Source organism: Nocardia sp. NPDC004340, assembly GCF_053602575.1.
In genome coordinates this window covers 1-56,295 of the sequence record NZ_JBSGDW010000010.1, presented here as the reverse complement: position 1 = coordinate 56,295, position 56,295 = coordinate 1, and the positions used below count along the sequence as shown (strand labels likewise).

The 56,295-nt window shown below is 69.1% G+C and carries 52 protein-coding genes (1 of these 52 only partly in view); 31 read left to right on the top strand and 21 right to left on the bottom strand.

The window, feature by feature from the left end; translation table 11 throughout:
- Window positions 1–1,524, top strand: the 3' portion of a protein-coding gene (locus tag ACWEOI_RS29905) for a hypothetical protein (protein WP_452361740.1). 12 nt of this gene lie to the left of the window's left edge; the window shows 1,524 of its 1,536 coding nt (coding positions 13–1,536); its start codon lies off the left edge, out of view; it ends in the stop codon at window positions 1,522–1,524.
- A 29-nt stretch (window positions 1,525–1,553) separates the two neighbouring features.
- On the opposite strand, the gene ACWEOI_RS29900 is transcribed toward ACWEOI_RS29905, so the two are convergent.
- Entirely contained in the window at window positions 1,554–2,858 is a 1,305-nt protein-coding gene (locus ACWEOI_RS29900; RefSeq protein WP_452361739.1) for a carotenoid oxygenase family protein, read from the bottom strand.
- Window positions 2,859–2,975: 117 nt separating this feature from the next.
- On the opposite strand from ACWEOI_RS29900, the gene ACWEOI_RS29895 reads away from it, so the two are divergent.
- Window positions 2,976–3,500: a PadR family transcriptional regulator gene (locus tag ACWEOI_RS29895; RefSeq protein WP_452361738.1), complete on the top strand. Its 525-nt coding sequence runs from the start codon at window positions 2,976–2,978 to the stop codon at window positions 3,498–3,500.
- 4 nt (window positions 3,501–3,504) lie between these two features.
- Here ACWEOI_RS29895 and ACWEOI_RS29890 read toward each other — a convergent pair whose 3' ends face one another.
- The 5 genes from ACWEOI_RS29890 to ACWEOI_RS29870 all read right to left on the bottom strand — a co-directional run bounded on the left by ACWEOI_RS29890 (window position 3,505) and on the right by ACWEOI_RS29870 (window position 9,515).
- Window positions 3,505–4,539 (bottom strand): alpha/beta hydrolase-fold protein, encoded by a 1,035-nt coding sequence (locus ACWEOI_RS29890; RefSeq protein ID WP_433673343.1) that lies wholly within the window; start codon window positions 4,537–4,539, stop codon window positions 3,505–3,507.
- 231 nt (window positions 4,540–4,770) lie between these two features.
- Window positions 4,771–5,178, bottom strand: a complete 408-nt coding sequence (locus ACWEOI_RS29885) for a hypothetical protein (protein WP_452361737.1) — start codon at window positions 5,176–5,178, stop codon at window positions 4,771–4,773.
- Between the two features lie 170 nt (window positions 5,179–5,348).
- Entirely contained in the window at window positions 5,349–6,578 is a 1,230-nt protein-coding gene (locus ACWEOI_RS29880; protein WP_452361736.1) for a cytochrome P450 family protein, read from the bottom strand.
- A 12-nt stretch (window positions 6,579–6,590) separates the two neighbouring features.
- Window positions 6,591–7,856: a cytochrome P450 gene (locus tag ACWEOI_RS29875; protein ID WP_433672999.1), complete on the bottom strand. Its 1,266-nt coding sequence runs from the start codon at window positions 7,854–7,856 to the stop codon at window positions 6,591–6,593.
- A gap of 147 nt (window positions 7,857–8,003) precedes the next feature.
- The gene (locus tag ACWEOI_RS29870) at window positions 8,004–9,515 is read right to left on the bottom strand and encodes a protein kinase domain-containing protein (RefSeq protein WP_433672998.1); all 1,512 of its coding nucleotides are present in this window, start codon (window positions 9,513–9,515) and stop codon (window positions 8,004–8,006) included.
- 190 nt (window positions 9,516–9,705) lie between these two features.
- Between ACWEOI_RS29870 and ACWEOI_RS29865 the strand changes: the two genes are divergently transcribed.
- The 6 genes from ACWEOI_RS29865 to ACWEOI_RS29840 all read left to right on the top strand — a co-directional run bounded on the left by ACWEOI_RS29865 (window position 9,706) and on the right by ACWEOI_RS29840 (window position 18,798).
- The gene (locus tag ACWEOI_RS29865; protein ID WP_452361831.1) at window positions 9,706–10,197 is read left to right on the top strand and encodes a gluconokinase; all 492 of its coding nucleotides are present in this window, start codon (window positions 9,706–9,708) and stop codon (window positions 10,195–10,197) included.
- Between the two features lie 47 nt (window positions 10,198–10,244).
- Window positions 10,245–11,189, top strand: a complete 945-nt coding sequence (locus ACWEOI_RS29860) for an extracellular catalytic domain type 1 short-chain-length polyhydroxyalkanoate depolymerase (RefSeq protein ID WP_452361735.1) — start codon at window positions 10,245–10,247, stop codon at window positions 11,187–11,189.
- A gap of 141 nt (window positions 11,190–11,330) precedes the next feature.
- Window positions 11,331–15,230: a Pls/PosA family non-ribosomal peptide synthetase gene (locus tag ACWEOI_RS29855; protein ID WP_452361734.1), complete on the top strand. Its 3,900-nt coding sequence runs from the start codon at window positions 11,331–11,333 to the stop codon at window positions 15,228–15,230.
- Window positions 15,230–16,585, top strand: a complete 1,356-nt coding sequence (locus tag ACWEOI_RS29850) for a M1 family aminopeptidase (RefSeq protein ID WP_433672995.1) — start codon at window positions 15,230–15,232, stop codon at window positions 16,583–16,585. Before ACWEOI_RS29855 ends, ACWEOI_RS29850 begins: the two co-directional genes overlap by 1 nt.
- A 227-nt stretch (window positions 16,586–16,812) precedes the next feature.
- The gene (locus ACWEOI_RS29845; protein ID WP_452361733.1) at window positions 16,813–18,444 is read left to right on the top strand and encodes a DEAD/DEAH box helicase; all 1,632 of its coding nucleotides are present in this window, start codon (window positions 16,813–16,815) and stop codon (window positions 18,442–18,444) included.
- Between the two features lie 186 nt (window positions 18,445–18,630).
- Window positions 18,631–18,798 (top strand): hypothetical protein, encoded by a 168-nt coding sequence (locus tag ACWEOI_RS29840; RefSeq protein WP_433672993.1) that lies wholly within the window; start codon window positions 18,631–18,633, stop codon window positions 18,796–18,798.
- A 3-nt stretch (window positions 18,799–18,801) separates the two neighbouring features.
- Here the strand turns inward: ACWEOI_RS29840 and ACWEOI_RS29835 are convergent, their stop codons facing one another.
- Complete coding sequence (locus ACWEOI_RS29835) at window positions 18,802–19,659, bottom strand: phytanoyl-CoA dioxygenase family protein (RefSeq protein WP_433672992.1); 858 nt, start codon at window positions 19,657–19,659, stop codon at window positions 18,802–18,804.
- Between the two features lie 42 nt (window positions 19,660–19,701).
- On the opposite strand from ACWEOI_RS29835, the gene ACWEOI_RS29830 reads away from it, so the two are divergent.
- Window positions 19,702–20,277: a TetR/AcrR family transcriptional regulator gene (locus tag ACWEOI_RS29830; RefSeq protein WP_452361732.1), complete on the top strand. Its 576-nt coding sequence runs from the start codon at window positions 19,702–19,704 to the stop codon at window positions 20,275–20,277.
- 28 nt (window positions 20,278–20,305) lie between these two features.
- Here ACWEOI_RS29830 and ACWEOI_RS29825 read toward each other — a convergent pair whose 3' ends face one another.
- The 4 genes from ACWEOI_RS29825 to ACWEOI_RS29810 form a co-directional block, all read right to left on the bottom strand.
- Entirely contained in the window at window positions 20,306–20,962 is a 657-nt protein-coding gene (locus tag ACWEOI_RS29825; protein ID WP_433672991.1) for an arsenate reductase/protein-tyrosine-phosphatase family protein, read from the bottom strand.
- A gap of 358 nt (window positions 20,963–21,320) precedes the next feature.
- Window positions 21,321–22,292, bottom strand: coding sequence for an AraC-like ligand-binding domain-containing protein (locus ACWEOI_RS29820; RefSeq protein ID WP_433672989.1), 972 nt, complete (start codon window positions 22,290–22,292; stop codon window positions 21,321–21,323).
- A gap of 197 nt (window positions 22,293–22,489) precedes the next feature.
- Window positions 22,490–23,221 (bottom strand): response regulator transcription factor, encoded by a 732-nt coding sequence (locus ACWEOI_RS29815; RefSeq protein ID WP_452361731.1) that lies wholly within the window; start codon window positions 23,219–23,221, stop codon window positions 22,490–22,492.
- A gap of 104 nt (window positions 23,222–23,325) precedes the next feature.
- Entirely contained in the window at window positions 23,326–24,888 is a 1,563-nt protein-coding gene (locus tag ACWEOI_RS29810) for a sensor histidine kinase (protein ID WP_452361730.1), read from the bottom strand.
- A gap of 269 nt (window positions 24,889–25,157) precedes the next feature.
- On the opposite strand from ACWEOI_RS29810, the gene ACWEOI_RS29805 reads away from it, so the two are divergent.
- Both ACWEOI_RS29805 and ACWEOI_RS29800 read left to right on the top strand, forming a co-directional pair.
- Window positions 25,158–27,272, top strand: a complete 2,115-nt coding sequence (locus tag ACWEOI_RS29805; protein ID WP_452361729.1) for an ArnT family glycosyltransferase — start codon at window positions 25,158–25,160, stop codon at window positions 27,270–27,272.
- Window positions 27,269–27,901: a hypothetical protein gene (locus ACWEOI_RS29800; protein WP_452361728.1), complete on the top strand. Its 633-nt coding sequence runs from the start codon at window positions 27,269–27,271 to the stop codon at window positions 27,899–27,901. Before ACWEOI_RS29805 ends, ACWEOI_RS29800 begins: the two co-directional genes overlap by 4 nt.
- Before the next feature lie 9 nt (window positions 27,902–27,910).
- Here the strand turns inward: ACWEOI_RS29800 and ACWEOI_RS29795 are convergent, their stop codons facing one another.
- Complete coding sequence (locus ACWEOI_RS29795) at window positions 27,911–28,813, bottom strand: oxygenase MpaB family protein (protein WP_433672984.1); 903 nt, start codon at window positions 28,811–28,813, stop codon at window positions 27,911–27,913.
- Window positions 28,814–29,072: 259 nt separating this feature from the next.
- On the opposite strand from ACWEOI_RS29795, the gene ACWEOI_RS29790 reads away from it, so the two are divergent.
- From ACWEOI_RS29790 to ACWEOI_RS29735, 12 genes are read left to right on the top strand one after another with little or no spacing between them, the layout of a single operon-like run.
- Complete coding sequence (locus ACWEOI_RS29790; protein ID WP_452361727.1) at window positions 29,073–29,297, top strand: hypothetical protein; 225 nt, start codon at window positions 29,073–29,075, stop codon at window positions 29,295–29,297.
- Window positions 29,298–29,486 (top strand): hypothetical protein, encoded by a 189-nt coding sequence (locus tag ACWEOI_RS29785; protein ID WP_433672983.1) that lies wholly within the window; start codon window positions 29,298–29,300, stop codon window positions 29,484–29,486.
- Window positions 29,486–30,349: an ABC transporter permease gene (locus tag ACWEOI_RS29780; RefSeq protein ID WP_433672982.1), complete on the top strand. Its 864-nt coding sequence runs from the start codon at window positions 29,486–29,488 to the stop codon at window positions 30,347–30,349. Before ACWEOI_RS29785 ends, ACWEOI_RS29780 begins: the two co-directional genes overlap by 1 nt.
- Window position 30,350: 1 nt before the next feature.
- A complete protein-coding gene (locus ACWEOI_RS29775) occupies window positions 30,351–31,214 on the top strand; it encodes an ABC transporter permease (protein ID WP_433672981.1) in 864 nt (287 codons plus the stop codon).
- A gap of 8 nt (window positions 31,215–31,222) precedes the next feature.
- Window positions 31,223–32,635, top strand: a complete 1,413-nt coding sequence (locus ACWEOI_RS29770) for an MCE family protein (RefSeq protein ID WP_452361726.1) — start codon at window positions 31,223–31,225, stop codon at window positions 32,633–32,635.
- Window positions 32,632–33,654 (top strand): MlaD family protein, encoded by a 1,023-nt coding sequence (locus tag ACWEOI_RS29765; RefSeq protein ID WP_452361725.1) that lies wholly within the window; start codon window positions 32,632–32,634, stop codon window positions 33,652–33,654. Before ACWEOI_RS29770 ends, ACWEOI_RS29765 begins: the two co-directional genes overlap by 4 nt.
- Complete coding sequence (locus tag ACWEOI_RS29760; RefSeq protein ID WP_452361724.1) at window positions 33,651–34,661, top strand: MlaD family protein; 1,011 nt, start codon at window positions 33,651–33,653, stop codon at window positions 34,659–34,661. Before ACWEOI_RS29765 ends, ACWEOI_RS29760 begins: the two co-directional genes overlap by 4 nt.
- Window positions 34,661–35,767: an MCE family protein gene (locus ACWEOI_RS29755; RefSeq protein WP_452361723.1), complete on the top strand. Its 1,107-nt coding sequence runs from the start codon at window positions 34,661–34,663 to the stop codon at window positions 35,765–35,767. Before ACWEOI_RS29760 ends, ACWEOI_RS29755 begins: the two co-directional genes overlap by 1 nt.
- Window positions 35,764–36,915, top strand: a complete 1,152-nt coding sequence (locus ACWEOI_RS29750) for an MCE family protein (protein WP_452361722.1) — start codon at window positions 35,764–35,766, stop codon at window positions 36,913–36,915. The genes ACWEOI_RS29755 and ACWEOI_RS29750 overlap by 4 nt, the downstream gene beginning before the upstream one ends.
- Window positions 36,912–38,087 (top strand): MCE family protein, encoded by a 1,176-nt coding sequence (locus tag ACWEOI_RS29745; protein WP_452361721.1) that lies wholly within the window; start codon window positions 36,912–36,914, stop codon window positions 38,085–38,087. Before ACWEOI_RS29750 ends, ACWEOI_RS29745 begins: the two co-directional genes overlap by 4 nt.
- A gap of 10 nt (window positions 38,088–38,097) precedes the next feature.
- Complete coding sequence (locus ACWEOI_RS29740) at window positions 38,098–38,838, top strand: hypothetical protein (RefSeq protein WP_452361720.1); 741 nt, start codon at window positions 38,098–38,100, stop codon at window positions 38,836–38,838.
- Window positions 38,835–40,079: a TetR/AcrR family transcriptional regulator gene (locus ACWEOI_RS29735; protein ID WP_452361719.1), complete on the top strand. Its 1,245-nt coding sequence runs from the start codon at window positions 38,835–38,837 to the stop codon at window positions 40,077–40,079. Before ACWEOI_RS29740 ends, ACWEOI_RS29735 begins: the two co-directional genes overlap by 4 nt.
- Here the strand turns inward: ACWEOI_RS29735 and ACWEOI_RS29730 are convergent.
- Complete coding sequence (locus ACWEOI_RS29730; protein WP_433672972.1) at window positions 40,066–40,452, bottom strand: VOC family protein; 387 nt, start codon at window positions 40,450–40,452, stop codon at window positions 40,066–40,068. The two genes, ACWEOI_RS29735 and ACWEOI_RS29730, sit on opposite strands and share 14 nt — an antisense overlap.
- Window positions 40,453–40,515: 63 nt before the next feature.
- Window positions 40,516–40,644 carry a hypothetical protein gene (locus tag ACWEOI_RS29725; protein ID WP_357287872.1) on the bottom strand — a complete coding sequence of 43 codons (129 nt, stop codon included), beginning with the start codon at window positions 40,642–40,644 and terminating at the stop codon, window positions 40,516–40,518.
- Between the two features lie 170 nt (window positions 40,645–40,814).
- Between ACWEOI_RS29725 and ACWEOI_RS29720 the strand changes: the two genes are divergently transcribed.
- Entirely contained in the window at window positions 40,815–41,210 is a 396-nt protein-coding gene (locus tag ACWEOI_RS29720; protein ID WP_433672971.1) for a carboxymuconolactone decarboxylase family protein, read from the top strand.
- A 19-nt stretch (window positions 41,211–41,229) separates the two neighbouring features.
- A complete protein-coding gene (locus tag ACWEOI_RS29715) occupies window positions 41,230–41,391 on the top strand; it encodes a hypothetical protein (RefSeq protein ID WP_452361718.1) in 162 nt (53 codons plus the stop codon).
- Window positions 41,392–41,472: 81 nt separating this feature from the next.
- Here the strand turns inward: ACWEOI_RS29715 and ACWEOI_RS29710 are convergent, their stop codons facing one another.
- Complete coding sequence (locus ACWEOI_RS29710) at window positions 41,473–42,120, bottom strand: maleylpyruvate isomerase family mycothiol-dependent enzyme (protein ID WP_452361717.1); 648 nt, start codon at window positions 42,118–42,120, stop codon at window positions 41,473–41,475.
- Window positions 42,121–42,185: 65 nt separating this feature from the next.
- Between ACWEOI_RS29710 and ACWEOI_RS29705 the strand changes: the two genes are divergently transcribed.
- Window positions 42,186–42,623: a MarR family winged helix-turn-helix transcriptional regulator gene (locus ACWEOI_RS29705; protein WP_452361716.1), complete on the top strand. Its 438-nt coding sequence runs from the start codon at window positions 42,186–42,188 to the stop codon at window positions 42,621–42,623.
- Here the strand turns inward: ACWEOI_RS29705 and ACWEOI_RS29700 are convergent.
- Entirely contained in the window at window positions 42,614–43,411 is a 798-nt protein-coding gene (locus ACWEOI_RS29700) for an MmyB family transcriptional regulator (protein WP_452361715.1), read from the bottom strand. The genes ACWEOI_RS29705 and ACWEOI_RS29700 overlap by 10 nt on opposite strands.
- Window positions 43,412–43,601: 190 nt before the next feature.
- On the opposite strand from ACWEOI_RS29700, the gene ACWEOI_RS29695 reads away from it, so the two are divergent.
- Window positions 43,602–44,597 carry a terpene synthase family protein gene (locus tag ACWEOI_RS29695; RefSeq protein ID WP_433672967.1) on the top strand — a complete coding sequence of 332 codons (996 nt, stop codon included), beginning with the start codon at window positions 43,602–43,604 and terminating at the stop codon, window positions 44,595–44,597.
- Here the strand turns inward: ACWEOI_RS29695 and ACWEOI_RS29690 are convergent.
- The 3 genes from ACWEOI_RS29690 to ACWEOI_RS29680 form a co-directional block, all read right to left on the bottom strand.
- Entirely contained in the window at window positions 44,594–45,601 is a 1,008-nt protein-coding gene (locus ACWEOI_RS29690) for a helix-turn-helix domain-containing protein (protein ID WP_433672966.1), read from the bottom strand. The two genes, ACWEOI_RS29695 and ACWEOI_RS29690, sit on opposite strands and share 4 nt — an antisense overlap.
- A 73-nt stretch (window positions 45,602–45,674) precedes the next feature.
- Entirely contained in the window at window positions 45,675–47,984 is a 2,310-nt protein-coding gene (locus tag ACWEOI_RS29685; RefSeq protein WP_452361714.1) for a serine/threonine-protein kinase, read from the bottom strand.
- A gap of 75 nt (window positions 47,985–48,059) precedes the next feature.
- Complete coding sequence (locus ACWEOI_RS29680; RefSeq protein ID WP_452361713.1) at window positions 48,060–51,275, bottom strand: protein kinase domain-containing protein; 3,216 nt, start codon at window positions 51,273–51,275, stop codon at window positions 48,060–48,062.
- A 178-nt stretch (window positions 51,276–51,453) separates the two neighbouring features.
- On the opposite strand from ACWEOI_RS29680, the gene ACWEOI_RS29675 reads away from it, so the two are divergent.
- The gene (locus ACWEOI_RS29675; protein ID WP_452361712.1) at window positions 51,454–51,960 is read left to right on the top strand and encodes a transglycosylase SLT domain-containing protein; all 507 of its coding nucleotides are present in this window, start codon (window positions 51,454–51,456) and stop codon (window positions 51,958–51,960) included.
- A 46-nt stretch (window positions 51,961–52,006) separates the two neighbouring features.
- On the opposite strand, the gene ACWEOI_RS29670 is transcribed toward ACWEOI_RS29675, so the two are convergent.
- Window positions 52,007–52,459 (bottom strand): SRPBCC domain-containing protein, encoded by a 453-nt coding sequence (locus ACWEOI_RS29670; protein WP_452361711.1) that lies wholly within the window; start codon window positions 52,457–52,459, stop codon window positions 52,007–52,009.
- Window positions 52,460–52,752: 293 nt separating this feature from the next.
- Here ACWEOI_RS29670 and ACWEOI_RS29665 point away from each other — a divergent pair, with 293 nt between their 5' ends.
- Window positions 52,753–53,160 (top strand): hypothetical protein, encoded by a 408-nt coding sequence (locus tag ACWEOI_RS29665; protein ID WP_452361710.1) that lies wholly within the window; start codon window positions 52,753–52,755, stop codon window positions 53,158–53,160.
- Window positions 53,161–53,188: 28 nt separating this feature from the next.
- On the opposite strand, the gene ACWEOI_RS29660 is transcribed toward ACWEOI_RS29665, so the two are convergent.
- Window positions 53,189–53,677, bottom strand: coding sequence for a carbonic anhydrase (locus ACWEOI_RS29660; protein WP_452361709.1), 489 nt, complete (start codon window positions 53,675–53,677; stop codon window positions 53,189–53,191).
- A 584-nt stretch (window positions 53,678–54,261) separates the two neighbouring features.
- Between ACWEOI_RS29660 and ACWEOI_RS29655 the strand changes: the two genes are divergently transcribed.
- Window positions 54,262–55,008, top strand: a complete 747-nt coding sequence (locus ACWEOI_RS29655; protein ID WP_452361708.1) for a glucose 1-dehydrogenase — start codon at window positions 54,262–54,264, stop codon at window positions 55,006–55,008.
- 31 nt (window positions 55,009–55,039) lie between these two features.
- Window positions 55,040–56,295, top strand: a 1,256-nt coding sequence (locus ACWEOI_RS29650) for a class I adenylate-forming enzyme family protein (RefSeq protein ID WP_452361707.1), incomplete at its 3' end; no start/stop codon positions are given.

Sequence of the window (56,295 nt, the reverse complement as noted above, 5' to 3'; positions counted from 1 at the left end):
ACCCTGCGCCACGGCGTGCTCGCGGCCGCCGCCGGACTCGCCTTCACGCTGGCCGCACCCCAGCAGGCCGCCACCGCCGCTCCCGCCTGCGACCTGCTCGGCACCGTCGGCACCCCGGAGCCGGGCGCGGACGAGACCACCGCGGGCCTGGACGCGTTCCCCGCCGCCACCGTCGCCCTGCCGGATCGGGTCCTGTTGCGCGGCACCGCGGAGACCTTCAACCGCCGCTGGTCCTTCGCCACCCGCGACGGCGCGATCTACGTCAAACCAGCCGCCGCGCAGGGCGGTTGGCGCACCCTGCCGCTGCCGGGCTGTCTGGCGGGCCGCGTCGCCGGGGTCTCCGCCGACGACGACGAGCTGATGGCCATCGATGTCGACGGCCGCTTCTTCACCATGGACCGCATTCTCAGCGCCCCCGCGGACTGGAACTGGTCCAGCCGCTACGGCTCCCCGCTGTGGACCGGTCCGGGCAATACCCTGCCGCCGGGCACGACGGCGTGGACCTGGTCGGTGCTCTCGCCCAACGAGGACCACGTCTGGCGCGACAGCGCGGGCAACGACCACACGGTGGGCGGGGCCAAGGTGTCGCACGTGTACGCGCTCACCGACGACGGTCATCGCATCCACTACGTGGACCCGTGGCTGCCGCTGGACCACAGCTACGAGATGTCCACCCCGGCCGGCGGCCGGTTCCGGGCGGTCGGCATCTCCACCAGCGGCTCGACCACCCTGGTCGTGAACCGCTTCGGCGACCTCTACACGCGCCTGTACGACTTCGACATCTCCGGCGCGGACAAGGTCTTCTTCCGCTACTCCTACGAGGACCAGCGCGGCCGCCCCGAAGCGCCCGACATGCTCTCGGAGCGCATCGACGACCACTACGCCGCGATCCAGCTGCCCGCGCCCGAGTGGACCGCGCAGCCCAAGATCCCCGGGCAGATCACCGACCGGGTCTCGGTGCACAAGACCGGGATCGGCTCGGCCGCACGCGAACTCCGAGTGGAGGGCGTCGCCGACGGGCGCACCGGATACTGGGTGAAGACGCTGACCGCCGAGCAGTGGGATTTCGTGCCCACCGACCAGCCACTGGCGGGCAAGATCCTCGACAACACGCCCGCGGACCATTCGGTCGACGACAGCGTGCCCGTGTCCCTGTACACCTATGCGGGCACGACGCCGTCGGGTGTGGGAGCGCGGATCGAGAACTTCGATCTCGCGGTCTCCCCCACGCCGCTGCGCCTGGAGTTCGCCGACGGCAACCGGCTGGATCTGATCCTGCACACCGTCGACGGACTCCGCCAAACCGTGCAGGCTGCCGGAATCACCGATCAGCCACGGAGTTTCGACGGCAGTATCGAGGTCCCCACGGCCACCCTGGCCACGCTGGCCGAGCAGCCCGACACGGTTCGCCGGTTCGTGCGGACCGCCCTGGGCGACCGCCGCTTCACCGACACCGCGGTCCGGGTCACCACGAGCGGCTTCGCCATCGACACCCTCGCGGTGACGCTCCCCCGCACGCACTGACGACGGAGAACGGCTGTCCGACCGGGGAATCAGAGGTCGGGCAGCCAGTTCCCGTGGAACCCGTGCGGCACCCGGCGGGGCAGGTGGATGGTGCCGATCGGCTCGCCGCCGAGGTCGTCGGCATCGAGAATGACCAGGTCACTGCGGTTTTCGGCGGTGTCGTAGACGTAGGTCATGAGATAGCCCGCACCGCCGGGGGTTTCGTCGGCCGCCGCGAACGCGGCTTCGGCGGGTACTCGGCCGGGACCGAAGTCATGGACCGTGCTCGACCCCGTGTGCAGGTCGTAGCGCAGCAGCGCGCCGGTGCCGCCGTCGGAGACCGAGGCGTGGCCGTAGCGGGCGTCGAGGCCCGCCAATCGGTCGTCGATGCGCGGGAATTCGGCGATCCGGTCGTCGATCCGTTCCTCGCGGACGGACCCGGTGGCGAGGTCGAGGGTCCAGCGCCACAGGTTCGCACCGGTGTCGAAACCCTGTGAGGTGTCGCGCCACATGCTCGGATACCGCATGGCGTACAGCACGATCCGGCCCGCGTCGTCGTGGGCGTTGAGGGTGTGGAAGACGTAGCAGGGTTCGATGTCGAACCAGCGCACCGGGCCGTGCGGGTCGTCGCGGCGCAGCACGCCGATGCGCGCCTGGTAGTCGTCGCTCCACCGGAACGGCATGGCCCCGCCGGACATGGCGGTCTGCATGTCGAACACCACCGGCAGATCCAGGAACAGCACATGCTTCGCGGTGAGCGCGAAGTCGTGGTGCATGGTGGCGGCCGGGACGTCGATGGTGCGGCTGAGTTCGAGATTGCCCGCGGCGTCGGCGCGGTGGTAGGTCAGGTACGGCTCGAGGAAGTCGTAGCCGAAGAAGTGCAGTTCCCCGGTGACCGCGCAGGTCTTCGGGTGCGCGGTCATGGCGGTGGTGAGCTTGCCGTCGAAGTCGTAGGGGCCCACGGTGTCCAGCTCGCTGGTCAGTTCGTAGGGGAACGAGGATTCGACGAGGGCGAAGCTGCGGCCGGCGTGCCGGACGATGTGGGTATTGGCCGCGCCCGCTGCGTAGTCCCGGTTGCCCTGCGGGTCGATGCCCTGCGCGCCGTCGGTGAACCGGGTGGTCCGCACCCACCGATTGCGGTAGGAGACAGCGCGTCCGCCTTCGAGGCGCACCCCGTGCACCATGCCGTCGCCGAAGAACCAGTGCGGGGAGGCGGCGTCGTGCGGGTTGGGCCCGTTGCGCACGTACCAGCCGTTGAGGTCCTCGGGAATCGTTCCGGTGCAGGGCAATTCGTAGGCGGTGATCTCGTCGGGGACGGGCGCGTAGTTGCCGGAGAGATGAGGAGGAGTGGTCATGATCGATACCTGTCTGCCCGAGCAGCGGATGCTCACGGCTGCGACCTTCCAGTTCTGACATGTCCAAGATTGAGCCTCCTATTCCGACATGTCAAGAGTGGAATGTAAGCTGAGCCCATGAGTCTCCGGTACGCGCTGCTCGGATTGCTGTCGGACGGTCCCGCCAGCGGCTATGACCTACTGCGCACCTTCAAGCTGTCCCTGGCCAATGTCTGGCCCGCGACGCAGAGCCAGATGTACACCGAACTCACCAAGCTCGCCGACGCCGAACTCATCGCCGTCACCGACGAGGGTCCGCGCGGGCGCAAGGAGTACACGATCACCGCCGCCGGGCTCGAGGACCTGCGCACGTGGCTGACCACCACGACGCCGAAGGAGGTGCACCGCGACGAGACGCTGTTGCGGGTCTTCTTCCTCGGCGTCATCCCGCCGACCCTGGCCCGCGCGTATCTGACCGATATCGCCGAGCGGGCCGAACGGGAGCACGCCAACCTGCGCGAACTCGAGCAGGGCATCGACTGGAACGAACGCGACCTGTCCCGCTACGGCCATCTGGCCCTGGAGTACGGGGCGCGCGCCACCGCCCTGAAGGCCGAATGGGCCCGCTGGGCGCTGGAAAACCTACCGCCCGAACAGGATTGAACCGCTACAGGCCGAGCCCGTGCGCCAGCACCGGCCACGACGCGGGCAGTTCGTCGTCCCAGTAGCCCCACGAGTGGGTACCGTACGGGTGCAGTTTCACGGTGGCGGGGATGCCGAGTTCCTCGAGCCGGTCGCCCATGGCCCGGGTGCACTGATCGGTGGCCGCCTCGAGAATGCCGCCCACCAGGATCTGGTTCGCGAGATTGTCCCCGGCCCCGGCGAAGTGCTTGTCGAGGACCTTGTCGTGGGGTCCGGGCATGCCGTTGCCGCTGGACAGGTACAGGTCCAGGCCGCGCAGTCCCTCGGCGTGCAGGTAGGGATCATTGGCCGCCCACTGCGGGTCCCCCGACGGCCCGTACATATTGATGGCGTCACCGCCGCCGAAGGCGACCGTGATCCGCACGAACGCCTCCCCGATCGGATCGGCGATCCGCGCGCAGCCGCTGTAGGCGGCCACCGACCGGTACAGCCCCGGCTTGACGATCGGCAGTTGCAGCACCGAGGTGCCGGACATGGACACGCCCACCAGCCCGTTCAGGCCGTTCGCGCCGAGCGCGGCGTCGATGAGCGGCGGCAGCTCCTCGGTGAGGTAGGTCGTCCACTTCATGACGCCCAGCCGCGGGTCCGGGTGCCGCCAATCGGTGTAGTACGACGCCGCGCCGCCGATCGGCTGCACGACATTGACGTTCTTGTCGGCCAGGAAGTCGAAGGCGTTGGTGCGCTGATCCCACGACGCCGCGCCCTTGCCGCCGCTGCCGCCGCTGAGCATGTACAGCACCGGCCGCGGCACGGAGGTGTCGGCCGGGCGCTGCACGTCCACCGGGAAGTCCATGTTCATGGCGGCGGAATGCACGGTGAACTGCAGGTGCCGATCGTCGATCACGCGGGTTGCCACGATCCTCGAACCGTCCGCCGCGGCCTCCCCGCCGCTGCCGGTCGAGAAGGGCAGCGCGTCGGGATCGGCATTGGCCGCGAGATCGAAGGGCGTCGAGGTCAGCGCGAGCATTCCCGTCGCCGCCATCACCGCCGCACTGCACATGATCGAGCGGAATCGCACGTCGGGGGTTTTCCTGGTTCTCGCATGCCGCGCCGGGTTCGAATCCGGGCGGGGGTGTTCTCCGACGGCCATGGCCGCCCACGGCCCGACCAACTGCGCATCGGGCACGCGGCGGACAGTCTGGCACACGCCGTCGAACGGCAGGTTGCCGGATCGTTGCGCACACGGAACAGCTTGCGCACCGGATCCCTAGGCGCGAGTGAACTCGGAGGGTTACCCGAGAGTCAGGAGTTTCGCCGTACCGGACACGACGGTCTGGCTCTGGTCGACCAACGCGACCCGAACCTGAACGGGCGCACCCTTTTCCAGGGCCGGCTCCCCCACGGCCGGGCTGAGCGCCACGGTGGCGGTGTGCTGGGACCCGTCACAACTGAACGTCGTCTGCGCGCCGGTGGCGGCGGGCCGGTCGGCATTGGGATCGCCGACCATGGCTTGAATGCTGTCTACCCCCGCTGACGACTCACAGGTGTAGTCGATCCCGATCGAGGTCGCGGCGGCGGAGGTGACCGCGATCGAATTGTCGGCGAGCGCGGGGGCGGCGGTACAGACCAGGCTCACGCCCAGCGCCGCGAGCGCGGAGACGGACAGGGCGGAGCGGTACCGATTCCGGATGGTGACCATGGATATTCATGCCTCCTGGGTGAGGGACCTGAATCACTGAACACACTCGGAAAAAGACGCCCAGCCAGTATGGCCGGGCGTCTCCATGGTCCAGCGCGCGGGTCCCCGCGCCCGGGAGCCGCACCGCCCGGCGAGTCACCGGGGCGATGCGATGGTCGATCAGCGGCGGGTCACTCGCCCGGGTTCAGCACCACCGGCAGGCTGGTGTGGCCGTTGGAGATGAAGCTGCCGATCGGGGTCAATTCCGTTGCGGGCGTGGCCAATCGGAGGTTGGGGAAACGCTCGAACAGCGCCGGGAGCGCGATCGCGGCTTCCAGGCGGGCCAGCGGGGCGCCGAGGCAGTGGTGGGCGCCGTAGCCGAAGGCGACGTGCTGGTCCTTGGTGTCGCGGTGGATGTCGAATTGGTCTGCGGTCTCGCCGTGGATCTTCGGGTCGCGGCTGGCGCCGGCGTACGAGGCGAGGATGGCCTCGCCCTTGGGGATCACGACGCCGCCGACCTCGATGTCCTCCACCGCGTAGCGCAGCGGCAGGTGGGCGACCGGTGCCTGGTAGCGCAGGGTCTCCTCGATGACGTCGTTCCAGGACGCCTGCTCGCCGACGACGGCGGCCAGCTGCTCCGGGTGCGAGAGCAGCGCCACGATGGCCTGGCCGAGCAGGTTGACCGTGGTCTCGTGGCCCGCGTTGATGACCAGCATCAACGTCTCGACGAGTTCCTTGTCGGTCAGCTGCGAGCCGTCCTCGTCGCGGGAGGCGATCATGGCGGTGGTGATGTCGTCGCCCGGGTGCTCGCGCCGGTAGGCGACCAGCTCGCCGACCCGCTCGTACATGTCCAGGAAGTTGGCCATGGCCTCCTCGGCGGTCAGCGACCCGTCGAAGAAGCCGTCCACGCACTTGTGGATGGCGGCGTCGAGGTGCTCGGGCACCCCCATGAGCCCGCTGATCACGCGGATCGGGACCGGGTAGGCGTAGAGCGAGCGCAGGTCCGCGGTCGAACCCGCTGGGAGCTCGGCGAGGTCGTCGAGCAGTTCGGCGACGATGGACTCGATGCGCTCGCGCATGGCGGTGGTGCGGCGGTGGGTGAAGGCCGGGGAGACCAGCTTGCGCAGGCGGCGGTGGTCGGCGCCGTAGGCGGTGAACATGTTCTCCACCGCGATCCAGGGCAGCAGCGGCCAGGCCTCGGTGATCTCGCCGTTACGGAACGCCGCCCAGTGCTGGCGCGGGTCCTTGGAGACGCGCTCGTCGGTGAGCAGGCCCTTGAGCACTTCCTGGTCGGTCACCGACCAGGCCTGGACGCCGCCGGGCAGCTCGACCAGCGCGACCGGGCCCTGCTCGCGTATCCGGGCGGATTCGCCCTGGATATCGGTGCCGGTGACATCCAGCACGATCGGGCTCTGGGACATGAAAAGCTCCTTCTACACCGCGCGCAGCGCGGGACTGATCGGGAATTCGACCGGCAGTGCCACCATGGCGCGGTGGAACGGGCCGGGACGCCAGGAGATCTCGTCTTTGCCGACCGCCAGCGCGATGTCGGGCAGTGCGTCGAGCAGCTGGTCGATCGCGGTCTGCGCGACCAGATATGCCACCGAGCGGGCGGGGCAGGCGTGCGGGCCCGCGCTCCAGGCCAGGTGCGAGCGGTTCCCGGTGCGGTCGCCGCCGGCGATCTCGGGATCGTTGTTGCAGGCCGCGAGGCTGATCAGCACCGGCTGGTGGGCGGGCAGCCAGGTGGTGTCGATGAGCACCGGCTGACGCGGGTAGCTGATCGAGAAGTTCGCCATCGGCGGGTCGTTGAAGAGGACCTCGTCGAGGGCGTCGCGGGTGGAGAGGCTGCCGCCCAGCATGTCTCCGCCGAAGCGGTCGTCGGTGAGCATGAGCAGCAGCGTGTTGGCGATCAGGTTCTGCATCGGCTCGAGGCCCGCGCCGTAGAAGCTGACCAGCTGGTACAGCATCTCCTCGTCGTTGAGCGCGGTCGGGTGGTGCGCCATGCGGGAGGTGACGTCGTCGCCGGGCTCGGCGCGGCGCAGGGCGATCAGCTCCATGAGCGCCTCGGCCAGGGTCTGCATGCCCCACGCGGCATTGACGGTGTCGAACAGCGCCGCCATGCCGGTGGCCACCCGCTGCCCGATATCGGCCGAGCAGCCCACCACCTGGTTGAGCACCTCGAACACCAGCGGCAGCGCATAACTCGACACCAGGTCGGCGCCGCCCTCGGCGGCGATCCCCGCGATCAGCGGGCCCGCGATCTCCTCGACGGTGGAATGCACCGCGTGCAAGTCGATTCCGTCGATGGCGGCGGAGTAGGCCTGCCGGTAGCGCAGGTGCTCGGCGCCCGCGTTACGCAGCGCGTTCGGGTACCACTGCATCATCGGCCGGATCGGCGAGTCCTCGGGGATGGTCTCCTGCCAGACGCGCGGGTCGGCGGGAAAGTGCTCCGGATCGTTGAGGATTCGCAGGGCGGTCCGGTAGTTCACGACCAGGGTGGCCGGAACGCCCGGGGCCAGTTCGATGGGCACCATGGAGCCGTGGCGTCGCCGCATCTCCCGATAGGCGGCGTGCGGGTCGGCCGCGAATTCCGGTGTGCCCAGCAGGATCCTGAGCTCCTCGGGAGCGACACCCGCTCCGCCCCGAACCGGACATCCCTGAACCCCCGCGAACCCGCCTCGCGACCCTGTCGTGTCCACGACCGAAACTCCCTATCGACGAACAACTTTCACCGCGCCCCACCGAGCCTTGTCGATCGGGCCACCACATCGCAGACTAGCAGCCCCGCAGCACACCTACCGATTTTGTGAAATGCCAACGGCCGCCGGGGCTCCTCGGGCGGGCCGCTATTCCTCGACGATCGAGGTGATCAGCGTGCGGCCGCTCACCGTGCGGGTGGTGACCGTCTGGGTGAACGCGTCCGGCAATTCCCCGGGCCGCTGCTGCATGACCTTGACCGCCCAGTGCTCGTCGTCGCCGGGGGCGATGCGGCCGACCTGCACGCAGTAGCGGGTGCCGACCGGCAGCGAATCGATGCCGGTCTGAATGGTCGACGGATTGGCCACATTGGAGGCGTCGCCCGCGACGAATTGGCTTGCCACCGAGCCGGAGCGGAGCACGTAGTAGGCGTACTGGAATGCCAGGATCGCGTCGGGGCCACTGGCGATGCCACCCGGATCGGTGCCGGTGACGCTGTCGGGAGTACGGCGGGTCTGGCAGCCGTCGGCGGCCGCGGCGGCGGCCGGGTTGACCGACGTGGCCACCGCGGCCGTACTCGTGCGGGCCGGTGCCGAGGTACGCGGGCCGGTCGTGGGCGCGGCCGAATCCTTGGGACTCGGTTCCATCAGTGCCGAGAGCAAACCGACCGCGGCGGCGGTGGCGCCCACCGCCACGACGACCGCGAGCACCACCAGCAGGGTGCGTGACCGCGCCCAGGGCTCCGACTCCGGCACGGCGGCGTGCCGGTTCTTGTCGCGCGGATTCTTCGCTTTGGGCGGCGGAACCGCCGGCGCCGACCGTGATTCGGTGAGCACGCCGCTCACCGCCGCGGACAGTTCGGCGCAGGTGGCGTAGCGGTGGCGGGGGTTCTTCGCCATGGCGCGCGCCAGGATCGGGTCCAGGGCGGCGGGCAGGGCCGGGTTGAGCGCGTGCGGCGCGGGCACGGGGGCCTTGACGTGCCGGTAGATCAGCCGGGGCAGGTCGGTGTCGGCGTACGGGGGTGTGCCGGTGAGCATTTCGAACAGCGTGCAACCCAGCGAGTACACGTCGGCGCGGCGGTCGACGCGGGCCTCGTCGTTGAAGCGTTCCGGCGCGGTGTACTGGAAACTCGCGACCACCTCGCCGCGCCCGGTGATGCCGCGGACCTCATGCCTGGATTCGGCGATGCCGAAGTCGGTGAGCAGCGCCCATTCTCGCGGTTGCGCGGTGAGCAGGATATTGGCGGGTTTGACATCGCGGTGCAGTACGCCCGCGTCGTGCGCGTAGTCGAGGGCGCGGGCCACGTCGGCGGTGATGGCGGCGGCGCGGCGCGGTTCCAGGGGCCCGGCGAGCAGTTCGGCCTCCAGGTCCGAGCCGTCGACGTAGGCCATGGCCAGCCACAGCCGTCCTTGTTCCTCACCGCGCGCATAGATGGTGACGATGTTCGGATGGGCGAGCCGGGCAATGATATTGGCCTCGCGCAGGAATCGCTGCCGGGTCTCGGCGCTGTCCCCCGCCACCACATTGAGCAGCTTCAAGGCGACGAATCGGGGCAGGTCCCGGTCGTGGGCCAGGTACACCTCACCCATTCCGCCGACGCCGAGGAGCCGCTCGACCCGATACCCGGCGAAGGTCACTCCCGGCCGGAGCTGCTCAGCCAAACAATCCTCCCGATTCACCTGCACCGCAGACAATACCGGGACCGATCGGCGGCGGGAGGAACGGTTCGGATCGGATGCGGCGGGGCGCGGGTGCGGCGGGATTTCCGCTGGCTAGGGTGGGTGCGACCAGCACCGCACCGATTCGGGAGGCCCATTGACCGCCGCCGCGCGACCGCGCATCGCGGTGGTGATGGGCGTGGCGGGATCCGGCAAGTCCACTGTCGCAGGCATTGTGGCGCGGACGCTGGGCTGGGATCTGCTGGAGGGCGACGACCTGCACCCGCCCGCCAATCGCGCGAAGATGGTCGCCGGTCGACCTCTCACCGATGCCGATCGGGGGCCGTGGCTGGCGGCCGTCGCGGAATGGATGTCCGCGGAGTTCGCGGCCGGCCGTTCGGGAATCGTCGCCTGTTCGGCCCTGAAACGCTCCTATCGGGACATCCTGCGCGCCGGGCACCCGGACGCGGACCTCACCTTCGTGCACCTCACGGGTTCCCGAGAAGTACTGCGCGCCCGCCTCCTCGCGCGCACCGACCACTTCATGCCACCGGACCTGCTGAACTCGCAGCTCGAGACCCTGGAGCCACCCGGCCCGGACGAACATGCGATCACCCTCGAAATCGATCGTCCGCCAGCCGAAGTCGCCGCCGCCGCGCTGGCCGCCCTGCGTCCTCACAGCTGACCCGAAGCTTCAGCTCAGCTTCAGGCCGCGTCTCTACCATCGACGGCGTGTACGCACCGAGAATCGCCGCCGCGGTCCTGCTCTCCACCGTGTTCCTGGCCGCGGGGTGCACGTACCCGCGGGCCCGCGCGGCGGCCGACACCACCGTCACCCTCGAATTCGGCGGCCTGCAACGGCAATACCTCGTCCACTACCCCGCCAACCGCCCGCAGGGCCTGCTGCCCGCGGTCCTGGCCTTCCACGGCGGTGGCGGCACCGCCCGGAATCTGGCGGAGACCTCCGGCTTCGACAAGCTCTCCGACACCGAGGGCTTCATCGCCGTCTACCCCGACGGCTACGAGAAGTCATGGAACGACGGCCGCGGCGCGGACACCAAGGCGGGCGCGGCCGGAATCGACGACGTGGGTTTCGTTGCGGCGGTGATCGACCGGCTGGTCGGCGGCGACGGCGTGGACCCGTCCCGAGTCTATGCCACCGGGATGTCCAACGGCGGCATGCTCACCGAACAGCTCGGCTGCCGGCTGCCGGGGAAGCTCGCCGCCATCGCCCCCGTCGCGGGGCCGCTCCCCCAGGCGGACGAATCCGACTGCACCCCCGCCCATCCCCTGCCGGTGCTCGCGATCCACGGCACCGCCGACCCGATCGTCCCCTACGACGGCGGTGTCGTCCGGGTCACTTCGGGACGGCACGGCGCCGGCACCAGCCCCGTGCTGTCGGTCGACGCGACCCAGCAGTGGTGGCGCGAGCGCGCCGGCTGCGCCGACGTCACCACCACCCAGCTCCCGCCGCGGACCGACGACGGAACGTCGGTCACGCTGCGGTCCGCCGACTGTGGGAACGGATCCGCGGTGCAGCTCTATACGGTCACCGGCGGCGGTCACACCTGGCCGGGTGGTCAGCAGTACCTGCCCGAGGCCATTGTCGGCAAAGTCACGCACCAGTTCGACGCCGCCGACGTGATCTGGCGATTCTTCGCTCGATTCTCGGCATAACCGCCGGTCGAACACGGGACAACCAGGACTTACCGGTACCGTGGGCCAATGGCCGCCCTACAGTTTGCCTGTCGGTAACTCTCGTATGAAACAACCAACGCCTGAGCGACGGATGGTTCCATGAGAGGTGGGCAGCACGTAATGCCGCGACCGCAGGCCGATATCGAGACAGACGCGAACCCGATGTTGCGGGCCGCCCTCGCGCCGCGAGCCCGCACCCTGGTCGACATTCTCGCCGCGACCGCCGCGGCGCACCCCGACGCACCCGCCATCGACGACGGCGAGGTGGAACTCGGGTACGCGGAACTGCTCGCGGAGATCGCCGTCGAGGTGGACCGGCTGGCCGCCGCGGGCGTGCGCGCCGGGGACCGGGTCGGCGTCCGGATGCCGTCGGGCACGCGCGGGCTGTACATCACCATCCTGGCCGTCCTGCACGCGGGCGCGGCCTATGTCCCGGTCGACGCCGACGATCCCGACGAGCGCGCCCGGCTGGTGTTCGGCGAGGCCCGCGTATCGGCCATCGTGACCGCCGCCGGCATCGAGACCACAAGCGTCCCACGCGAATCCGGCGACACGAGGACGCGACCGGCCGCCCCCGCCCCCGCCGACGACGCCTGGATCATCTTCACCTCCGGATCCACCGGCACCCCCAAAGGCGTTGCGGTGACCCATCGCAATGCCGCCGCCTTCGTCGACGCCGAAGCGAACCTGTTCCTCCAGCACGAACCGATCGGCCCCGGCGACCGGGTACTGGCCGGACTGTCGGTCGCCTTCGACGCCTCCTGTGAGGAGATGTGGCTTGCCTGGCGGCACGGCGCCTGCCTGGTCCCGGCCCCGCGCGCGCTGGTGCGCACCGGCGCGGACCTGGGTCCGTGGCTGGTACGCCGTGAGATCAGCATCGTCTCGACCGTCCCGACGCTGGCCGCCACCTGGCCCGCGGAGGCGCTGGAACCGGTGCGGCTGCTCATCTTCGGCGGCGAGGCGGTCCCGCCCGAGCTGGCCGAACGCCTGGCGGGCAACCAGGATTCCGAGCGTGAGGTGTGGAACACCTACGGCCCCACCGAGGCCACCGTGGTGGCGTGCGCGGCGCTGCTGGACGGCGGCTTCCCGATCCGCATCGGCCTGCCCCTGGACGGCTGGGACCTGACCGTCGTCGACGCCGCCGGAAACCCGGTGGGCGAGGGCGAATCCGGTGAGCTGGTGATCGGCGGCGTCGGCCTGGCCCGCTACCTCGACCCGGCCAAGGACGCCGAGAAGTACGCCCCGCTGGAATCGGTGGGCTGGGAACGCGCCTACCGCAGCGGCGATCTGGTCCGCAACGACCGCGAGGGCCTGGTGTTCCTGGGCCGCGCCGACGACCAGATCAAGCTCGGCGGCCGCCGCATCGAACTGGGTGAGATCGACAACGCGCTGCAGCATCTGCCGGGAGTGACCGGTGCGGCCGCCGCCATCCGGACCACCAAGGCGGGCAACAAGATCCTGGTCGGCTACCTCACCGGCCCCGACGCCGACTACGACCTGACCGCCGCCAGAACCAAACTGGCCGAACAGCTTCCGGCTCCCCTGGTGCCGCGCCTGGCCGTGGTCGGCGAACTGCCCACCCGCACCTCGGGCAAGGTCGACCGTGACGCCCTGCCCTGGCCGCTGCCCAAGGCGGTCGCCGCCACCCCCGAGGCCGGGCTCACCGAGACCCAGCGGTGGGTCGCCGGTCTGTGGGATTCGATCCTGGGCGCCGAGGTCACCGATCCCGACGCCGACTTCTTCGACCTGGGCGGCGGCTCCCTCGCCGCGGCCCAGCTGGTGGCGGCGCTGCGCGAACGGCATCCGCGCATCGCGGTGGCCGACCTCTACGACCATCCGCGCCTGGGCGCGCTGGCCGCCTTCCTGGACGGCTTCGCCCCGACCGAGACCGTCGAGGAGCGCGTGGTCCAGCCCGTACCGCTGTCCGCGCAGCTGTTCCAGGTGCTCGCCACCATCCCGCTCACCACCCTCACCGGTCTGCAATGGCTGACCTGGCTGGCCACCGTAGGCAATATCGCCGCCTGGTCGGGCTCGCTGCCGTGGCTGCCGCACCTGTCGTGGTGGTGGACCCTGGCGGCGTTCGTGCTGTTCATCTCCCCGCCCGGCCGGATGGCGCTGTGCGTCGCCGGGTCCCGGCTGCTGCTGCGCGGCGTCGCGGCCGGCACCTACCCGCGCGGCGGACTCGTGCACCTGCGGCTGTGGACGGCCGTGCGGCTGTCGGAGGCCAGCGGCGCGGAGAACCTGTCCGGCGCACCGTGGATGGTGCCGTTCGCCCGCGCGCTCGGCGCGACCGTCGGCAAGGGCGTCGACCTGCACACCCTGCCGCCGGTCACCGGCATGCTGCGGCTCGGCGACGGCTGCAGCATCGAACCCGAGGTCGACCTGGCCGGGTATTGGATCGACGGCGACGTGGTGCACATCGGCCCGATCGAGATCGGTCCCGGCGCGGTGGTCGGGGCGCGTTCGATGCTGCTGCCCGGCACCAGGATCGGCCGCAATGCCGAGATCGCGCCCGGCTCGTCGGTGTCGGGCAAGGTCAAGGCCGAACAGGAGTGGGCGGGCTCGCCCGCGGTGAAAGTCGGCCGGGCCCAGCACCGCTGGCCCGACGCCACCCCCGCGCGCGCCTCGCACTGGGTCGCCATCTTTGGCGTCACCTCCATGCTGCTGGCCTCGGTGCCGATCCTGGCCCTGGGCAGCGGCGGTCTGCTGATCGCCTGGTGGATTCGCGACACCCAGACGCTGACAGCGGGTTTCGGGCGCGCGTTCGCCATGCTGCCGGTCGCCATGCTGCTGGTGCTGGGCGTGTACGCGGCGGTCACCATCGTGTCGGTGCGGCTGCTGGCCATCGGGCTCACCGAGGGCCACCATCCCGTGCGCAGCCGCCAGGGCTGGCAGGCGTGGGCCACCGAACGCCTGCTGGATTCGGCGCGCACCTTCCTGTTCCCGCTCTACGCCAGCCTGCTGACCCCGGTGTGGCTGCGCCTGCTGGGCGCGAAGGTCGGCAAGCGCGTGGAGGTGTCGACCGTGCTGCTGCTGCCGAAGTTCACCGTGGTCGCCGACGGCGCGTTCCTGGCCGACGACACCATGGTCGCCAGTTACGAATTGGGCGGCGGCTGGCTGCGGATCGGTGAGGCCAAGGTCGGCAAGCGCGCTTTCCTCGGCAACTCCGGCATGACCGCGCCGGGCCGCCGGGTCCCCAAGAACGGCCTGGTCGCCGTGCTGTCGGCGGCGCCGTCGAAGGCGAAGGCAGGCTCGTCGTGGCTGGGCAGCCCGCCCATCCGATTGCGCCGCGCCGCCGAAACCGCCGACACCGCACGCACCTTCGACCCGCCCGCGCGACTGCGGATCGCCCGCGCGGTGGTCGAGACCTGCCGGTTGATCCCGGTGCTGGTGACCTTCGCCATCGGACTCGGCGTGCTGTTCGCCCTGGCCTGGCTGGCCCAGACCCTCGGCCATCTGCCCACCGCCCTGCTCAGCGGCCTGGTGCTGCTGACCGCGGGCGCGGTCGCGGGCACGTCCTCGGTCATCGCGAAATGGCTGCTGGTGGGCCGGATCGGCACCGAGGAGCATCCGCTGTGGAGTTCGTTCGTGTGGCGCAACGAGGTGGCCGACACCTTCGTCGAGCATGTCGCCGCACCGTGGTTCGCGCGGGCCGCCACCGGAACACCTGTCCTGAATGTCTGGTTGCGTGGACTCGGCGCGAAAATAGGCCGCGGGGTATGGTGCGAATCCTATTGGCTTCCGGAGGCTGACCTGGTGACACTCGGTGACGGCGCGACCGTGGAACGCGGCTGCGTGGTGCAGACCCATCTGTTCCACGACCGCATCATGGCCATGGACACCGTCACCCTCGGACCCGGCGCCACCCTCGGCCCGCACTGTGTCGCCCTGCCCGCCAGCGTGATCGGCGCGGGCGCCACCATCGGACCCGCCTCGCTGGTCATGCGCGGCGACAGCGTCCCGCCGTCCACCCGCTGGTGGGGCAACCCCATCGCACCCTGGCCGGACGGGAGCCGCTGATGGTGAATCCGATCGACGAACCCATCGACGATTACCTGCCGCAGAACGGGAATCGCGGCTACCGGGTCTCGCGCTACGACCTCGAGCTGGTCTACAAGGTCGCCAGCAACCGCCTGGCCGGGCGCGCCGACATCACCGCGGTGACCACCGGCGCGCGAGATCGCTTCGCGCTGGACCTGTCCCAGGCGCTGTCGGTGTCCAAGGTGCTGGTGAACGGCGCCAAGCCCGCCAAATACGCCCACCAGCGCGGCAAATTGGTGATCACCCCGCGCCAGCGCGTTCCCGCGGGCGGCGCGTTGGTGCTGACCGTGCAGTACGCGGGCCCGCCCACGCCGGTGCGCGGCCCGTGGGGCGAAGTCGGCTGGGAAGAGCTCACCGAGGGCGCGCTGGTCGCCAGCCAGCCCAATGGCGCGGCCTCCTGGTTCCCCTGCGACGACCACCCCAGTTCCAAGGCCAGCTACCGGATCTCGATCACCACCGACTCCCCCTACTACGCGCAGGCCAACGGCACCCTGGTGCGCAAACAGACCAAGGCCAGCCAGACCACCTGGGTGTACGAGCAGCCCGAACCCATGGCGACCTACCTGGCGACCATCCAGATCGGCCACTACCGCAAACAGCGGATCGACGCGCCGCGCGGATCGGTCCCGATGCAGGCGGTGCTGCCGCCGCGGCTGCGCCTGCCCTTCGAGCACGACTTCGCGCGCCAGCCGCACATGATGGAGGTCTTCTCCGAACTGTTCGGGCCCTACCCGTTCGAGGCCTACACGGTGGTGGTCACCGACGACGACCTCGAGATTCCCATCGAGGCCCAGGGCATTTCGGTGTTCGGCGCGAATCACTGTGACGGGCAACGCGGTTCGGAGCGACTGGTCGCGCACGAGCTGGCGCACCAGTGGTTCGGCAACAGCCTCACCATCCGGCGGTGGCGCGACATCTGGCTGCACGAGGGCTTCGCCTGTTACGCGGAATGGATCTGGTCCGCGGCCGCGGGCGGGCCGTCGGCCGATCAGCTGGCCCGCACCGCGCACCGCAACCTGGCGCGGCTGCCGCAGGACATCCTGCTCGCCGACCCGACCCCGGAGTTCATGTTCGACGACCGGGTCTACAAGCGCGGCGCGCTCACCCTGCACGCCCTGCGCCTGCAGCTGGGCGACGCCGCCTTCTTCGACCTGCTGCGCGCCTGGACCGCGCGGTACCGGCACGCCTCGGTGAGCACCGACGAATTCACCGACCTGGCCGGGCATTACAGCAACCAGTCGCTGCGGCCGTTCTGGGACGCCTGGCTGCACGCCCGACCGCTGCCGCCGCTGCCCGCACTCCCCGCGTACCGGACCGATTTCGAGGCCGGGTAGACTTCCAGCGAACACGTTGTTGATCATTGATGTGCCGGTGCGAACCGTCACACCAGCGTCGTAGATCGCTACAACTTCCAAGCAGCCCCCACTGCGCGGCTTAGCTTTCCTTACGGCGATCGATTTTGCCCACTGGCAATCTCGCCACCTTGTGCCCCCGGCGCGGACCCGAAGTCCGCCGCACGGCTCGGGCACGCACCCGATGCCCGAAAGGCACTGCAGCACTGATGACTTCTGCCCCGACCTCCTTCGCCGCCCTCGGCGTCCACGAGCCCCTGATCCGCGCGCTCACCGCCGCCGGGATCACCGAGCCGTTCCCGATCCAGGCCGGTACCCTGCCCGATTCGCTGGCCGGGCGCGACGTGCTCGGACGCGGAAAGACCGGCAGTGGAAAGACCCTGGCGTTCTCCATCCCGATGATCGACATGCTGGGCCGGGACCCGCAGCCGTGTGCGCCGAATCACCCCGCCGGGCTGGTTCTCGCGCCGACCCGCGAGCTGGCGACCCAGATCGCGGCCACCCTCGAGCCGCTGGCCGCCGCCTACCGCATGTCGGTGACCACGATCTTCGGTGGCGTGTCCCAGCACCGGCAGGTGCAGGCGCTGAAGAAGGGCGTCGACATCGTCATCGCCTGCCCCGGCCGCCTCGAGGACCTCATGCGGCAGGGCCTGATCAGCCTCGACGACGTCGAGATCACCATCATCGACGAGGCCGACCACATGGCCGACCTGGGCTTCCTGCCCGGCGTCACCCGCATCCTGGCCGCCACCCCGAGCGATGGCCAGCGCCTGCTGTTCTCGGCCACCCTGGACAACGGCGTCAACAAGCTGGTGCAGCGCTTCCTGCCCAACGCGGTGAAACACGAAGTCGACGAAGCGAATTCGCCGGTGGCTGCCATGACCCACCATGTGTTCGAGGTGCCCACCAACGACGCCAAGCGCGCGGTCGTGCACCGCCTCGCGTCCGGCACCGAGCGGCGAATCCTGTTCACCCGCACCAAGCATCAGGCCCGCAAGCTGGCCCGCCAGCTCACCACCGCCGGCATCCCGGCCGTGGACCTGCACGGCAACCTGACCCAGCCCGCCCGCGACCGCAACCTGGCGGCCTTCGCCTCCGGCGCGGCCAAGGTCCTGGTCGCCACCGACGTCGCCGCGCGCGGCGTGCACGTGGACGGCGTGGAACTGGTCGTGCACGTCGATCCGCCCGCCGAGCACAAGGCCTACCTGCACCGGTCCGGCCGTACCGCGCGCGCGGGCAATGACGGCGACGTCGTCACCCTGGTACTGCCCGATCAGCGGGGCGATCTCGCCGCGCTCATGCGCAAGGCCAAGATCACCGTCTCCCCGCAGTCGGTGACGCCCGACTCCCCGCAGGTGAGCCAGCTGGTCGGCGAGGTCGCCGCACTGGTTCCCGTCGCCGGCGGCGACACCGCCCCGGCCCGGGGCGAGGCGGCAGCTCCCGCACGCGGCTCGCGTCAGCCCCGCCAGCGCAACCGCCCGGTGGGCGACAAGCCCGCCGCGCCGCGCCGGCGCAAGTCGAGCGGCCGCGGCGACGAGGTGCGCAGCGACCGTCCGGCCGACCGCAAGCACGAGACCGTCAAGGACGGCCGTCCCGGCGGACGCACCGGCGGGCGGGCCGCCGGCAAGCCGCGCACGGCCTCGGGCGCTCCCGCGGCGTCGGGTCACGGCTCCCGTGGCGGCGAGACGGGCGGCAAGCCCGCGTCGCGCACCCGGTCGGATCGTCGTGCCGCGGCTCCGGCCCGTCAGCGCGACCACGGCCAGGGCGCTTCCGACACTGCGGGCGGCCGGTCCGGATCGCCGCGCACGGGCGGCGCGCCGCGTCGTCGCCGCAACGGCTGACGCACTCGGCACTACTCGTGGTTCTCGGCGCGACCGTTCTCCGGTCGCGCCGAGAATGTAACCTTTGTCCGTATCCACACGGCGTGGAATTTCTTACAGTTAATTGAGAGCAAGCAGCAGCCCGCTCCCACGCCGTGAATATGTTTCCACCGCCCCCGACGTCCACTCAGGGTGAGGAGAGAAGCAATGGTTACGCAGGCCCCACTGAGCGAATCGGTCACGGTCAAATTCGAGCGGGTGGACGATCACCGCTACAAGGTGTCGGTGACGCCGATCGACCGCCTGCAATGGCGGGTGGGGTACGCGCCGGATATGAAAGCCGCCGTGCAGCTGGCCCGCGAGCTCGCGAAATAGCCGCTACAGCGCCGGCGCGCCGGGTTCCAGCAGCCGCTTGGGGTGCATGCCGTCGACCTGCCCGATGAAGGGCGGGTGAATGCTGTAGCCGAGCATCCGGCGAATGTCCTCCGAGACCGCGCGCACGGTATCGCGGGTCATCGACAGGGTGAACGCCTCCTGCGGGCGCAGCCACGGCTCGCAATACTGCGCGGTGAGCGCGAGCCGCGGATTCGCGGACCGATTCGCGCCGCCGCCGTGCCACAGGGTGCCGCCGAAGAATACGCAGCTACCGGCCCGCATCACGACCGGTTCCCGCGGCGTCGATTCATCCGGGAGCTCGTCGCCCCACAATTGGCTGCCCGGCACCACATCGGTGGCGCCATTGTCGGCGGTGAAGTCGTCGATGGCCCAGATGGTCGCCGCTCCCAACGCCTTTCGCGGCCGCGGCAGCGGGTAGAAGCCGTCGTCGGTGTGCAGCATCTGCGCGGCCTCGCCGGGCTGGATATTGATCACCTGCAGCATGGACAGCAGATAGTTGGGCATGAACAGCCGGTCCAGCAGCGCCAGCACGCGCGGGTGGTCGGCGATGCGATCGCAGGATCGGGTCTTGTTCAGCACGCTGTAGACGCGCTGGGTGGAATGCCCCTCGAAGTTGTTGCGTCCGCTCCGATCCAGCAGTGGCGCAACGCTTTCCCGGATCTCGTCCAGTTCGGCCGCCGTCAGCAGGTCGGGCAGGATGACGTAGCCGTCGCGCTCGAGCGCGGCCAGATCCGCGTCGACCACCGCCGGGTCCACGGTCGCGCCGCTGCTGCCGGTGCGCCGATAGGTTCCGGCCAGATCACCGTCGAGATCCCGTAGCGAGGTCACCTTCGTGCTCATCGGGCCATCCTTTACATAACTGAGTTCTGTTATCCTCCGACTGTGGCACGAGCACCGATCGGACGTCAACAACTTCTCGACGCCGCGCGCGACGAACTGGTCCACGCCAACGGACTGCTGGAGCTGAGCGCGCTGACCCGCCGCACCGGCCTGAGCACCGGCGCGCTCTATCACCACTTCGGCTCGAAAGTCGGTCTGCTGGCGGCGATCTGGGACGACTTCTACGAAGGACTGAGCCGGGCCATCGCCGACGATCAGCTTCCCGACGGCGACTGGGCCACCCGCGAGCGTGCCCGCACGCACTGTTTCGTGGCCTATCACTTCGACCACCCGCTCGCGGCGCTGCTGCTCAATCGCGCCGCCCCCGATCCGGGCCTCACCGAGATCGAGGCCGTCTACATCCGCAATCTCGGTGACGCCGCGGCCGCCAATATCCGGCGCGGGCAGGCCACCGGCGAGATCCCCGCCGATATCGACCCCGACAGCGCGGGCGCGTACGTGATCGGCGGCCTACGCCACGGCATCGGGCAGCAGCTCCGCACCCACCCCCGGCCTGCGGTCGACCTGGCCGCGGAACGCCTGTGGCGCTTCACGGCCGCGACGCTGGAACTGTCCTAGAACCCGCGCGACACCCGGCGGAGCGAACTCAGGCCGCCAGCCCGAGGTTGGCGACGAGTCGGCGCACACGCTGCTCGATGTCGTCGCGGATGGCGCGGATCTCCTCGATCCCGCCCCCGGCGGGGTCGGGCAGCGGCCACTGCTCGAACCGATGCCCGCCGATGATCGGGTTGTCGTCACCGCAACCCATGTCGATCACCACATCGGCGGCCCGCATCAGCTCGTCGGACCACGGCTTCGGGAATTCGTCGGCGATGTCCACGCCGCGTTCGGCCATGGCCGCGATCACCAGCGGATGGATCGCCGCGCTCGGGGCCGAACCGCACGACCACGCGGCGGCCTGCTGCCCGGCCATGCTGGTGAAGAATCCGAGCGCCATCTGCGAGCGCCCGGCGTTCTGGGTGCAGACGAACAGGACCGTGGGCCCGGTCGGAGCGCCGTGCCCCCGCGTACGGGCCAGGGCGGTGAGCCGCTCGCGGGCGAACCGCTCGGCCAACGCCGGCAGCCGGTCCGTCGGTAGTCCGATGGCCGTGAGATGGTCCAGCGAACCGTCGAGGATGCGCTCGACCGTGGCGCGGTCCGCCGACGGTCCGAACTCGCCCATCAGCCGTGCCACCGCGTCACCCCGCGCGGCCGGTTCCGTGTCGGTGCCGGAAGGCAGGGCGGTGCCGGGATTCTCGTTCACGCTCACACTCCCTCCGCTCGAAATTCCAGCGTATCGCTGTTCACGACGTCCCGGCCGAACGCCGACCCCGACACGAGACCCGTTAATAGCCACACGCTATCGTCGATTGCGGTCGGACCGCCAGTCGATCACCCGGTCGCTCGCCGACTTCGCGGTGAGCGAATGCCCACATCCGAGCCGACAGTGTGACGACGGCCATTCCCCTGGCGTGTCCGCCGTCGCCCCAGCACTCAGACCAGAACAGGTGTCAACGGCTCGGTCACGGGGTCGAAATCGTTCGCGGACAGCATGGTCCGGAGGTTGTCGTCCTCCCGGGGTTCAGCTCTGAACCGCGGCCGCGGCGTAGGTCCGACCGCGGCTAGCGCGCCGGGCCCAGCTGGTCGCGGAACTGGCCGGGGGTCAGACCGGTCTCCTCGCGGAAGGCGCGGTAGAAGTGGCGGTCGGTGGAGAAACCGCAGGCGGCGGCGACCGCGGCCAGCGAGCGGGCGCGATCGGCGCGAATCAGGCGGCGGGCGTGCGCGATTCGGGTCCGGCGGATCAGGGCGCCCGGCTCGCCGAAACCCTCGCACACCCGGTAGAGGGTGCGGCGGGAGAGCAGGCAGGCGTGGGCGATCTCGTCAACCGTCAGGTCCGGATTGGTGAAGTTCTTGCGGATGTAGGCGAGAACCTGCTGGCGGGTGTAGAGCGAATCCGACGGGGCGGGTGTGCCGGTGCCGGTGGACAGCAGCAGGGCCGAGGCCATCATCCCGGCGGCGTCACCGCCGAATACGGTGACCGCGCGGGCGATATCGTCGGCGGGGAGTTCGGCCAGATTGCGGAAGAAGCCGGTGACCACGCCGAGGGCTCCGGTGGCGGGGACGGCGGTGGCGGTGGGCAGCTGTTCGCGGGTGAGGCCGGAGTGTTCGAGGACCAGGCGCATCGGGGCCCGGATCAGGGTGGACAGGCAATTGTCGGTGGTGCGGCTCTCGAGCGGCAGGCCGCTGTCGAAGAAGGCGATGGTGCCGGGCTTCGATTCGGCGGTGCGGCCACCCTGCTCGGTCCAATTCGTCCCTTTCAGAACGATATTCACGAGCAGGAAGTCACCGGTGGTCCGCGCCACCAGCTTCGGTGTCCGCAGAGCGCGTTGCGCACTGGCCTGCATGCGCGACACCGAGAATCCGTCGTATTGGGCCGATACCACGCGGCCGTGCCAGTGTCCGGTGCGCAATGGCTCGATGGCGGTCGGCGCGACAGCGTCCGACATCAGGGCTTCCCACTGTTCGAATGCCTGACGTGGCGACAGAGTCGAGGAGGACGAGACCTCGACGGCGCCGGAAACGGCATGGTCCACAGAGGCAATCCTCTCACCGGGATTCGCTCGGCAGTACCCCTTTTCCCGGGATATCTCACGGCATGGGAGAACCACTCAGGAGCAGTGCGGTCACTGTGCCGGGGCGCTCGATCCGGAGCGGCGATCCGCGATCTTTGTAGTGCCACAAGGGGGTTCGCGCCGAATCCCGATTCTCCGGGCGGTCGAGACAGGAACCTTCACGGTACGCCCGGCGACGCGGCGTAGGGCGAGTCGCGCAGCGTGTATCCGACTCCGCGCACCGTGTGAATCAGTGGCGGATGGTCGGTATCGATCTTGCGCCGCAGCTGACTGACGAACGTTTCGACCACCCGGTCGGCTCGCCCTTCCTCGGCCTGCCATACGCGGTCGAGGATCTGCCGCTTGCTCACCACCTTGCCCGCGTTGAGCATCAGGTACTGCAGCAGCTTGAATTCGGTGGCGGACAGCCAGATCAGTTCGCCGCCCCGGAACACCCGGTGGGTGTCGGCGTCGAGTTCCAGATCGGCGAAGCGCAGCCGGTCGGGCCCCTCGTCGTCGGCCGGTTTCGTGCGGCGCAGGATGGCGTGCAGCCGCAGCACGACTTCCTCGAGGCTGAACGGTTTGCTCACGTAGTCGTCGCCGCCGGCGCTGAGTCCGGCGATGCGGTCCTCGACAGCGTCGCGGGCGGTGAGGAACAGCACTGGCACCTCGCTGCCCGCGGCGCGCAGCCTGCGGGCGACGGTGAAACCGTCGAGGTCGGGCAGCATGACGTCGAGGATCATGACGTCGGGCGGCCGCCGGGTCGCGGCCTCCAGCGCGCCCCGGCCACTGTCGGCGGAGCTGACGTCGAACCCGCTCAGCCGCAGCGCGGAACAGAGCAGGTCGAGAATGTACGGCTCGTCGTCGACGACCAGCACGGTCGCCGCCGGCGTCGCGGCACGATCGCTCACGATGGTCACCTTAGGCGCTCCCGCACCGAATTCGTGCGCGCACTCGCGCCGCTCTGTGTCATACCGGCCATCCTCGGGGCCGGGCCCACCGGGCAAGCTCGGCGTCAGCTGGGCGTTTCCTGTGAACCGGCGGACGCGGTTCCGCACCGGTCCGAGAGCGGGAACACGATGCGGAAGAGTGTGCCCGCCCCGGGCCGGGTGAGCAGTTCGATCCGCGCGCCGTGCGCGGTCAGCACGGCGGCCACGATGGCCAGGCCCAGCCCGGAACCACCTGCGCGCGAACGGGATTCGTCGACACGATAGAAGCGGTCGAAGACGTGTCCGGCCTGTTCGAGCGGGATGCCGGGGCCGGTGTCGGACACCTCCGCGATCACCGCCGGACCGCCCGCCCGCAGGTCGGCCCCGGCCGCGGCGACCACTCCGGCCGCGTCCGGAACGGTGCCCGTGGCGATCCGGACGTCGATCTCGGCCGTTGCGGGCGTGTGCACGAGCCCGTTGCCGACCAGGTTGGTCAGCACCTGCCGCAGCCGATGCTCGTCCCCGGCCACGTGCACGGCGCCGTCGGGAAGCCGCAGCCGCACAACGCGTTCCGGCTGCCGGGCCAGCGCGTCGCGCACGATGTCCCCGGCCATGGCCGACAGGTTCACGTCGGTCAGGTCCAGCGGGCGTTGCTCATCCAGTCGCGCGAGCAGCAGCAGGTCCTCGACCAGCAGTCCCATGCGCGCGGCCTCGTTCTCGATGCGCCGCATCATGGTCGCGACCTGGCCGGGATTGGCCGCCCCGCCCATCCGGTACAGCTCGGCGTACCCGCGGATCGAGGTGAGCGGGGTACGCAGTTCGTGCGAGGCGTCGGCCACGAACAGCCGCATCCGCGCCTCGGATTCCCCGAGCCGGCGCATGCTGGTCGACAACCGTTCGAGCATCACATTGAACGCGGCGCCCAGCCGCCCGACCTCGGTGTGATCGTCGGTGTGCTCGACCCGCCGATCCAGATCCCCGGCCGCGATGGCCTCGGCGGTGTGCTCGATCCGTGAGAGCGGCCGCAGCCCGACCCGGACCACCCAGGTCGCCACGGCGGCCATCACCAGCACCAGCACCACACCGGAGAACAATTCGATGGTCCGCAATTCCCGGGCGGTCGCGTAGTAGCCGTCCAGCGGCATCACCACGGCCGCCGTCGCGCCCTGCGGCTGCATCCGGCTCGGCGGCTGCACCACCGTCCGCACCCGCCAGGGCGACCCGTGTGAGTCGTTCACCTCGAAGACCCGGTCACCGCGCGCGGCGACCGCCGCCTTGTCCATCGCGGGCAGCGACAACTCGACACCGCCGACACCGATCTGCCCCGACGGCGCGCCGGTGCTGTCGAAGAACAGGATCTGGAAGGTCGAAGGCAGTCCCTTCACCGGTTCGTCGGGCCGCGGCGGCGGGGGCGGACGGCTCTCGGTGGCCAGATCCCCCGCGACCCCGTTCAACTGCCCATCGATACGCGCCAATTCGGAGCGGCCGAGCATCGCCAGGGTGAGCACCCCGAACGCCGCCAGCCCCGCCGTGGCGATCACCAGCACCGACACCAGCAACCGGGTCCGCAGCGTCCACCGCCGCAGCCGGGGAAAACGACGTCCCGGGTCGGCTCCGGCGGACGGTGAGGCGACCGCTCGATCACGCACGACCCCACCTAAACACAGCCCGTCGACGGCCCACGCCGATCTCCCTTCCGCCGCGCCGCCGCGCGAACCGCCCCGACGCTAGACGCCGAACCTCAGGCGAACTCGAGAGTCCGGGTCGCCCCGGCCTGCCGGGCACTCGGTCGTGGTCCACACCGCGCTCCCAGCGGACTCCCAGATTCGGACGCCATTCGCCCCGAGCCGCGGCGAACAGGATCGGTTGCGACGACCGCGCCGCGATCACGGTGTCGCGGTGAGCGAAGGGACGGGATATGACATCGACAGCGTGGCGGCCGGAGGTGGCCGCGGCGGACCGACCGGCCGGGGGCGACGCCGGGCGGGGTGAAACACGGCTTGCCCGGGTGGTTTTCGGGCCGACCGGCCAACCCCGCTGGGCGCGACCGGGGTTGCTCGGACTGCTCGTGGTGACCGCGGTGCTCTACCTGAGGGATCTGACGAACTCGGGCTGGGCAAACGAGTACTACTCGGCGGCCGCCCAAGCGGGGTCGCAGAGTTGGAAGGCGTTGTTGTTCGGGTCGTTCGACGCCGGGAACGCCATCACAGTGGACAAGCCGCCCGCGGCGCTGTGGGTGATGGGATTGTCCGGGAAGCTGCTCGGATTCAGCCAGTTGTCGGTGCTGCTGCCGCAGGCGCTCATGGGTGTCGCGTCGGTTGGGCTGCTGGCGGCGACCGTGCGGCGGCTGAGCGGGCCGGGTGCGGGGTTGCTTGCCGGGGCCATTGCCGCGCTGACGCCCGTGGCCGTCTTGATCTTCCGGTTCAACAATCCGGATGCCTTGTTGGTGCTGTTGCTCGTCGCGGCCGCGTACTGCACGGTGCGCGCCATGCAGGCCACGGGCGACCGGGTGTGGTCCGCGCCGACCGGCTGGCTGATGCTCGCGGGTGTCGCGGTGGGATTCGGCTTCCTCACCAAGATGATGCAGGCGTTCCTGATCCTGCCCGGGCTGGGTCTGGCCTTCCTCATCGCCGCGAACAGCCCACTGCGGCAGCGGATCCGGGCGCTGGTCCTGGCCTGCGTAGCGGTCGTGGCATCGGCGGGGTGGTACATCGCCCTCGTGGATCTGTGGCCCGCGGAGTCGCGGCCGTTCATCGGCGGCTCCACCGACAACAGCCTGTGGCAGCTGGCGGTCGGCTACAACGGTCTGGGCCGGATCTTCGGCGGCAGCGGCAATATGGGCTCCGGCGGCCCCGGCGGGGGCGACGTACCCGAGGGCATGGGCGGATTCGCCGGGTTCAGTGGATCGCCCGGCCTCACCCGGCTTTTCAACAGCGCCATGGGCGGCGAGATCTCCTGGCTGCTCCCGGCCGCCCTGCTCGGGCTGGCCGCCGGACTCTGGCTCACCCGCCGTGCACCGCGCACCGACCCGACCCGGGCGGCCTTCGTCCTGTGGGGTGGCTGGCTGCTGGTCACCGGCCTGACCTTCTCCTACATGGGCGGCACGGTGCACCCGTATTACACCGTGGCGCTGGCTCCCGCGATCGGTGCGCTGGTCGCGCTGTCGGTGCGTGAATTGTGTTCGCGCAGAGCCCATCCCGCCGCCCGATCGACCCTGGCGGTGATGGCGGCAGGCACCGGGGCGTGGTCCTTCGTCCTGCTGAACCGCACCCCGGACTGGATGCCGTGGCTGCGCTGGACGGTGCTGGCCGGTTCGATCCTGGTGGCGCTGACCGTGATCGCCGGCACCCGGGAATCCCGCCGGTACGCCGCCGTCCTGGCCCTGGCGGGCGTGCTGTTCGGCCTCGGCGGCGCGAGCGCCTGGGCGATCTCGACCGCTGCCCATCCGCACAGTGGCGGCAATCCGCTGTCCGGATCGACCAGTCAGAGTTTCGGCCCGGGCGGTATGCCCGGCGGCGGACGCGGCGACGGCGAGCGACCCACGCCACCGGGCGGTACGAGTGGCTCCGCCCCCGAAGGGATTCCGACCGCTCAGAATGATGGGAGCCGCACCCAGCAAGGGGGCGAGACCCCGGGACAGCAAGGCGGAAGCGGCTCGCAGGACGGCGGGAACGGCCCGAGCTTCTCGTCCTCGACCGATACCGAGCTGGTGACCTTGCTCGAGCAGAGCGACGCTCGCTGGGCGGCCGCGACGGTCGGGTCGGGTTCGGCCGCGGGCCTTGCCCTGAACTCCGGCAAGTCGGTCATGGCGATCGGTGGTTTCACCGGTGGCGACGACTCCCCCACCCTGGCGCGGTTCCAGACCTATGTCTCCGAGGGTCAGGTCCGCTACTTCGTCGAGGGTGGAATGGCCATGGGCGGCAACGCCGATTCGAGCGGCTCGCAGATCGCCGCCTGGGTGAAGTCCCACTTCACCGCGATCACCGTCGGCGCAAGCACCGTGTACGACCTGTCCCGGCCGGTCACCGCGTGAGGGCCGATCGGACGCGCGGGCTGCGGCCGGGTCCCGCGGTCGAGCTCTACTTCGCCTCGGCCGCGAACAATCTCGCCGCCGCGGCCCGCACCCTGGAGGAGATCCTTCTCGACGCGGCCGACCCGCACGCGCTGCGGGTCCGGCTCTCGGCGTTCGAGCGGGTCAGCCGTCAGCTCACCGAGCAGTTGGTGCGCCTGCTCGTGGCCGGGCAGTTCGCGGTGCCCGACCGCACCGAGCTCTATCGGGTCGGCAGCCTGATCGACTACGCGGTCGATCGTCTGGAATCGGTGGGGCGGATGATCGAGATCCACTGTCTCACCGTCTTCCCCGACGAGGTGCTGCACCTGATCCGCCTCGGCGCCGACGCGGCGTGGGTGACGGCGCAGGGCCTCACCCTGGTCCGCCACCCGGTGGCGCTGCCGCCGTATTGGCTGGAATTGCACCGGATCTCGGAAAACGCGGATCACGCGCTGACCCGCCTCCGCGCCCGCCCGGACCGCGCGACGTGTCCCGCGGCGCTGAGTGACATCGGCTCCGAGCTCGCCGATCTCACTCACCTGCTGGCCGATTCGGCCCGCACCATGCGGGGCGTGACCGACCGCTGGAACAGTGTCCAGGGATCGGCCTGAGCCCGACGATCAGATCAACGCCTTGTGCACCCGCAGCCGACGGCGCACGTTGGCCATCATGCTGCGGGTGCCCGCGTTGCGAATGAACCGGGGAATGAAGCGGTTCACGAAGCCCACGAACACGAACAGGTGCTCGAAGCGGCGCTGGTCGGCGTCGGACCAGCTCACGCCGAGCTGCTCGCGGAAGTACGGGGGCAGGTAGCCGACGGTGAGGAAGCGCAGCAGACCGCCGAAGATCACCCGCAGATACCAGTGGATCATGCGCAGGTGCAGCAGGTCGTCGATGAAGGCGCGGATCTTCTCGTCGGCCGACACCTGCTCGCACGCCCGCACCCAGTACTCGTCGAATTCGGCGCGGGTGCCGGGCCACATCTCCTCGGTGACCTGGAGGGTGGTGCCCAGGGGCGCGGAGGTGGAGTAGAACGCCTCGGCCTGTTCGGGATTCATCTTCCCGTTGAGCAGCTGATACGAGTCCTCGAAGCCGATGTAGAGGCAGGCCGCGACCCACAGTTGCAGGTCGCGGTCGAAGGCGTTGTACCGGACCGCGGCCCCGGGTTCGGACTTCACCTGGCGGTGGGCGACATTGACCGCCTCCCGGAAGGCGACCTTCTCCTCGGGTGTACCGAGGATGGCGACCGCGAGGTAGGACGCGGTGGTGCGCAACCGTTTCCACGGGTGCACCATGAGCGCGCCGGAGTGCACCTTGCTGTCGGCCACGCCGTGCCCGACGCCGGGCCGCGCCATCTGCATGGCGACATTGGCGGCCGCGCCGGAGAACTGCCAGAAGTCCAGCGCGTCCTCGAGTTTCGGCGGGCGTTTGGTGTCGGCGCGGTGCACGCCGGGGATGTGGATGCGGGTCTGTTCGAGGGTGAGGGTGGCGTCGCCGGCCGGCTGCGGTGCCGCGATGGTCATGGATCTCCTTCGATCGGGCGCGGGCTATGTTACCGAGGATTCCGCAGCGCGGTCGCGGATTCAAGAGGGGAATCTTAAGTAACTTAAGCCCACCTGTGTTACCGCATTACCCCAGCATGAGATGGTGCATCGCCCCAATCTCATCCCCGAAGAAGATCTCCCGATTCTCTTCCATTCGCGAGAATGATGAGTAACATACGTCGCTGCGGCAGCTCGTGCACAGAGGCGCGGGTCGGGGACGTGAGAGGACGTTCGCAAGATGCTGAAACGGTTGGATCGCATACTGAGCTACGAGATGAAGGTGTCCGAATTCCTCGGGACGCTGATCATTCTGGCCATTCCCTACGGGCTGGTGGGAGTGGTGTGGACGCTCACCCACACCGCACATCTGAAGCAGTTGCACGGCCTCGACGTGATCGTCTCGTTCCTCGGGTCGATCGTGTGCTGGCCGGTGCTCACCTTCTCGAATGTGTGCATGACGTAGATGATGGTTCTGGTCTGGCTCATCGACATCCTGGTAATCGGGATCAAGATTCTCGGTGGGCGTATGAAAGTGAATCCCGTTCTGCGCATGGGCCTGTGGGTGGCCGTGCTGTGCACCGCGGCCGCCGGTCTCTCGGTGGCCGGTTATCTGCTGGTGCTGTTGCAGCGCTACCTCGAGGACATGGCCTGATGACGACACTCGAAAAGTCCTCCGGCGCACCGGAACCCTCCGAGCTGGAGCGCATGGGCCGCAGTGCCCGGCAATTGTGGCGTGATCATCCGCAGCGGTCCCTGGAAACCCTGGGGCGGCAGGTCGATCTGGGCCGCGACGCGCTGCGTCAGCTGGTGGTGTCGATCCTGTCGCGGCGGTTCCCGTACCGCGAGTTCATCAAGCAATGCGCCTTCATGACGAGCGTCTCGGCCGCGCCGACGGTGCTGGTGGCCATCCCGATCGCGGTGGTGGTGTCGATCCAGGTGGGCGCGTTGGTGAATCAGGTCGGCGCGACCACCTTCATCGGCGCGGTGGCCGGCCTCGGCATCATCCGCCAGGGCGCGCCGCTGGTCACCTCGCTCATGATCGCGGGCGCGGTCGGCTCGGCCATCACCGCCGACCTGGGCTCACGCACGATCCGCGAGGAGATCGACGCCATGATGGTGATGGGCGTGGATCCGGTGCGGCGGCTGGTCGCGCCGCGGCTGGCGGCGGCGGTGCTGGTGAGCATGCTGCTGTGCGGGTTCATCGTGTTCGTGGGCTTCGCGACGGCCTACATGTTCAACGTCTACGCCCAGTCGGGGACGCCGGGCTCGTTCATCGGCTCGTTCGCGTCCTTCGCGGTGGCCAACGACCTGGTGATCGCGGTGCTCAAGGCCGCCATCTTCGGGCTGCTGACCGCGGTGATCGCCTGCGATATCGGCCTGCACGCGCACGGCGGCCCGGGCGGGGTGGCCAATGCGGTGAACTCGGCGGTGGTGAGCTCGGCGCTGATGCTGTTCGCCACCAATATCGCGCTCACCCAGCTCTACAACACGCTGCTGCCGACGAAGGTGGTGTGAGATGGGCAGTCCCTACACTCCCCCGGCGCTCAAACCCGTTCGCCTGGCCGCGAACGTGGTGTCGGTGCCGGTGCAGGCCAATCAGCGCCTGGGGCATCAGGTCATCACCTTCTTCCAGGCCCTGATCGCGATTCCGTTCGTGCTCAAGCACTATCGCCAGGAGGTGCTGCGCCTGACCGCCGACGTCGGCTGGGGCAACGGCTCCCTGGTTGTGGGCGGCGGCACCATCGGCGTGGTGGTGGCGTTGTGCGGGTTCGGCGGCATCACCGTCGGCATGGAGTCGTTCACCGCGTTGAACCTGCTCACCATGAGCCCGCTGACGGGCGCGATCTCCGGTTTCGCGACCACCCGCGAGCTGGCCCCGATCATCGCGACCCTGGCGTTCGCGATCCAGGCCGGGTGCCGGTTCACCGCGCAACTGGGCGCCATGCGCATCTCCGAGGAGATCGACGCGCTGGAATCCATTGCCATCCGCCCGCTTCCGTACCTGATCAGCACCCGCATGATCGCCTCCACCCTGACCATCATCCCGCTCTACAGCGTGGGCCTGGCGGTGGCGTACCTGGCGACCAAGCTGTCGGTGCTGATCCTGGGCGGCACCACCGCCGGCACCTACGACCACTACTTCTTCCAGTTCCTGCTGGGACCGGACGTGTTCTGGTCGCTGCTCAAGGTCATGGTGTTCGTGATGATCTCGACGTTCATCCAGTGCTACTACGGCTTCGTCGCCACCGGCGGGCCCGAGGGCGTCGGGGTGGCGGCCGGGCGCGCCATCAAGATGGTCATCGTCGTCATGGTCTTCGTCAATCTCTTTCTGACCCTTGCGATCTGGGGCATCGACCCCGGCTTCCGCATCTCGGGATAGGTGTATCGATGATTCTCGATCCCAGCAGGCGGGGCCCCACGGCCCGCCACCTCACGCTGGCCGGACTCGCGCTGCTCACCACGGTGGCGCTGCTGCTGTATCTGCTGGCGCTGCGCTACAACGGCCGCTTCGAGGACAAGGTGCCGGTCACCGCGGCCCTCACCAGCACCGGCGACGGGCTGCCCGCCCACGCCGACGTGAAGTTCCGCGGCATGATCGTCGGCCGTGTCGAGGACGTGACCGTGGTGGCCAAGGGCGAACGGCAGGAGGCCGCCATCGCGCTCGAGCCGTTGGTGGCGAACACGATTCCGGCGAGTGTGGCGGCGCGGGTGATCCCGAACAATATCTTCGGGGTGACCGCGGTCGAACTGGTCGACACCACGCCCACCAAGGACACGCTGCGCGCGGGCGCCACCATTCCGGAGGACACCAGCACCGCGACGGTCCAGTTGCAGAGCACCCTCAATGTGCTGCGCACCGTGCTGAACAATATTCAGCCCGAGAAGCTGGGCCGGGTGCTGTCGACGCTGGCGGCGGCGCTGGATCCGTCGGCGCGGGTGCCCGGGTCCACGGTGGAGCGGCTCGACCGCTGGGTCACCGAGGTGCGCGGCATCGAGGGCGTCGGCGATCTGCTCGGCAATCTGGGCCGGGCGGCGACCGCGTTGAGCGAGTCCGCCCCGGATCTGGTGGGGACACTGGCCAAGTCGGTGACCACCGCGCGCACCCTCACCGAGCAGCGGACGGCGCTGGTCAGCCTGCTGACCAATGGCGGCAGCGCGGTGGACACGGTGAACGGGCTCTTCGCCCGCAATCCCGATTCCGGCAAGTTCCTGGTGTCGGGCCTGAACCAGCTCTTCGGCAGCCTCGCCCAGGACCCGCAGGCCATCCCGTTCGCCATCGCCAATCTCAATACCGCCCTGCAGCGGTTGCAGGGTGTCTTCACCTTCGGGCCCAAGAAGCAGATGGTGTGGCGGATGGACGTGACGTTCACGCCGTTCCAGCAGTACACGGCGGCGGACTGCCCCCGCTACGGGGAGCTCGGGGGACCGCGCTGCGGCGGGTCGACGGTGCCGGATACCGCTCCGGCGCAACAGTTCCCGCAGCAGCAGCTGCCCACCTGGCTCAATGCCGCCGGGCCCGCGCCGACACCGATCACCACGCCGGCGATTCCGGGCCTGCCGAGTCTGCCTGCCATTCCGGGTCTTCCGTCGATTCCGGGCCTGCCCGCGATTCCCGGGCTCACGGCGCCGGCGAGCGCGACCCAGCCCGCACTCGAGGCCGTTCAGCCCGCCGGTTTGCGCGGCAGCGACGCCGTCGCCGCGATCGTCGGCCACCGGCCGGACGCGGCCCAGCTGCTGTTGCTGACTCCCCTGCTCGCGGGCGGCGCCCTGGTGCCGGCCGAGACGGGAGGCGCGTCGTGAAGTCCGGAAAAGCCTTGGCGGGCTTCGGCCTGTTCGCCGCGGTCGCGATCCTGCTCACCTACACGATGTGGTCCACCCTGCAACGCACGGTGCCCGGCTCCACCAACTCCTACTCCGCCGTGTTCTCCGATGTCCTGGGCCTGCGGGTCGGGGACGACATCCGGATGGCGGGCGTGCGGGTCGGCCGGGTCGACAAGATCGACTTCACCGACGGTTACCGCGCCCGGGTGGACTTCCGCATCGAGGCCAAGCAGCATCCGACGACCTCGACGAAAGCCCTGGTGCGCTACCAGAACCTGATCGGCCAGCGCTATATCGCGCTGCTGCCCGGGAAGGACGCGGGCGCGGCAATGCCCGCAGGCGGTCAGATCCCGATCGAGCGGACCGAGCCATCCTTCGACGTCTCCTCCCTGCTGTCCGGGTTCGAGCCGCTGTTCAGCGTGCTGCAACCCGATCAGGTGAACTCGCTGTCGGAGACCCTGATCCAGGCGTTGCAAGGAAACGGCGTCTCGTTGAGCGCCCTGGTGACGCAGGCCGCGCAGCTGGCCGGGACCTTCGGGCAGCGCGACGAGATCCTGGGCCAGGTGGTCGGCAATCTCAGCAGCGTCGTGTCCGGCCTGGCCCACCGCAGCAATGAGCTCGAAACCCTGATCACCCAAGCGCGAGCGCTCACCGACGCGCTCTACGCGCAGGGCGGCACGCTGAAATCGTCCGTGGAACGCGTCGCGACGGCGACGGATTCACTGGTGGGCATCCTCGCCCAGGTGAAGCCGGGCGCGGCCCGCGCCCAGACCGACGCCTCCGCCGGTGTCGCGTTGCTGCTGCTCAATGGCGCGTCACTGGACAAGGCGGCCGTCGAGTTGCCCGACGTCCTCAATGGCGTCGCGCGGTTCAGCAGCTACGGCGCCTACGGCAACGCGTACCTGTGCAGCCTCGACGTCTCCCTGTGGGGCGTGCTGCTGCCGCCGGGCCTGTTCAACCAGATCGGCGGCCAATCACATTCGGAGGTATGCCGATGAGGCGGCTTCGCTACCCGGGCTTCCTGGCCAACCGGCCGCTGCGGCTGGGTCTGTACGCGTCCGGGTTCGTGGTGGCCCTCCTCGCCGGGTCCACCCTGATCGAGCAGGCGCACGTGGGCGACAGGACCATTCACGCCGAATTCGCCCAGGCCGCCGGATTGCGTCCGGGGGCGACGGTGGACGTCTCCGGCATCGAGGTCGGCCAGGTCAGCACCGTGAAGCTGGACAACGGCAAGGTGCTGGTGGACATGAAGGTGCAGCGCGAGATCAAGCTCGGCGACGATGCCCGCGCCGCCATCAAGATGTCCACCATCCTGGGCCGCCTGCACGTGGAGCTCACCCCCGGCAGCGGGCGGACCCTGTCCGGCGACCGGATCAAGCTCGACCACACCTCGGTGCCCTACAACCTGGGCAAGGTCGTGCAGGATCCGCAGTACAAGAACGCTTTCGACCGCGTCGAGAAGCTGGATCCGCAGAAACTGCGCAACGCCCTGGACCTGGTGGACCAGCAGATGGGCAATTCCCCCGAGCTGACCGTCAAGGCCCTGGACAGTGTCGGTGCGCTCGCCAAGGTGATCAATGACCGTCGCGACGAGGTGGACACCCTGCTCCAGGGTATGGACACCGTCTCGCAGCTGGCCTCGGACAACCAGAACAGCGTGCTCATGCTGCTGACCCGTGGCGAGGCCATCGGCAGCGCGGTCCAGAAGCGGCAGGCGCTGCTCAAGCAGTTGCTCGACAATGTCGCCGCGCTGTCGAAGCTGTTGCAGCAGATGGGACTCGAGAACAACAACCAGCTCGGTCCGCTCATCACCGACCTGAACACCATGTCGGAGGGCCTCGACAAGAACAAGGACAACCTGGCCCGGCTGTACCAGATCATGCCGGTGACCTTGCGGCAGTTCAACAATGTGCTCGGCGACGGGCCGTACGGAAACGTGTACGCGCCGTGGCTGTTCCCGGACAACTGGCTGTGCTTCGCGCAGGCCGTGCAGGGGTGCAAGTGATGCAAATACGCAGACGATTCCGCCTGGCCGCGGTGTGCGGCGCGCTGCTGCTCACCTCGGCGTGCGGACTGCTGCCCGATTCGATCGGCTCGCTGCCCAAGGAGTATCTGGGCGCGCGCATGAAGGTCACCGCGGATTTCGAGAGCGTCGCGGGCCTGTACGCGGGCAATGAGGTGGCGGTGCTGGGGGTTCCGATCGGGACCGTCGAAACCGTCACGCCCAAGGGCAGTTACGTCCAGGTCACCATGTCGCTGGACAAGGACGTCAAGATTCCCGCGGATGCCATTGCGGCGCTGGTGAATCCACAGTTGATCACGAATCGTCACGTGGAGTTGGCTCCGGCCTACACCGGCGACGGGCCGACCCTCGCCGACGGGGCCTATATTCCGCTGCAACGCACCCGCGTTCCGGTCGAGCTGGATCGGATCCTGGCCACCTTCTCCCAGCTCGGCGATGCGCTCGAGGGCGACAACACCACCGGGCCGATGGCCAGCCGGGTGCTGTTCCCGCTGCTCAACGGCAATGGCGACAAGCTGCGCCAGACCCTGGACCAGCTGTCGGGCGCGTTCGAGGTGACCTTCGCCAACAAGGACCAGATCTCCAACACCATCGTCAAACTCAATGACATCACCCAGGTGATCGCCGCCAACGATCAGACGGTCCGCGATTTCAGCGCCCGGCTCACCGAACTGGTGAACCTGATGGGCGAGCAGGCCCCCGGCATCGACGCGGTGCTGCGCCAGCTCGACGACTTCGTCACCAATACCGCGACCCTGGTGGGGCAGAACAAGGATCAGCTGGCCGGGGCGCTGACCCGCTTCGTGGCCATCTCCGATCAGATGCGCGCCAATGCCCGCGGCCTCACCGAGATCGTGGACGTCGGGCCGCTCATGTTCCAGAACCTGGCCAATGCCACCAGCACCGAACACCAGGCGCTGCGACTGCACGGCCTGCTGGACAAGTCGGTGCTCGACGGCGAGATCCTGTCCACCTTCTGCGAGCGCATCCAGATGCGGCTGGACGGCTGCCGCACCGGCAAGGTGGCCGACTTCGGACCCGACTTCGGCATCACCGCCGCACTACTGGGGATCACGAATCTGAAATGACACTACGCACAACGGCTCTCGGCGGGGTCCTGACCGCCGCCACGCTGCTCACCGCCACCGGGTGCGCGGTCACCGTGGACAGCCTCCCCATGCCCAAACCCGGTCTGGGCGCGCCCGGCTACACCGTGCACGCGTCCTTCGCCGACGCGCTGAACCTGCCCGACCACGCGCACGTCAAGATCGGCGGCACCGATATCGGGGTGGTCACCAAGATCGAGACCACCAACTTCCTGGCCGATGTGCGCATGCTGATCCGCGAGGACATCCGGCTGCCGCGCGGCACCACGGTCGAACTGCGCCAGGCCACCCCGCTCGGCGACATGTTCGTGGCCATGACGCTGCCGTCGGCCGCGGACGCCGGGGAGCCGCTGCGCGACGGCGAAACCATCGGCACCGACCACACCGCGGCGGGCGCCTCGGTGGAGCAGCTCATGATGTCGATCTCGCTGCTGCTCAACGGCGGCGGCATCAATCAGGCCGCCAAGATCACCGGCGAGATGAACTCCATGTTCGGCGGACGCGCGCCCGAACTGTCGCATCTGATCACCGAGATGACCGCCGCCATCGGCGCGCTCAACGCCCGCACCGGCGATATCGACTCCGTTCTCGGCGGGTTGAACTCGCTCTCGGGTGAGCTGGCCCGGCGCAAGGAGCAACTCGGCGCGGCCGCGGACACCTTCCCGGCGCTGATCGGGCTGCTGACGGAGAACAATCAGCAGATCGTGGACCTGCTGTCCAAGGTGGCCACCACCACCGACGCGCTCGGCGACTTCGCCACCACCACCGGCGGCGATTTCGTGGGGCTGTTCAACAGCATTCAGGCCCTGATGTCCGGCTTCGCGCAGAGCGATCAGCTGACCGGGGCGCTGGACGGGCTGCACGCCATCTATCCGTCGCTGATGGCCAGCCTGCGCGGTCCCGCGCTGGCGGTGGCGGCGACGGTGTCGTACCTGAGCGTGGGCGCGCTGACCGATCCGCACGGCAGCCGCTGGCCGGAACTCGGTGACGCCGGGCAGTTCATCGGCAGCCTGACCCAGGTGCTGGAGAAGGTGTTCGGGCGGCTCACGAGCCCGCCGCGACCGCCCGGCGTGCAGCCGGGCCAGCCCGAGACCCAGCCGGTACTGCCGGAGCAGGGAGGGGATCGATGAATCCGCCACTGTGGCAATGGGTGGTCCAGCGCCGGATCGCCATCGCCAATCTCGGGCTGATCGTGGTGCTGATCCTCGGGTCGGGCTATATCGGCGGCTACGTGCTGCGGTTCAACCCGATTCCGCACACCTACAAGGTGACCGTGGAACTCGTGTCCTCGGGCGGGCTGCTGCCCGGCAACGACGTCACGTTCCGGGGCAGCCGCGTCGGCAAGGTCAGTGATGTGCACGTCGACGGAGACGGGGTGGCCGCGGTCGCCGAGATCGACGACAGCGCCCGGATTCCGCTCGGCGGAACCGTGGCGGTGGGGCGGCTCTCGGCGGCCGGGGAACAGTATCTGGACTTCCGGCCCGACTCCGACACCGGGCCCTACCTGCACGACGGGTCGCTGGTGGAGCGGACGCGGACCAGCGTGCCGGTGCAGATCCAGTCGGTGTTCAGCAATCTCGGCGATCTCGTCGGCGGCATGAACCCGGATCGGCTCACCGTGATCGTCGACGAGCTGGACAAGGCCCTCGCCGGCGGACCGGATCGCTTGCGCAACATGATCTCCGGCCTGAGCCGGGCCATGGCGGGCCTGACCGACCTGCTGCCGCAGACCCGGCAGCTGATCGAGAATCTCGAGGTCATCGCCGGAACCACCCAGCACGCGCAGCCCGACCTGGGCACCCTGACCAAGGCGGGCAGCGTGCTGTTCGACCAGTTCGCCTCCGCCGACCAGGAATTGCGCAAACTGCTCCAGCAGGGACCCGGCCAGCTGGCCACCCTCAACGGGTTCATCTCCGAAACCCAGGACCCCATCACGAATCTGGTGACCAACTTCGTCGCCGTCACCCGCGCGGCCAAGCTGCGCGCACCCGCCATCGCCGCGCTGTTCCCGGCCCTGCGCGCCGGATCGCAGGCGCTCGGCGTGCCCGCGCACGACGGCGCGTACAACACGCTGGTCGATCCGTGGCCGCGGCCCAGCTGCGACTACCAGACCATCCCGGTGGTGCCGACCAATGTCCAGGCCGACAACCGGGTGCGGCTCTACAACTACTGCGTCACCAGCGATCCGGCCCTGCAGGTCCGCGGGTCGGCCAACGCGCCGCGACCCGACGTGCCCGACAACGGGGCCACCACACCGCCGGGGGCCACCGGCAACGAAATGTCCCAGCCCGTCCCCCGTTAGGAGACTTCCCATGAGCGACAACACCATCGACCAGCACCCGGACGAGACCACCGGCATCGAGGGCACCCCCGCCGTGCCTGTCGACATCGAGAAGACCACGACCGTGCCCGTCGACAAGGCCGAGACCGCGGCCGTCGACATTCCGGAACCGAAGACCACCGCGACCGAGGCGGACACCGCCGCCCCGAAATCGACCGGGCACACGTGGAAGTCACGCCTGCGCACGACGTCGCTGCCCACCCTGGGCCCACGCGGCCGCATCGCCGCCTGCGCCGCCGTGGTGCTCGCGCTGGCGGCGTCGATCGGGTCCAGCATCGTGCTCTACCAGCACGACGCCGAACACAAGGACCTGCTCGCCGCTCAAGAGCAGGCCCGGGCCGCGGCCTGCGCCTACGCGCCGATCCTGGCGACCTACGACGCCAAGAGCCTCGACGCCTACTTCACCGGCGTCCTCGACGGCGCGACCGGCGACTGGCGCAAGCAATTCGACGCCACCAGCAAGGATCTGCGTGACGTGCTCACCCAGGGCCAGGTCGTGTCCAAGGCCACCGACGTGCAGTGCGCGGTCCGCAATGTCGACCGCGACTCCGCCGAGGCCATCGTGGTGATCGGCCAGACCATCACCAGCCTCGGCACCCAGGGCAAGCCCGCGCCCGGCCAGCTGTCGATGGTGATGCGACTGCAGCGTTCCGGCGACCGGTGGCTGGTGAACAAGGTGAATTCGCCGCTGGCGCAACAGCCGCAGTCGTGAACCGGGCGAGGACGCCCGCCCCCGAACCGGGTGCGCGGGCGGTTCGGCGACGGCCGAAGAACCGGCGCGCCCAGATCGCGGCGGTGTCGGCCGCGGAATTCGCGGCCCAGGGCTACCACCGGGTGAGCATGGACGACATCGCCGCCCGGCTCGGCATCACCTCCACCGCGCTGTACCGGCACTATCCGAGCAAGTACGCGCTGTTCGCCGGTGAGCTGCTGCGACTGGGCGAGGTGACGGTCGCGGCGGTGAGTCTGCCCGAGGTGGCGGCGGGCTGGCCCGCGCGGCGGCGGCTCGGGTACGGGATCGACGGGATCATCGCCGAGACCATCGTGAACCGGACGACGGTCGGGCTGGCCCGGTGGGAGCACCGCTACCTCGACGACCCCGACAAGCGCACGGTGGACCAGCATTTCAGCACCGCGCTGGCAGACCTGAGCGCCCTCATCGACGCGGTCCGGCCCGGCCTGTCCGCGCGCGAACTACGGGTGCGGGCCATCGGGGTCTTCAGCACGGTGAGCTGCCTCGGCGACCACCGCGTCGTCCTCGCCTCCAAAACCCTTGCCGTCCTGCTGAATACGGCCTGCTGGGCGATCATCGCCGCCGACCTGCCCGAGCCCGCCCAGCCGCCGCCCGCCCCGCGCGCGGTGGAGACGCCGCTCTCGCTCAAACACGAGCTGCTGTTGCAGTGTGCGGTGCGGCTGTTCTACGAGCGCGGCTACCCGAATGTCAGCGTCGAGGACATCGCGATCGCGGCGGGCCTGCCGTCCACTTCGGCGGTCTACCGCTACTACCGCGGCAAGAGCGATCTGCTCGAGGCCGCCTTCCGCCGCGCCGCCGACCGCATGTCGGCCGTCATCGCCCCCACCCTGGCCGAATCCTCCGGCCCCGCCGAGGCTTTGGCCAAACTCATCGACATGTACGTGGCCGGGGCCTTCGACGAACGCGAACTGATCTTCGTGTACTTCGCCGAATTCGGCCACGTCCCCGACGACGAACGCGCGACCCTGCGAGTGGTGCAGCGCATGGTGGTCACCGAATGGGCGGCCCTGCTCACCCGGGTCCGCCCCGGTCTCACCCCCGCCGAGGCGGCCGTCCTGGTGCACGCCGCCCTCGGCCTGGTGGTGGACTACGCCCGCGTCTTCGGCGACGACGAGCGAATCTATCCGCGCCAGTGGGTGATTCGCCTCATGGAGGCCGTCCTGTTCGGACCGGCCCAGGTCCGGACTAGGCCGGAGTGACGATCTGGATCAGATTGCCGCAGGTGTCGTCGAACACCGCGGTGGTCACCGGGCCCGCTTCCACCGGCGGCTGGGTGAACTTCACGCCGAGCCCGCTCAATCGCTCGAATTCGGCCCGCACATCCGCGACCTGGAAGGAGGCCGCGGGAATCCCGTCACCGACGAGCGCGTCCTTGTACGGCTTCACCGCCGGATGTCCGTCGGGCTCGAGCAACAATTCCGCCCCCTGCGGGTCCTCCGGCGACACCACGGTCAGCCATCGGGCCGCGCCCAGCGGAATGTCGTGTTTCTTCTCGAAGCCGAGCACCCCGCTGTAGAAGTCGAGCGCCTTCTGCTGGTCGTCCACGAAAACACTGGTGATGTAGATCCGCATGGTTCCTACCCTTCCTGTGCGCCGGCCGCGGGGCGACCGGATTCGTGAGAGTCCCTCGTCCGGCTAGTTCGCGACGTGCTCGCCGTCGCACCACTGCTCGGCCGGAACAGCCGCCTTGACCTGGTCGATGTGGTCGCCACACCCTGCCCAGGTGATCTTGCCGCAGGTCTGGCAGGGGGTCGGTTGACACATGGTTGCTCCTCGGGCCGATCGGATGGGTTCGGGTGGATGGTATCGGGTTCGCGGCCCGGTTCGTGTTGCCGGGCCCGGCCGTGACCACGCCCTCCAGGATACCCCCTGGGGTATGCTACGGTGGTTGCTATACCCGGTGGGGTATCCGTGAAGCAGTCGAAGGAGTAGGCATGTCCGCACCGCACGAGACCACGCAGGCGTCGCCGCACGGGAAGGCCGTGCTCAGCGAGCTGTCGCCGTTGCACCGGGAGCTGCGGCGCGCGATTCCCGACGTGTACAAGGGTTTCGGCGAGCTCAGCAAGGCGGCGTTCGCGCCGGGCGCGCTGGATCGCAAGACCAAGGAGCTCATCGCACTCGCCATCGGCGTCGTCGAGGGCTGCGACGGGTGCGTCGCCTCGCACGGTCAGGCGGCCGCGCGGGCCGGGGCGACCAGGCAGGAGGCCGCCGAGGCGATCGGCGTGACGTTCCTGATGCACGGCGGCCCGGCCACCATTCACGGCGCTCGCGCCTATGACGCGTTCTGCGAATTCGCCGACGCCATCGAATCCGGCGAAGCGCCCGCCTGAGAACACGGAGGACTCTCGAATGTGTCGAGCGACGCGGTGCCGGACCTGCGGTAAGACCACCTGGGCCGGATGCGGGGCGCATATCGCCCAGGTGCGCGCCGGGGTTCCGGCCGATCAATGGTGCGCGGGGCACGAGCAGGTCGCCGGCGGCGGCTGGATTCGGCGGATCCTCGGCCGGTGACGGCACCGGTGTACCGGTGACGACATTGTCGTACCGGCCCGCGATCCCCTCCGCCACGGGCCGGTACGACGGATCGGGAGTTCAGGCCAGCTGACGAGCCAGGCGCGGAATACCCTCACCCGCAACCTGATCCAGCGCGGCGGTACGGCCGGTGACCAGGAGCAGCAAGGCGAGAATCGGGCCGTTGATCTCGCCACCGGTGCCGTGGGTCCAGTCGACATCGGTGGCGACGAGCCGAATTCCGTCCAGGCGGTGGCGATCCCAGACGGGCCACCCGCACGCGGCGGCCGTGTCTGCACCAGCGGCAGCCGCCTCGGGATCCACGTCGAGGACCCGGCCGAGCGGGATCGCGATGTCCTGGCCGTGGACGATGGTGTCGAACAGGATGTTTCGATAGTTCGTGAGTTTCGGCAGCCGCCGCGAAGCGGCATGGTCGCCGAGCTCACACACCAGTTCCGAGGTCGGCCGTTGCGCGTACCGGGTGGTGAGGTCGTCGATCATCCGGTTGTAGTCGCCGCGGACGCGGAGCGCCGTGCGCAGCAGCACGCCCGGCGAAGGCGGATTCGGCGTTGCCGCGATGTGCGCCGCGACTTCGCGAACCCGCCAGCCCGCGCACAGCGATGGCGTCTCCCATTCGGACGGCGTCAGATCCGCGAGCAGGGCGGCGATTGCCCGGCGCTGCTGTTCGATGTGCCGCCAACTGTTCTCACGGTCCATGGTGTTCCCCATGCCAATGATTAGTCAGATACACTGACTAGTATGGTCAGCGTCTCTTACCAAGTCAAGGAGTGGGGATGTCCGGCGACGAGCTGAATGCCGGGCTGCTCATGTTCATCGCGTACCGGGCCATGGAGGACCGGATCTTCAGCGCCCTCGCCGCGGCCGGGTTCGCGGATATCAGCGTGGCGCAGGGCAGACTCGCGGCCCGGATAGCGGCCGAGGGGTCGCGCATCACCGAGCTGGCCCAACAGGCGCAGGTCACCAAACAGACGGCCGGATTCCTGGTGGATCAGCTCGAACGTGCCGGATACGTCGAACGCACGCCGGATCCGCGCGACGGCCGTGCCCGCCTGGTCCGGCTCACCGCCCGCGGCCGGGCGCTGGCCGAGTACTCCAACGACATCGCCGATGCCGTCGAAGCCGAATGGGCCGCGCACCTGGGTGAACGTCGCATGCGCGCGCTGCGCGAGGCCCTCACGCAACTGCGCGACATCACCGACCCCTACGCCTGATCCTCGCCCAGGCCGCGCAGACCGATGAAGATCTGCATGCGCCCGGGATAGGCCGTGCTGTTGACATTGAACAGCTGCCCGACGATCCGCGCCGTGGCACCGTCGCCGTTCCGCAACCGGATGACCGGGCGGGCGCGCTCGTAGCGGGCGGTGGTGTCCGACCAGATCTCCAGGAACAGCGGGAACCGGCCCAGCTCCTGCAGCAGGTCGTCGAACCAGCTGGTGTCGCCGAATTGGGCGATGTAGCCGTGCAGCCACTGGATCGAGATCCGTAGCTCCCGCTCCCATTCGACCAGCGCGTGCCGCGCTCGGGGATCCCCGAGCATCCACCGCAGCAGATTGCCGTCCTGGGTCAGCCCCGGGAAACCCGCGGCGAAGCTGTCGTTCCACATCAGGACGTTCAGGCGGGTGTCGACATAGGCGGCCAGGTGCGGCTCGTACAAGGCCAGGGCCTGCGGAATACCGCGCCCGAGATCGGCGCGCAGGTCATCGGTCGAGGGCTGCTCCACCGGACCCAGTCCGGCCAGGTCCGACAATTGCCGGAATTCCTCCGGGGCCAGTGCCGCCAGGCGATCGAGATAGCGCATCAACGCCGTCACCACTTCACGGGTGGGCCGCTCGCGTTCGCCCTTCTCCAGGTGATTCACATAGCTGGCGCTGACCCCCGAGTTGAATGCCAGCCGCTCCCGCGACACGCCGCGCGCATCGCGTAGCCGGCGCAATACCGACCCGAACGTGGGCGCATTGGGAAGCCCGTCCCCCGCCACCTCGGTATCGAATTCCTCCATCGCCGCCTCTCCCACGCGCGAACCTTCCGGTGTGCAGATTCTTCCATTCCCCCCAATCAGCGCGTGTCCCAGGGGAAACTGGGCGATACTGGACGAATCGGGCGTGATCGGATGGCGGGGAGCCGGCTCGCAGTCCAGGGTCGGCGGATGAGGCCAAGCGGATTCACGCTCGCCGAAGGAGCTGTCCCCCATGGTTTCCGAGCGAATCATCCTTCCCGACTTCTACATGCCGTATCCGCCGGAAGGAACCAATCCCCGAGCCAGAGCCGCCGAATCCAAGATGTGGGAATGGCTGGTCAACCTGGATCTCGTTCCCGAGGAGTTGTCCCGACGCAGAGTGGCGGGTTCCCGCCCGGTAGAGATGTATTCGATGTGGTGCCCCGACGCCGACGTCGAATCACTCGCGCTGCTCGCCGAATTCACGGCGTGGGCGTTTATCGTGGACGACCAGTTCGATATCGAAATGCCCGACCCCCGAAGGTGTTTGGCCACCATTCACCGGCTGGAGACGGGTTTCGACCTCGACGGCACACCGTCCGGGGTGCTGGCGACCGGCTTCCAGGACCTGTGGCGCAGACTGTGCCGCGGCCGCTCACCGCAATGGCGACGCGCGGTGCGCGCCGAGATCGTGGAATGGTGGTGGAGCTACTACACCGAGAGCGTCCGCACCATCACCGGTGATCTGCCGGAACTCGTCGAATACCGCACCCATCGGCAGATCTCGGTGGCCATCTACATGCTGCTGGATCTGAGCGAGATCACCTACGGGATCGATCTACCCGACACGGTCCGGCAACTGCCCGCCATGAAGACCCTGCGCGCGGCGGTCACCGAGCACATGGGGTTGATCAACGACGTGCATTCCCTGCCCGCGGACGAGGCGGTCGGTTACGCCTACAACGCGGTGCTGCTGGCCGAATATCACCTCGGCTGCACCAGGACTCACGCCCTGCGCGTGGTCAACGAGATGCTGACCGATTGCATTCTGCGGATCGGCCGGATGGAGGAAGCCCTCGCCGAGGAACTCGACGTACTCGGCGTCACCGGGCAGGCCCGCGACGACACCCTGCACACGCTGGAGGACTATCGCCGATACGTGCGCGCCAACTTCGACTTCCACTACCGCGCACCGCGGTACACCAGCCCGCCGATCGAGGCGCTGGCCCACGGGCAGTTGTTGTCCTAGTCCGCGGCCGGATGGCTCTCGCGCCGGGCGCCGGAGGCGTCGATGGCGTACTGGGAGCGGAATTCGCCGGGCGTCATACCGGTTTCGAGCTGGAACGCGCGGTAGAAGTGCCGGTCGGAGGCGAAACCCGCGGCGGCTGCGATGGAGTTGAGGGATCGGGTCGGCTCCGACCGCAGCTGCCGCCGGGCGTGTTCGATGCGCATACGGCGGATCAGCGCGCCCGGGCCGCCCAGCCCCTCGCACATGCGGAACAGGGTGCGCCGGGACACCAGGCAGGCCTTGGCGATCTCGTCGACGGTGAGGTCGGGATCGGTGAACCGTTTTCGTAGGTAGGCCATCATCTGCTGGCGGGTGTAGAGCGAATCAGCGGGCGCCGGTGAGGCTTTCCCGACCGCGAGCAGGAGCGCCGAGGCCAGCATGCCGGTGGTTTGCCCGTCGAAGGCGAGATTCGCCCGCTCGGCTTCCTCATTGGTCAGTTCGGCCATGTCGCGGAAGAAACGGGTGACCACGCCCATGGCGCCGTCGGCGGGAATCGGCACGGCGAAAGGCAATTCGTCGCGGGCCAGCCCGGCGTAGTCGAGGACCGGCTGCAAGGGCGCGCGCAGCAACGTCGACATCGCATTGTCGGTGGTGCGGCTGACCAGGGGCTGCGCGCTGTCGTAGAAGGCGATGGACCCGGCCACCGATTCCGCGGTCCGTCCCTGCTGCTCTGTCCAATTCGTCCCTTCCAGCACGATATTGGCGAGCAGGAACTCCCCTTGCGACCGCGCGACCATCCGCTGCGTCCGGTTCACCTGCTGGGCGCTGGCTCGCATGAGCGCCACCGACACTCGATCGAACTGGGTGCTGGTGATCTTGCCGTTCCAGCACCCGTCGTGTAGCGGCGAGATCGCTGAAGGCACGATGGCATCCGCCATCAGTGCTTCCCACTGCTCGAAGGCATCACGCGGCTTCAGCGTCGAGGACGAGCGCACCTCGACTGTAACGGAGGCGGTTTGCTCCACGTCCGCATCTTCCCACCGCATGTGCCCGCGCGGGACTGGATTCTGAGGAATAGCGGGACCCGGAGTCGTTCGATCACCGCCGATCAGAGCTGGAACGCAAGGGTTTCGGTATGTGCGGGGACATCAGGACGACGCTGGATGTCGTCGCCACCCGTTCGAGCGCCTCGAGGTCCTTCTCGATGACGCCGTACAGCAGATACGCGAGCACGAAACCGATGATGCCGCCGACGCACAGGATCCGCACCGCCCAGATGATGGACTCGATATCCACCCCGGGCAGGAACGTGACCCCGGTGACGCCGACCAGCGGCACGGCGGCCGCCACGGTCAGATAGAAGCCGGTGCGCCCGGCGAGCCGGTGCAGGTGGTCGATATCGGCGGCGTCGGAGCGTCCGTGTTCCAGGAACACCGGGTACAGGCACCGCACCACGTACCAGGTCAGCCCGAAGTACGGGTACGACACGGCCATCGCGCCGCACACCACGACCGACAGCAGGAAATGCACGTAGGTGGCGTACGGCACGCCCCCGGCGATCAGGTTCAGCAGGACCGGGAACACGATCCCGCCGAGCACCCAGAACACGAAGGCGATCCACACCACCCGGGGGCCGAGCCGGAGTGCGTCGATGCGGGCGCGGGTGAGCGTCTCATCGGTGAAGTCCCAGCCGATGCGCAGGCCGACGAGGACCAGCACGAGGCGGCGCGCGGCGAAGAGGATCAGCGCCGCCGCGACCACGATCGCGAGCGGATACAGCACCAGCGCAACATATTCGAATGTATGCTGGGCCTGCGGCGTGAGCTTACCGACGATCAGCGTCCTGCTGTAGTAGTAGTTGTATCCGACCGCGATCAGGTTCGGAATCGCGATCGCCAGCGCGAGGATCGGGATCGCCCACAGGGGTGCGGTCGGCAGCCACCGGCGCTGCGGCGCGTCCACCAGCTCCCGGGCCCGCGGGTCGAGGCACAGTTCGAATTGCTGAGCCAGCTCCGCGCCATTGGCCCAGCGGTCCTCTTTCTTCGGCGCCAGGCAGGTCAGCAGCACGCGGCGCAGTGAGGGCGGAGTGTCGGCGGGGAGGTCGTCGAGGAATTCCTGGGCGATCGGGCGGCGGCGCACCTCGAGCAGTTGTTCGACCGCGGCCTGCGAATCCTTCGCCTCGAGCTTGGGAAACGGCCGCCGCCCGGTCAGCAGCTCCCACAGCACGACACCGAGCGAATAGATGTCGCTGCGCGTGTCCAGGTCCTCGACCGTGCCGGGCAGTGCCGGGTGGCTGGCGGCCAGGTGCTCGGGCGACATGTAGGCCAGGGATCCACCGAAGTAGGCGACCGGGCTGCTGCCGGCGACGTGGTCGCTGGCGCTGATATTGAAGTCGGCCAGTTTCGGGACGCCGTCAGCGGTGAGCAGCACGTTCGCCGGTTTGATGTCGCGGTGCAGGACGCCGTGCTCCTCGGCGTAGTCCAGGGCCTCGGCGAGCCGGCGACCGAGCCAGGCGATCGTCTCCGGCCAGGACAGCGCGGCGATCTCGTCGCGCACCCGGGCGCCCGAGGTTCGCAGCTCACCCTTCTGTTCCAGCGCCGAGTCGGCGGCGTCGAGCAGCAGCTGCCCGCCGCGTTGATCCGGCGGGGTCTCGCGCACGCGGTTCAGGACCGCGGACAGTGTTCCGCCGGGCAGGTACTGCATGTACATGAGTTTCAGCGCGCGGTCCGGCAGTACCCGCTGGTCATAGACGCGCACGATGTAGTCGTGGTCCAGCTGGGCCAGCGTCTGCGGTTCGGTGCCGTGGTCGGTGGAGACCTTCACCGCGACCAGCCGCTGCATCGAGAGTTGCCGTGCCAGAAAGACTCTCGCGAACACGCCGCGGCCCAGTTCCAGCAGCAGGTCGAAGTCGTCGATGCGGTCGCCGGGTTCGAGTTCCTCACTCGCGACCGGCGGGCCGGTCCGATCCACGAGGGTGCTCTCGTAGGGGTCGTTCGGCCGCAGGATGGCGTCGATCTGCTCCGCGTATTCGGGATAGTCCCGCGCGTATTCGGCGACATCGATCCGGACGCCGGCGCGGCGCAGAATATGGAACTCCTCGTAGAGCAATTGCCGCGGCATCGGGCCGGACGCCAGTTCCGGAAACCGGGCGCGGTATTCGGCGAGCCGCTTCGGGTGCTCGTAGCGCAGCCATCGGTATTTCAGATCCACCTTGATCAGTGCGATCAGCGAGGCCCGGCGCGCGGTGTCACCGGTCAGCGCGAATTTCGCGAGATCGGGGGGCAGGCTACCGGATTCCCATGCGGCCGTGAACTCCTCGACCGCGTCGACGAGCCGCAGCAGAGTATTCGCGGCACGATCGGCCAACGGATCGAATACCGCGGTTGCGTTCGCGTTCGGCTCGGTCATGGCGGTCACTCCGGGGTGAAACTCCGAGGCGTCTTACCCAGACCACGGTATCCGGAATTCCGGACATCCACGAGATCAGGACTGTTCCGCCACCCAGGCGGCGATCTGCGCGCGGGAGGCGAACCCCAGTTTGACCAGGATGTGCTCGACGTGGCCCTGCGCGGTGCGCTGGGAGATCACCAGGCGGGAGGCGATCGCCCGGTTCGTCAGACCCTCCGCGACGAGCTCGGCGACCTGGCGTTCCCGTTTGGTCAGCACCTGCGGGGCGGTCTCGCCGGCCGGGGACGGTTCGTCGAGCGCGAGGCGTACGGCGGAGTCGAGGCTCAGGGCTTCCCCTTCGTGGCGGGCCCGGTCGAAGGCGCGCGGGCCCAGCGCCTCGCGGCTGCCGCGCATGCAGTCGGAGCGGTAGGTGAGCAGGTCACGGACCATGAGGGTCGCGGTGCCGGCGAGGCGGCCCAGCTTGTCGGCCGCGCCCATGAGGACGGCCGCGCGGCGCGGTTCGTTCCGGTCGGCGGCGATCCAGGCCAGGGTCTCCAGGCAGCCCGCGGCCACCAGCGGCTCGGTGATCAGGGCGGACAGCCGGACGCCCTCCTCCAGGAGGCGCTTGGCGCGGTCGACGTCACCGGCTCGCCAGACGGCGAAGCCCGCCGCGAACAAGGCCCAGGACCGGTAGATCGATTCGCCGGCGGTCGCCGTCATGGCGAGCGTCTTGTCGTGGCAGGCGACGGCCCGGGTGGTGTCGCCCCCGAGGGCATAGGCCCAGCCCAGGGACAGTTGCGCATCGAACTGCATGCCGAGTTCGCCGCACGCCTCGTATTTGCTGATCGCGTCGGTCAGCAGGGCGGCCGCGTCGGACTCGCCGACATTGCCGCGGGCCAGCGCCGCATTGGCGTCGACGTGGTCGAGCAGGGCCGCGACCAGCGGGTCCGGGGTCTGCTGGGCGAGGACGCGGAGCTCGTCGAAGCGCTTGTTCGCCGTCGCCAGGTCACCGGTCAGACCCACGAGAGTGCCCGCGGCGAACAATGCCCGGGCGCGATCGGTGGTACGGCCGCCGGGGTGGCCGAGCACCCGCTCGTACCAGCGGCAGCCCTCGTGGAGCCGCCCGCGCAGTCCCCAGAACAGGTACATGCCGGTGACCATCCCGAGGCCGCCCTCCTCGGACTCGGACAGGTTGTACTCCAAGGCTTTTCGAAGATTCGGCAGTTCCCGTTCGAGGCGGGCGACCCAGTCGAGCTGACGCGGGCCGATGATCTCGGCGTTCGCCTCCCGGACCAGCCCCTCACACCAGTCCCGGTGGCGCCGATGCAGGTCCGGGTACAGGCCGGACTCCTCGGCCTGCTCCCGGCCGAATTCCTGCACGGTCTCGAGCATCCGGAAGCGCACCGCCCCGTCGGTTTCCTGCCGGACCAGGATGGACTTGTCGACCAGCGCGGACAGGGTGTCGAGGACCTGGTATTCGGGCAGGTGACCGGCACACACCTGCTCGACCGCGTCGAGTTCGAAGCCGCCGTTGAACACCGACAGGCAGGCCCACAACGTCTTCTCGTCGGGGGTGCACAAGTCGTAGCTCCAGTTGATGGAGTACCGCAGGGTCTGCTGCCGTTTCGGGGTGCCCCGGCCGCCACGGGACAGCAGGGCGTACCGGTCGCTGAGTCGAGTGCGAATCTGCTCGACCGACATGGTGCGCAGGCGCGCGGCGGCCAGCTCGATCGCCAGCGGCAAGCCGTCGAGGCGGGCGCAGATCTGCGCGATCGCGGGCTGATTCGCGTCGGTCATCTCGAAGCCCGGCAGGGCCGCGGCGGCGCGTTCGACGAACAGCGCCACGGCGTGCGACTGCGCCGACGCGCGTTCCTTGCTCGACTCGGGAACGGTCAGCGGCGGAAGCGGATACACGGCTTCGCCGCCGATGCCGAGGGCCTCGCGGCTGGTAGCCAGAATTCGCACATTCGGGCAGACCCGCAGCAGTGCCTCCGACAGCTTGGCGGCCGCGTCGATCACGTGCTCGCAATCGTCGAGGACCAGCAGCAGATCGTGCGGGGCCAGCGCCTCCACCAGGGTGTCGAGCACGGATATGACGCCCTGGCTTCGGATTCCGAGGGCGGCGGCCACCACATCGGGCAGCAAGGCGTCGTCGTGCAGCTCCCCCAGTTCGACGAGCCACGCGCCGTTCGGGAACCGCTGCCGGGTCTTGTGCGCGACTCGCAGTGCGAGCCTGGACTTTCCGACCCCGCCGATCCCGGTCAGGGTCACCAGGCGGGACCCGGCCAGCAGGTTGACGACCTCGGACAGCTGGGTCCGGCGATCGACGAAGCTGGTCAGTTCGAGCGGCAGATTGCCGGTCCCGTCGTGCAAGCCGTCACTGTGCAGCCGCGGAACTCGGTGCGATGCGATCATTTCCGATCCTGTGAGTGATTCGGATTCGGTGCCCGGTTCGTCGCGCACCGCCATCTCGTCGACCGGGAAGCCGCGTTCGATCTGGATCCGGCGCAGCTGGTCGCCCAGGGAGGCCGCGGTCGGACGGTCGTGCGGGTCGCGGGACATGGCCGCTTCGATCACCGTGCGGACATCCCAGGGGATCTCGATCTCGCTGAGTTCGGGATTCGCGGGGGTGGCGATCCGCACGGGCCGAGTCCCGTCCTCATGGTCGGGTTGCTCGACGGTGACACGGCGGGTGAGCGCGCAGAGCAGGGTGGCTCCCAGCCCGTAGACGTCCGAGCCGCGGCTGGGGGCCTGCCCGCCGAGCACCTCGGGCGCGGTAACGGCTTCCGAGCTGGCGACGTCCGCGATGCCGAAGTCGGTCAGCACGGGCTCGTCGTAGTCGGTGAGCAGGATGTTCGCGGGCCGGATATCGCGGTGGACGACCCCGGCGCGATGCGCGGATTCGAGCGCCCCCGCGATCCGCACCCCGATGTGCAGGGTGTCGGACAGCGACAGCGGACCGTCGGCGTGGAGCCGTTCACCCAGCGAGCCCCGGGAAAAATACGGCATGACCAGGTAGGGACGGCCGCCGTCGGTCTCGCCGACCTCGAGCATGCTGACGATGTTCGGATGCCCGGTGAGACGTCCCAGCGCGCGTTGCTCGCGGAAGAACCGTTCCCGATCCTCGTCCAGGTCACCTGTGAGAACTTTCACCGCCACATCCCGTTCCGCGGCGACCTGGGTGCAGCGGTAGACGATTCCGAGTCCGCCGCGCCCGATCTCGTGCGCGCCTTGGAATCCGGCAGCGCTCAGCTCCGTGACGACGTCGGAACCGGCATCACGCTGCGTTTCGAATGGATCGGCTTGGACCATCGGTAACTCGCAAATCGCCAGCAAGCGGGCACCAATCAGCTTATCTCCCCCCACACGTGCGCGGCGGAAATAGGTATATGCCCGGCAGAACGACCGTCGTGCGCAGGTATTCCCCCGACCGACAGTGGTTTCACCGCCGAGCGACCGCACGGCATCGAAAATCCTCAGGAGAACCACCATGGCTACCGGACACCGCTCCCCCTCCCGGACCGCCCGCCGTCTCGCCGCTTGCGCCCTGGCCGCCGCCGCATCGCTGTCGATCGTGGCAACCGCCCAGGCCTCGGCACTCGTCCCGGACGCTCCGGCGCGGACCCTGCCCGCAGCCGTGAACCTCTCGGCCACGAAGATCGCGCCGACCGCCGCCTCGAACGACCTCGACGGCTGGATCCGTGAAGCCCTGGGCGTCATGGGCGCCCACGGGATTCCCGGCAGCTACGAGGGCATCCACCGCAATGTCATGCGCGAATCCGGCGGTGACCCCGGCGCCATCAACCTCTGGGACTCCAACGCCGCGGCGGGCATCCCGTCCAAGGGCCTGCTCCAGGTGATCGACCCGACCTTCGAGGCGTACCACGTCGACGGCACCTCCTGGGACATCTGGGATCCGGTCGCCAACATCGCCGCGGCCTGCAACTACGCCGCGGCCCGCTACGGCTCGATGGACAACGTCGACTCGGCGTACTGACCACTCGATACGCTCCACCCGCTCGGGCGGTGATCCACTCCTCGGATCACCAGCCCGGCCGGAGCATTCCGGGATGCGCGTCCCGGACGGTTCCCAGCTCGATCCCGAACTCCAACAAGGCTTTCGCCCCGCTCAACATCCAGGTGAAGCCCCCGGTCGAGTCCGCCGCGTAAGCGACCATCTCCTCGATCGTCCCCGTCACACCGGTCTCGTTGACCGTCATCCGGGTCATCCCCTCCCCCCAGGGCTCGAACCCGAACTCGACCGTGGTTGCGTTCCAATCGAACACGATCCGCTGATCCGCGACCACCTCGGTCACCCGCACCTCACTCGAGACGCCGTACATCTCCCAGGTCCAGGTCAATTCCGCGCCCGCCACCACCGGCCCACTGCTCCGCGTGAACCAGAACCTGGACGTCACCTCCGGATCGACGAACGCGTGAAAGACCTCCGCGCACGGCCGCCGGATCAGAATCTCGGTATCGACAACGGGAATCATCAAGCCTCCTACACGGTCGCCCGGCCCCCACTCTCCGTACCTCGCTCACCCTAGGCGCGACCCGTTTCCGGTGGTCGAGCCGGGTGCTCGCCTCCACCCCACTGAACTGTGCAGCACCCTCGATCCGCCCGATCGCCGGCATAGCCCTGCGCCGGTCCGCCACTCCGACCTGAACTCGAGCACATCCTGGTGTCGGCGCCCGCCCCGGAACCGCCCCAAAGCCGCCCCGGGAACCCGCGTCCGAATCATGATGGGACACACCACGTTCGCAGTCGGCGGGAGATCCACACATCATGTCGGTGAAAGCCATATCGGTGAGCGTGACGGCCGTGCTCGCCGCACTCGCTCTGACCGGGTGCGGCTCCAATAGCAGCGCGTCCGACCAACCGAACACGACGATCGCGTCCACGACCACCCAGCCCGTGTCGACCACACCGGGGTCGTCGCTGTCCCCGGCCGCGGCGGCAGCAAGACGCTCGGCATGCGTCGGCATGCATGCGGTGCTCGCCCTGGCCTCCAGAAGCCACGCCGGAGACCCCCAATGGTCGTTGCAGAACGCCGCCGACGACCTCCTGACCGAATGGCTGACCAGCCCCGACGCCGCAGCCGCGACACCCGACGAAAACGCCGGCTTCACCGCCGGCGCGCGCGACGCCGTCACCCTGGTCTCACGCGGCCAGAGCTACGACCAGTGCCCGTAGACCCGCCCAGCCCGCGCGCGGCGTGCGCTCAGGAGGGTGCGCCCGACAGGACCTCGACCTCCCCGGTATCGAGGGAGTAGTAGGCGCCCACCACCGCCATCCGGCCATCTCCCACCATCGACGCCAGATCCGCGTTGCCACGCAACCGATCAGCGATTAGCCGTACCTGGGCCCGCGCCATGGCATCGGGACGATCCTGGTCAGCGTCGCGCACCTGCTCGTAGGCCGGGCGCAAAGCGAGCGCTATCTCCTGCAGATTGCCCGGCAGCGCCTTGCCCGTACGCAAGGCCTCCTCCGCGGCGATGACCGCACCGCACCGCTGGTGCCCGAGCACCACGATCAACGGCGTGCCACCGGTGAGCGGCCCGTACTCGGCGGACGCCTCCACCAGTGGTCCCATCACCTGCGCACCGGTCCGCAGCACGAACAGATCGCCGAGACCGACATCGAAGAGCAGTTCCGGGGGCACCCGAGAATCGATGCAGGACAACACGACACAGTACGGGTTCTGCTTCATTGCAAGGAGTTCTCGCCGATCCGGATCGCGGTCGGGATGATCGAGATTGCCCTTGACCCAGCGCCCGTTTCCCGCCGTCAGTCGCGACCACGCCGCCGCGGGAGTCGACGGCGCCGGAGCCTCGGGCGAGGCCGACGCGATCGGGGTCGATGTTTGCCCCTCCGACCGAGACGAGTCCGAACACGCGGCCAACGACCCCGCCGCGAGCATCACTCCACCCGCCAGCACCCCCCGACGCGACAGACCCTCGTGAGCCGAACCCATAGGTATCCACCTCCGGTCGACATCGCGACAGACAGCTATCAACGAGTTACCGTACGCGCGATTCCGTCGTCCCACGCGGCGAATCGTGAAATGTCTTGCGCTCGAGTCTGTTCGGCGGCGCTCGCACCCATCCCGGCTCGGAATTTTCACGGTCGCGACCCGCGCGCCCATGCGGTCAGCGATCGCAGTACCGGTCGACCCACGACCGCGTAGTCGGATCGGCCACGCTTCAATCATCATTTCAATCACTGATTGAAACAGTGATTGAAGACATGATTTACTGCGCGTATGACAGAGAACACTCGACGGCTGGATCGATCATGAGTAGGCGTGTGGCGGGCAAAGTGGCCCTCATCAGTGGTGGCGCGCGCGGAATGGGCGCCGCGCACGCGCGTGCCCTGGTCGAACACGGGGCCAGGGTGGTGATCGGCGATCTGCTGGATTCCGAGGGTGAAGCGCTGGCGGCCGAGTTGGGTGCGGCGGCGCGTTTCGTTCACCTCGACGTGACCGACGCCGAGCAGTGGAAACAGGCGGTCGACGTGGCGGGCGAGGAGTTCGGCTCGCTGAGCGTCCTGGTGAACAATGCCGGAATCGTCAACGGCAACACCATTGCCGACTTCGACCCGGCGGCCTGGCGGCAGATCGTCGACATCAACTTGACCGGCACCTTCTTCGGAATCCAGGCGGCGACGACGGCGATGACGACGGCCGGCGGCGGTTCGATCATCAACATTTCCTCGGTGGAGGGTCTGCGTGGGAGCGTCGGATTGCACGGCTACACCGCCACCAAGTTCGCGGTGCGCGGTCTGACCAAGTCGGCCGCACTGGAGCTGGCGCAGCACAATATTCGCGTCAATTCGGTGCATCCCGGCATGGTGCGCACACCGATGACCGAGGGCATTCCCGAGGACTTTCTGCAGATCCCGCTCGGCCGTGCCGCCACCGCCGAGGAGGTCGCGCATCTCATCGTGTACCTGGCGAGCGACGAGTCCAGCTACACGACCGGCGCGGAGCACGTCATCGACGGCGGCCTGATCGTCGGCGTGCCCCACAAGACGTTCGGATGACGCACGCACTACCGATTCGAGGATTTGATTCATGACCAACGCCGTTGACCTCCAGAAGCTCGCCACACAGGTGACCGCACAGCTGACCGGCCCAGGAGGTCCGTTCGAAATAGCCGTCGAGCAGGTGCTGGGTGCACCGCAGCCGGTCTTCAAGCACCGCCGAGGATCACTGTTGGAGCTGTTGGAGGCCTCCCGTGACCTGGGCGACCTCGACTACCTCGTGTCCGCGCGCACCCGCTACACCTTCGCCGAGCACCACACCGCCGCCGGCGCGCTGGCCGCCGCATTGGCCGAGAAGTACGGCGTCGGCAAAGGCGACCGGATCGGCATCCTGGCCGCCAACACCCCCGAATGGGTGGTCACCTTCTGGGCCGCGCAGCGTCTGGGCGCGATCCCGGTGGGCTACAACGCCTGGTGGGCATCGCGCGAGATCGAGTACGGCTTAGCGCATTCCACCCCGAAGGTGGTGATCGCCGACGCCAAGCGCGCGGCGGTCGTGGCGGAGACCGGCACCGAAATCCCTTTGCTCACCATGGAGACCGACCTGCCCGCGCTGATCGCGGAGTTCGCGGGCGGCAACCCGGCCGCCGAGATGACCGAGGACAATCCGGCGATCATCCTCTACACCAGCGGCACCACCGGCCGCCCCAAGGGCGTGGTGCACACCCAGCGCAACCTCGTCGCGGTCGCCGACTACCACCGCTTCACCGACGCACTGGCCGCCGCCTTCCGCGGCCAGGCCTGGGACGGTTCCCCGGCCGGCCGCCGACATCTGGCCACCATGCCACTGTTCCACATCGCCAGCCTGCATAACATCGCGATCCCGCGCCTCACCACCGGTGACGCGATCATCTTCCCGACCGCGGGCGAGTACGATGCCGAATCGCTGCTGAAGCTGGTCGAGACAGAGCAGGTCACCAACTGGGCGGCCGTACCGACGCTGGCCAGCCGCATTCTGGGCGTGGACATTTCACGCTATGACCTGTCCTCGTTGGCGGCGTTGTCACTCAACTCCGCCCCTTCGTCCCCAACGCTCGTGCAGCGGCTGCGTGAACGCTTCCCCGTCGCATTACAGGGTCTCACCACCAGCTACGGCTGCACCGAGTCCGGCACCGCCGCGACCGTGGCGACCCCGCCGGAACTGGCCGCCGACAACGAGACCGTGGGCCGCGCCGTGGTCGGCGTCTCGCTCGAGGTCCGGGATCCGGACGGCAAGCCGGTGCCCGACGGCGAGGAGGGGGAGATCTGCATCCGCAGCCCCTACGTCATGCTCGGCTACTGGAACAA

Bases quoted from the DNA above. Each gene is read 5' to 3' on its own strand.
- ACWEOI_RS29900 (WP_452361739.1), bottom strand. From the start codon at position 2,858: ATGACCACTCCTCCTCATCTCTCCGGCAACTACGCGCCCGTCCCCGAC.
- ACWEOI_RS29895 (WP_452361738.1), top strand. From the start codon at position 2,976: ATGAGTCTCCGGTACGCGCTGCTCGGATTGCTGTCGGACGGTCCCGCC.
- ACWEOI_RS29890 (WP_433673343.1), bottom strand. From the start codon at position 4,539: ATGTGCAGTGCGGCGGTGATGGCGGCGACGGGAATGCTCGCGCTGACC.
- ACWEOI_RS29885 (WP_452361737.1), bottom strand. From the start codon at position 5,178: ATGGTCACCATCCGGAATCGGTACCGCTCCGCCCTGTCCGTCTCCGCG.
- ACWEOI_RS29880 (WP_452361736.1), bottom strand. From the start codon at position 6,578: ATGTCCCAGAGCCCGATCGTGCTGGATGTCACCGGCACCGATATCCAG.
- ACWEOI_RS29865 (WP_452361831.1), top strand. From the start codon at position 9,706: ATGGGCGTGGCGGGATCCGGCAAGTCCACTGTCGCAGGCATTGTGGCG.
- ACWEOI_RS29855 (WP_452361734.1), top strand. From the start codon at position 11,331: ATGCCGCGACCGCAGGCCGATATCGAGACAGACGCGAACCCGATGTTG.
- ACWEOI_RS29850 (WP_433672995.1), top strand. From the start codon at position 15,230: ATGGTGAATCCGATCGACGAACCCATCGACGATTACCTGCCGCAGAAC.
- ACWEOI_RS29845 (WP_452361733.1), top strand. From the start codon at position 16,813: ATGACTTCTGCCCCGACCTCCTTCGCCGCCCTCGGCGTCCACGAGCCC.
- ACWEOI_RS29840 (WP_433672993.1), top strand. From the start codon at position 18,631: ATGGTTACGCAGGCCCCACTGAGCGAATCGGTCACGGTCAAATTCGAG.
- ACWEOI_RS29835 (WP_433672992.1), bottom strand. From the start codon at position 19,659: ATGAGCACGAAGGTGACCTCGCTACGGGATCTCGACGGTGATCTGGCC.
- ACWEOI_RS29805 (WP_452361729.1), top strand. From the start codon at position 25,158: ATGACATCGACAGCGTGGCGGCCGGAGGTGGCCGCGGCGGACCGACCG.
- ACWEOI_RS29795 (WP_433672984.1), bottom strand. From the start codon at position 28,813: ATGACCATCGCGGCACCGCAGCCGGCCGGCGACGCCACCCTCACCCTC.
- ACWEOI_RS29790 (WP_452361727.1), top strand. From the start codon at position 29,073: ATGCTGAAACGGTTGGATCGCATACTGAGCTACGAGATGAAGGTGTCC.
- ACWEOI_RS29785 (WP_433672983.1), top strand. From the start codon at position 29,298: ATGATGGTTCTGGTCTGGCTCATCGACATCCTGGTAATCGGGATCAAG.
- ACWEOI_RS29780 (WP_433672982.1), top strand. From the start codon at position 29,486: ATGACGACACTCGAAAAGTCCTCCGGCGCACCGGAACCCTCCGAGCTG.
- ACWEOI_RS29775 (WP_433672981.1), top strand. From the start codon at position 30,351: ATGGGCAGTCCCTACACTCCCCCGGCGCTCAAACCCGTTCGCCTGGCC.
- ACWEOI_RS29770 (WP_452361726.1), top strand. From the start codon at position 31,223: ATGATTCTCGATCCCAGCAGGCGGGGCCCCACGGCCCGCCACCTCACG.
- ACWEOI_RS29760 (WP_452361724.1), top strand. From the start codon at position 33,651: ATGAGGCGGCTTCGCTACCCGGGCTTCCTGGCCAACCGGCCGCTGCGG.
- ACWEOI_RS29755 (WP_452361723.1), top strand. From the start codon at position 34,661: ATGCAAATACGCAGACGATTCCGCCTGGCCGCGGTGTGCGGCGCGCTG.
- ACWEOI_RS29750 (WP_452361722.1), top strand. From the start codon at position 35,764: ATGACACTACGCACAACGGCTCTCGGCGGGGTCCTGACCGCCGCCACG.
- ACWEOI_RS29745 (WP_452361721.1), top strand. From the start codon at position 36,912: ATGAATCCGCCACTGTGGCAATGGGTGGTCCAGCGCCGGATCGCCATC.
- ACWEOI_RS29740 (WP_452361720.1), top strand. From the start codon at position 38,098: ATGAGCGACAACACCATCGACCAGCACCCGGACGAGACCACCGGCATC.
- ACWEOI_RS29730 (WP_433672972.1), bottom strand. From the start codon at position 40,452: ATGCGGATCTACATCACCAGTGTTTTCGTGGACGACCAGCAGAAGGCG.
- ACWEOI_RS29725 (WP_357287872.1), bottom strand. From the start codon at position 40,644: ATGTGTCAACCGACCCCCTGCCAGACCTGCGGCAAGATCACCTGGGCA.
- ACWEOI_RS29720 (WP_433672971.1), top strand. From the start codon at position 40,815: ATGTCCGCACCGCACGAGACCACGCAGGCGTCGCCGCACGGGAAGGCC.
- ACWEOI_RS29715 (WP_452361718.1), top strand. From the start codon at position 41,230: ATGTGTCGAGCGACGCGGTGCCGGACCTGCGGTAAGACCACCTGGGCC.
- ACWEOI_RS29710 (WP_452361717.1), bottom strand. From the start codon at position 42,120: ATGGGGAACACCATGGACCGTGAGAACAGTTGGCGGCACATCGAACAG.
- ACWEOI_RS29705 (WP_452361716.1), top strand. From the start codon at position 42,186: ATGTCCGGCGACGAGCTGAATGCCGGGCTGCTCATGTTCATCGCGTAC.
- ACWEOI_RS29700 (WP_452361715.1), bottom strand. From the start codon at position 43,411: ATGGAGGAATTCGATACCGAGGTGGCGGGGGACGGGCTTCCCAATGCG.
- ACWEOI_RS29695 (WP_433672967.1), top strand. From the start codon at position 43,602: ATGGTTTCCGAGCGAATCATCCTTCCCGACTTCTACATGCCGTATCCG.
- ACWEOI_RS29685 (WP_452361714.1), bottom strand. From the start codon at position 47,984: ATGACCGAGCCGAACGCGAACGCAACCGCGGTATTCGATCCGTTGGCC.
- ACWEOI_RS29680 (WP_452361713.1), bottom strand. From the start codon at position 51,275: ATGGTCCAAGCCGATCCATTCGAAACGCAGCGTGATGCCGGTTCCGAC.
- ACWEOI_RS29675 (WP_452361712.1), top strand. From the start codon at position 51,454: ATGGCTACCGGACACCGCTCCCCCTCCCGGACCGCCCGCCGTCTCGCC.
- ACWEOI_RS29670 (WP_452361711.1), bottom strand. From the start codon at position 52,459: ATGATTCCCGTTGTCGATACCGAGATTCTGATCCGGCGGCCGTGCGCG.
- ACWEOI_RS29665 (WP_452361710.1), top strand. From the start codon at position 52,753: ATGTCGGTGAAAGCCATATCGGTGAGCGTGACGGCCGTGCTCGCCGCA.
- ACWEOI_RS29660 (WP_452361709.1), bottom strand. From the start codon at position 53,677: ATGAAGCAGAACCCGTACTGTGTCGTGTTGTCCTGCATCGATTCTCGG.
- ACWEOI_RS29655 (WP_452361708.1), top strand. From the start codon at position 54,262: ATGAGTAGGCGTGTGGCGGGCAAAGTGGCCCTCATCAGTGGTGGCGCG.